General features: G+C 61.7%; 53 protein-coding genes and 1 pseudogene (1 of these 54 running past the window's edge). 13 read left to right on the plus strand and 41 right to left on the minus strand.

What is annotated here, in order from left to right; translation table 11 throughout:
• The 24 genes and pseudogenes from SJI00_RS10245 to rpmH form a co-directional block, all read right to left on the minus strand.
• Nucleotides 1–712 (minus strand): annotated as a pseudogene (locus tag SJI00_RS10245) (SMP-30/gluconolactonase/LRE family protein) (it extends 111 nt beyond the left edge of the window).
• Between the two features lie 347 nt (nt 713–1,059).
• Complete coding sequence (locus SJI00_RS10250) at nt 1,060–3,120, minus strand: TonB-dependent siderophore receptor (RefSeq protein WP_322461611.1); 2,061 nt, start codon at nt 3,118–3,120, stop codon at nt 1,060–1,062.
• 250 nt (nt 3,121–3,370) lie between these two features.
• Nucleotides 3,371–3,796, minus strand: coding sequence for a DUF1493 family protein (locus SJI00_RS10255; RefSeq protein WP_322461612.1), 426 nt, complete (start codon nt 3,794–3,796; stop codon nt 3,371–3,373).
• Between the two features lie 395 nt (nt 3,797–4,191).
• Entirely contained in the window at nt 4,192–6,027 is a 1,836-nt protein-coding gene (gene glmS / locus SJI00_RS10260; protein ID WP_322461613.1) for a glutamine--fructose-6-phosphate transaminase (isomerizing), read from the minus strand.
• A 1-nt stretch (nt 6,028) separates the two neighbouring features.
• Entirely contained in the window at nt 6,029–6,808 is a 780-nt protein-coding gene (locus tag SJI00_RS10265) for a DeoR/GlpR family DNA-binding transcription regulator (RefSeq protein ID WP_322461715.1), read from the minus strand.
• A 197-nt stretch (nt 6,809–7,005) separates the two neighbouring features.
• Nucleotides 7,006–8,373: a bifunctional UDP-N-acetylglucosamine diphosphorylase/glucosamine-1-phosphate N-acetyltransferase GlmU gene (glmU, locus tag SJI00_RS10270; RefSeq protein ID WP_322461614.1), complete on the minus strand. Its 1,368-nt coding sequence runs from the start codon at nt 8,371–8,373 to the stop codon at nt 7,006–7,008.
• A gap of 115 nt (nt 8,374–8,488) precedes the next feature.
• Nucleotides 8,489–8,914: a F0F1 ATP synthase subunit epsilon gene (locus SJI00_RS10275; protein ID WP_322461615.1), complete on the minus strand. Its 426-nt coding sequence runs from the start codon at nt 8,912–8,914 to the stop codon at nt 8,489–8,491.
• 43 nt (nt 8,915–8,957) lie between these two features.
• Nucleotides 8,958–10,334 carry a F0F1 ATP synthase subunit beta gene (atpD, locus tag SJI00_RS10280; RefSeq protein WP_322461616.1) on the minus strand — a complete coding sequence of 459 codons (1,377 nt, stop codon included), beginning with the start codon at nt 10,332–10,334 and terminating at the stop codon, nt 8,958–8,960.
• A 27-nt stretch (nt 10,335–10,361) separates the two neighbouring features.
• Nucleotides 10,362–11,222: a F0F1 ATP synthase subunit gamma gene (atpG, locus tag SJI00_RS10285; protein WP_322461617.1), complete on the minus strand. Its 861-nt coding sequence runs from the start codon at nt 11,220–11,222 to the stop codon at nt 10,362–10,364.
• 49 nt (nt 11,223–11,271) lie between these two features.
• On the minus strand, nt 11,272–12,816 hold the full coding sequence (gene atpA, locus SJI00_RS10290; protein ID WP_322461618.1) for a F0F1 ATP synthase subunit alpha: 1,545 nt from the start codon (nt 12,814–12,816) through the stop codon (nt 11,272–11,274).
• A 21-nt stretch (nt 12,817–12,837) separates the two neighbouring features.
• Nucleotides 12,838–13,374 carry a F0F1 ATP synthase subunit delta gene (locus tag SJI00_RS10295; RefSeq protein WP_322461619.1) on the minus strand — a complete coding sequence of 179 codons (537 nt, stop codon included), beginning with the start codon at nt 13,372–13,374 and terminating at the stop codon, nt 12,838–12,840.
• A gap of 12 nt (nt 13,375–13,386) precedes the next feature.
• On the minus strand, nt 13,387–13,857 hold the full coding sequence (locus tag SJI00_RS10300) for a F0F1 ATP synthase subunit B (RefSeq protein WP_312931587.1): 471 nt from the start codon (nt 13,855–13,857) through the stop codon (nt 13,387–13,389).
• A 58-nt stretch (nt 13,858–13,915) separates the two neighbouring features.
• Nucleotides 13,916–14,173: a F0F1 ATP synthase subunit C gene (atpE, locus tag SJI00_RS10305; RefSeq protein ID WP_003097235.1), complete on the minus strand. Its 258-nt coding sequence runs from the start codon at nt 14,171–14,173 to the stop codon at nt 13,916–13,918.
• A gap of 142 nt (nt 14,174–14,315) precedes the next feature.
• Nucleotides 14,316–15,185, minus strand: a complete 870-nt coding sequence (atpB, locus tag SJI00_RS10310; protein ID WP_322461620.1) for a F0F1 ATP synthase subunit A — start codon at nt 15,183–15,185, stop codon at nt 14,316–14,318.
• 7 nt (nt 15,186–15,192) lie between these two features.
• Nucleotides 15,193–15,609: a F0F1 ATP synthase subunit I gene (locus SJI00_RS10315; RefSeq protein ID WP_312931592.1), complete on the minus strand. Its 417-nt coding sequence runs from the start codon at nt 15,607–15,609 to the stop codon at nt 15,193–15,195.
• Nucleotides 15,610–15,757: 148 nt separating this feature from the next.
• A complete protein-coding gene (locus SJI00_RS10320; RefSeq protein ID WP_322461621.1) occupies nt 15,758–16,630 on the minus strand; it encodes a ParB/RepB/Spo0J family partition protein in 873 nt (290 codons plus the stop codon).
• A 9-nt stretch (nt 16,631–16,639) separates the two neighbouring features.
• Complete coding sequence (locus SJI00_RS10325) at nt 16,640–17,431, minus strand: ParA family protein (protein ID WP_312931596.1); 792 nt, start codon at nt 17,429–17,431, stop codon at nt 16,640–16,642.
• An 18-nt stretch (nt 17,432–17,449) separates the two neighbouring features.
• Nucleotides 17,450–18,100: a 16S rRNA (guanine(527)-N(7))-methyltransferase RsmG gene (gene rsmG, locus SJI00_RS10330; RefSeq protein WP_322461622.1), complete on the minus strand. Its 651-nt coding sequence runs from the start codon at nt 18,098–18,100 to the stop codon at nt 17,450–17,452.
• Nucleotides 18,097–19,989 (minus strand): tRNA uridine-5-carboxymethylaminomethyl(34) synthesis enzyme MnmG, encoded by a 1,893-nt coding sequence (gene mnmG, locus SJI00_RS10335; RefSeq protein ID WP_322461623.1) that lies wholly within the window; start codon nt 19,987–19,989, stop codon nt 18,097–18,099. Before mnmG ends, rsmG begins: the two co-directional genes overlap by 4 nt.
• Before the next feature lie 533 nt (nt 19,990–20,522).
• Entirely contained in the window at nt 20,523–21,893 is a 1,371-nt protein-coding gene (gene mnmE / locus SJI00_RS10340; protein ID WP_322461624.1) for a tRNA uridine-5-carboxymethylaminomethyl(34) synthesis GTPase MnmE, read from the minus strand.
• Nucleotides 21,894–21,986: 93 nt separating this feature from the next.
• The gene (gene yidC, locus SJI00_RS10345; protein ID WP_322461625.1) at nt 21,987–23,669 is read right to left on the minus strand and encodes a membrane protein insertase YidC; all 1,683 of its coding nucleotides are present in this window, start codon (nt 23,667–23,669) and stop codon (nt 21,987–21,989) included.
• A gap of 2 nt (nt 23,670–23,671) precedes the next feature.
• On the minus strand, nt 23,672–23,917 hold the full coding sequence (gene yidD / locus SJI00_RS10350) for a membrane protein insertion efficiency factor YidD (protein WP_081673786.1): 246 nt from the start codon (nt 23,915–23,917) through the stop codon (nt 23,672–23,674).
• Complete coding sequence (gene rnpA / locus SJI00_RS10355) at nt 23,910–24,314, minus strand: ribonuclease P protein component (RefSeq protein WP_322461716.1); 405 nt, start codon at nt 24,312–24,314, stop codon at nt 23,910–23,912. The genes yidD and rnpA overlap by 8 nt, the downstream gene beginning before the upstream one ends.
• Nucleotides 24,315–24,327: 13 nt before the next feature.
• On the minus strand, nt 24,328–24,462 hold the full coding sequence (rpmH, locus tag SJI00_RS10360; protein WP_002551315.1) for a 50S ribosomal protein L34: 135 nt from the start codon (nt 24,460–24,462) through the stop codon (nt 24,328–24,330).
• Between the two features lie 589 nt (nt 24,463–25,051).
• Here rpmH and dnaA point away from each other — a divergent pair.
• The 4 genes from dnaA to gyrB are packed head-to-tail and all read left to right on the plus strand — an operon-like array spanning nt 25,052 to nt 31,267.
• Nucleotides 25,052–26,578, plus strand: a complete 1,527-nt coding sequence (gene dnaA / locus SJI00_RS10365) for a chromosomal replication initiator protein DnaA (protein WP_322461626.1) — start codon at nt 25,052–25,054, stop codon at nt 26,576–26,578.
• Between the two features lie 40 nt (nt 26,579–26,618).
• A complete protein-coding gene (dnaN, locus tag SJI00_RS10370) occupies nt 26,619–27,722 on the plus strand; it encodes a DNA polymerase III subunit beta (RefSeq protein WP_322461627.1) in 1,104 nt (367 codons plus the stop codon).
• Between the two features lie 16 nt (nt 27,723–27,738).
• Complete coding sequence (gene recF / locus SJI00_RS10375; RefSeq protein WP_322461628.1) at nt 27,739–28,842, plus strand: DNA replication/repair protein RecF; 1,104 nt, start codon at nt 27,739–27,741, stop codon at nt 28,840–28,842.
• A gap of 4 nt (nt 28,843–28,846) precedes the next feature.
• A complete protein-coding gene (gene gyrB, locus SJI00_RS10380) occupies nt 28,847–31,267 on the plus strand; it encodes a DNA topoisomerase (ATP-hydrolyzing) subunit B (protein WP_322461629.1) in 2,421 nt (806 codons plus the stop codon).
• 80 nt (nt 31,268–31,347) lie between these two features.
• On the opposite strand, the gene SJI00_RS10385 is transcribed toward gyrB, so the two are convergent.
• The 5 genes from SJI00_RS10385 to glyQ form a co-directional block, all read right to left on the minus strand.
• A complete protein-coding gene (locus SJI00_RS10385; protein WP_322461630.1) occupies nt 31,348–31,821 on the minus strand; it encodes a hypothetical protein in 474 nt (157 codons plus the stop codon).
• A 280-nt stretch (nt 31,822–32,101) separates the two neighbouring features.
• Nucleotides 32,102–32,872 carry a lysophospholipid acyltransferase family protein gene (locus SJI00_RS10390; RefSeq protein WP_322461631.1) on the minus strand — a complete coding sequence of 257 codons (771 nt, stop codon included), beginning with the start codon at nt 32,870–32,872 and terminating at the stop codon, nt 32,102–32,104.
• A gap of 62 nt (nt 32,873–32,934) precedes the next feature.
• Complete coding sequence (gmhB, locus tag SJI00_RS10395) at nt 32,935–33,462, minus strand: D-glycero-beta-D-manno-heptose 1,7-bisphosphate 7-phosphatase (RefSeq protein WP_322461632.1); 528 nt, start codon at nt 33,460–33,462, stop codon at nt 32,935–32,937.
• Between the two features lie 3 nt (nt 33,463–33,465).
• Complete coding sequence (gene glyS, locus SJI00_RS10400; RefSeq protein ID WP_322461633.1) at nt 33,466–35,520, minus strand: glycine--tRNA ligase subunit beta; 2,055 nt, start codon at nt 35,518–35,520, stop codon at nt 33,466–33,468.
• On the minus strand, nt 35,517–36,464 hold the full coding sequence (gene glyQ / locus SJI00_RS10405; protein ID WP_322461634.1) for a glycine--tRNA ligase subunit alpha: 948 nt from the start codon (nt 36,462–36,464) through the stop codon (nt 35,517–35,519). Before glyQ ends, glyS begins: the two co-directional genes overlap by 4 nt.
• 83 nt (nt 36,465–36,547) lie before the next feature.
• Here glyQ and SJI00_RS10410 point away from each other — a divergent pair, with 83 nt between their 5' ends.
• Both SJI00_RS10410 and SJI00_RS10415 read left to right on the plus strand, forming a co-directional pair.
• Entirely contained in the window at nt 36,548–37,099 is a 552-nt protein-coding gene (locus SJI00_RS10410; RefSeq protein WP_322461635.1) for a DNA-3-methyladenine glycosylase I, read from the plus strand.
• A gap of 40 nt (nt 37,100–37,139) precedes the next feature.
• Nucleotides 37,140–38,027: a lysophospholipid acyltransferase gene (locus SJI00_RS10415; protein WP_322461636.1), complete on the plus strand. Its 888-nt coding sequence runs from the start codon at nt 37,140–37,142 to the stop codon at nt 38,025–38,027.
• Between the two features lie 300 nt (nt 38,028–38,327).
• Here SJI00_RS10415 and SJI00_RS10420 read toward each other — a convergent pair whose 3' ends face one another.
• Genes SJI00_RS10420 through def form a run of 5 tightly spaced genes read right to left on the minus strand, consistent with a single transcriptional unit; the run spans nt 38,328 to nt 42,852 of the window.
• The gene (locus SJI00_RS10420) at nt 38,328–38,639 is read right to left on the minus strand and encodes a tetratricopeptide repeat protein (protein ID WP_322461637.1); all 312 of its coding nucleotides are present in this window, start codon (nt 38,637–38,639) and stop codon (nt 38,328–38,330) included.
• 10 nt (nt 38,640–38,649) lie between these two features.
• Nucleotides 38,650–40,023, minus strand: a complete 1,374-nt coding sequence (trkA, locus tag SJI00_RS10425; RefSeq protein WP_322461638.1) for a Trk system potassium transporter TrkA — start codon at nt 40,021–40,023, stop codon at nt 38,650–38,652.
• Between the two features lie 22 nt (nt 40,024–40,045).
• Nucleotides 40,046–41,356: a 16S rRNA (cytosine(967)-C(5))-methyltransferase RsmB gene (gene rsmB / locus SJI00_RS10430; RefSeq protein WP_322461639.1), complete on the minus strand. Its 1,311-nt coding sequence runs from the start codon at nt 41,354–41,356 to the stop codon at nt 40,046–40,048.
• Nucleotides 41,353–42,285, minus strand: a complete 933-nt coding sequence (gene fmt / locus SJI00_RS10435) for a methionyl-tRNA formyltransferase (protein ID WP_322461640.1) — start codon at nt 42,283–42,285, stop codon at nt 41,353–41,355. The genes rsmB and fmt overlap by 4 nt, the downstream gene beginning before the upstream one ends.
• Before the next feature lie 60 nt (nt 42,286–42,345).
• Nucleotides 42,346–42,852, minus strand: a complete 507-nt coding sequence (gene def, locus SJI00_RS10440) for a peptide deformylase (protein ID WP_322461641.1) — start codon at nt 42,850–42,852, stop codon at nt 42,346–42,348.
• A 208-nt stretch (nt 42,853–43,060) separates the two neighbouring features.
• On the opposite strand from def, the gene dprA reads away from it, so the two are divergent.
• Together dprA and tsaC are read left to right on the plus strand one after the other, a co-directional pair.
• Entirely contained in the window at nt 43,061–44,182 is a 1,122-nt protein-coding gene (gene dprA, locus SJI00_RS10445) for a DNA-processing protein DprA (protein WP_322461642.1), read from the plus strand.
• 39 nt (nt 44,183–44,221) lie between these two features.
• Nucleotides 44,222–44,779, plus strand: a complete 558-nt coding sequence (gene tsaC, locus SJI00_RS10450; RefSeq protein WP_312931640.1) for an L-threonylcarbamoyladenylate synthase type 1 TsaC — start codon at nt 44,222–44,224, stop codon at nt 44,777–44,779.
• A 62-nt stretch (nt 44,780–44,841) separates the two neighbouring features.
• On the opposite strand, the gene SJI00_RS10455 is transcribed toward tsaC, so the two are convergent.
• Complete coding sequence (locus tag SJI00_RS10455) at nt 44,842–45,819, minus strand: NADPH:quinone reductase (protein ID WP_322461643.1); 978 nt, start codon at nt 45,817–45,819, stop codon at nt 44,842–44,844.
• 150 nt (nt 45,820–45,969) lie between these two features.
• Between SJI00_RS10455 and hemF the strand changes: the two genes are divergently transcribed.
• Together hemF and aroE are read left to right on the plus strand one after the other, a co-directional pair.
• A complete protein-coding gene (hemF, locus tag SJI00_RS10460; RefSeq protein ID WP_322461644.1) occupies nt 45,970–46,893 on the plus strand; it encodes an oxygen-dependent coproporphyrinogen oxidase in 924 nt (307 codons plus the stop codon).
• Nucleotides 46,894–46,909: 16 nt separating this feature from the next.
• On the plus strand, nt 46,910–47,734 hold the full coding sequence (aroE, locus tag SJI00_RS10465) for a shikimate dehydrogenase (RefSeq protein ID WP_322461645.1): 825 nt from the start codon (nt 46,910–46,912) through the stop codon (nt 47,732–47,734).
• 26 nt (nt 47,735–47,760) lie between these two features.
• Here the strand turns inward: aroE and SJI00_RS10470 are convergent, their stop codons facing one another.
• The 3 genes from SJI00_RS10470 to betC form a co-directional block, all read right to left on the minus strand.
• Nucleotides 47,761–49,326: a SulP family inorganic anion transporter gene (locus SJI00_RS10470; protein ID WP_322461646.1), complete on the minus strand. Its 1,566-nt coding sequence runs from the start codon at nt 49,324–49,326 to the stop codon at nt 47,761–47,763.
• Nucleotides 49,327–49,681: 355 nt separating this feature from the next.
• The gene (gene choX, locus SJI00_RS10475) at nt 49,682–50,608 is read right to left on the minus strand and encodes a choline ABC transporter substrate-binding protein (protein WP_322461647.1); all 927 of its coding nucleotides are present in this window, start codon (nt 50,606–50,608) and stop codon (nt 49,682–49,684) included.
• A 14-nt stretch (nt 50,609–50,622) separates the two neighbouring features.
• On the minus strand, nt 50,623–52,140 hold the full coding sequence (gene betC / locus SJI00_RS10480; protein ID WP_322461648.1) for a choline-sulfatase: 1,518 nt from the start codon (nt 52,138–52,140) through the stop codon (nt 50,623–50,625).
• Between the two features lie 109 nt (nt 52,141–52,249).
• On the opposite strand from betC, the gene SJI00_RS10485 reads away from it, so the two are divergent.
• Both SJI00_RS10485 and SJI00_RS10490 read left to right on the plus strand, forming a co-directional pair.
• Nucleotides 52,250–53,152 carry a choline sulfate utilization transcriptional regulator gene (locus SJI00_RS10485; RefSeq protein WP_322461717.1) on the plus strand — a complete coding sequence of 301 codons (903 nt, stop codon included), beginning with the start codon at nt 52,250–52,252 and terminating at the stop codon, nt 53,150–53,152.
• 47 nt (nt 53,153–53,199) lie between these two features.
• Nucleotides 53,200–53,532, plus strand: coding sequence for a DOPA 4,5-dioxygenase family protein (locus SJI00_RS10490; protein WP_322461649.1), 333 nt, complete (start codon nt 53,200–53,202; stop codon nt 53,530–53,532).
• A 191-nt stretch (nt 53,533–53,723) separates the two neighbouring features.
• Here the strand turns inward: SJI00_RS10490 and trpA are convergent, their stop codons facing one another.
• Both trpA and trpB read right to left on the minus strand, forming a co-directional pair.
• Nucleotides 53,724–54,530, minus strand: coding sequence for a tryptophan synthase subunit alpha (gene trpA / locus SJI00_RS10495; RefSeq protein ID WP_322461650.1), 807 nt, complete (start codon nt 54,528–54,530; stop codon nt 53,724–53,726).
• The gene (gene trpB / locus SJI00_RS10500; protein ID WP_322461651.1) at nt 54,527–55,744 is read right to left on the minus strand and encodes a tryptophan synthase subunit beta; all 1,218 of its coding nucleotides are present in this window, start codon (nt 55,742–55,744) and stop codon (nt 54,527–54,529) included. Before trpB ends, trpA begins: the two co-directional genes overlap by 4 nt.
• A gap of 108 nt (nt 55,745–55,852) precedes the next feature.
• On the opposite strand from trpB, the gene SJI00_RS10505 reads away from it, so the two are divergent.
• Entirely contained in the window at nt 55,853–56,749 is an 897-nt protein-coding gene (locus SJI00_RS10505) for a LysR family transcriptional regulator (RefSeq protein ID WP_322461652.1), read from the plus strand.
• A 12-nt stretch (nt 56,750–56,761) separates the two neighbouring features.
• Here SJI00_RS10505 and SJI00_RS10510 read toward each other — a convergent pair whose 3' ends face one another.
• Nucleotides 56,762–57,085, minus strand: coding sequence for an ElaB/YgaM/YqjD family protein (locus SJI00_RS10510; RefSeq protein WP_322461653.1), 324 nt, complete (start codon nt 57,083–57,085; stop codon nt 56,762–56,764).
• Nucleotides 57,086–57,179: the final 94 nt, after the last annotated feature.

A 57,179-nucleotide genomic window follows, 5' to 3' on the forward strand; every position in this document is an offset into this window, starting at 1 on the left:
GAGGAATGACAGGATCGTGTGCCGTTCGCCCTGTGCATCGATCAGCAACAAACGTGCGCGGTGGGTGGAATCCTCACTTATCCACAGGCCGCGCTGGTCACACATCAGGTACGTCGGCTGGTTCAAGTTAGCTTGCACGACGGGATCACGACGGTCTTCGGTGAGCTGGCGAACCACACCCGCCTGCTTTTCCGTGTACAGCAGCCGGCCGTCCGTGCAGCGCGTGATGGACTCTGTTTCGTTGAGGCCATCGCGCACCACCGTCAGCGTCTGATCGCTCCAGCGGTAACGCAGCAGACGCCCATTCCCATGGCGGTCTTCGATGGCGTAGAGCACGTCGCCGTCGTTCCACAGCCCTTGCGCATTGAAACCTTCAAACAGGTGAGTGATCTGGCCATCCTTCAGCAGGCTCACCATGGCGCCATCGGTTTCCTGGCTGTACACCCAGCCGCCTTGGGCGGCGACCATGCCGTCGGGCTTGGACAGTCCGTCGACCACCGTTTCGCGCTTCCCGTCGGGTTGGATTGGCACAATGCTGCCCTTACCGTCCGGCAACTCCAGGCTGACCAGCAACGAGCCATCGGCCAAGGGCGCCAGGGACGCTGCTTTGGGCACCATCGTCATGCTTGACTCGGACCTGCCAGCCGGCTGCGGCCTGGACGAGATAGAAACTCTGCCAAGCGAAGAAACCCAGTGTTGCGACGAGCAACAGGCCAAGGCTGGATAGCCCGGCTTTGAACAGAAAGGAAAGTCGAATCACGTGACACGTCCAGTCGGGCCATGAATCGAACACGGGGCGACGCATTCGAATCAGACAGGAAAATAGCGAGGTGTGGCGCAGCGTGCAGTATCTGCTTCAAGCCCGCTGTAGAGCATGATGCGCCGCAAGCGCCAGACCGTCCGTAGTGGGTAGAGCGCGGGCATCACTGTAACGCCTTGGCGGTAAAAAACTGATCAGGACTTGGCTGTCTACCGGTCAGGCCAGCCTGCAAGACCGAACCCGCCTGTTGATCAGGCTTCGACGCGCCTCACTGGAAGCGTTCGAAGCCGATCGCCAGATCAATACGTCCAGGTCACCGACGCCGTCAGGTTGCGCGGCGCGCCGTAGCTGGCGGTGGTGGCGTTGTTGTACAGCGACAGCAGGTATTTGCGATCGGTGACGTTGTTCAGGTTCAGCGAAGTGCTCCAGTGGCTGTCGATGTCGTAGCTGGTCATCAGATCGACCAGGCCATAAGCGTTCTGGGCAATCGCGCGGTTGTTGTCGTTCTCCACCTTGGTTTGCCAGCTGACCCGCGTACCCACCTTCATCTGCGGCAGGCTTGGCAAGCGATAGGTGAGCATGCCGCGGACCGCGTGGGCCGGCACGTATTGACGGGCACGCTCGCCTTCGTCGTCGTCGACATGCACGTAGGTGTAGCCCGCGAGCAGGTCCAGGCCGGGGGTGATTTCGCCGGATGCCTGCAGCTCGAGACCATGGCTCTTGATGTCGCCGGGTATGGAAAGGGTCTGCCGGCCATCGTAGAACGACGACATGACGACGTTGCGTTGCTCGGTCTTGAACAGTGCGCCGGTCAGGTGCAGGTGATCGTCCATCAGGCTGCCCTTGACGCCCACTTCCATGCTCTTGCCTTCCTGCGGATCGAGCAGGCGGCCATCGGTGCCGACCGCGTTGTATTGCGGGTTGAAGATCTTGGTCCAGCTGCCGTAGACGCTCCAGGCATCGTTCAGGTCGTAGACCAGGCCGGTGTAGGGCGTCACTTCGCCGTGCTCGCGGGTGGAGTGCTCGCTGCCGTAGCTGTCGCCCTTGCCATCGGCGCTGATCATGCGCGCGCCGGCGATCCAGTGCAGGTCGTCAGCCAGGCTGAAGCGAGCACCGGCGAATACGCTTTTTTGCGTGTCCTGGAAATTCTGCCCCAGCGCTTCGCTGGTGACGCCGAACGACGGCATCGGCGTGGCGCCTGCCAGGATGCCGGAGAACGAAGTGGTGAAAGCGCTGCCGTCTTCGAGGTTCTCGTCATACTCCTGACCCTTCTGGTGGGTGCGACCATAGGCGGTGCCGAAGGTCAGCTGGTGCTCGCGGCCGAACAGGCTGAACGGGCCCTGCACCTTGGCTTCGCCCAGCAACTGGTGCGCTTCGCTGCGAGTGTGGTTGGCGTAGGCGCCGGCCACGTCGTCGGCGACGGAGCCGACATACAGCATGTTGGTATTCTGCTTTTCCTGAACGCCGGTGGCGGTCAGCGTGGCGTTCCAGTCGTTGCCGAAATCGTGTTTGAGCTCCACGAACGCCCGCTGGGTGTGCAGGTTCCAGTAGGTCCACGGCTGGCCGATGTTGCTGCTGCGGCTGCTGTAGTGAATTGGGTTGCCGGCGCTGTCGACCAACGGCAGGTTGCCCCAGGTGCTGCCATTGGCGTCGCTGTTGTGCTGGGAGAAGCCCATGGTCACGGTGTCGGCATCAGAGACATCGAGCGCCAGCAGGCCAGCGGCGATGTTGCGCTCGTGGCTGTAGCGGTCCATCCACGAGTTGCCCTTGTCGTGGGAGTAGATGAAGCGACCGCGCACGTTGCCGCTGTCGGTCAGCGGGCCGGCGACGTCGACGTCCACACGACGGCTGTCCCAGGAGCCCACGCTGGTGTCGATTTGCGCCTGGAAGGTATCGGTAGGCCGCTTGCGCACGAAGTTGACCGTGGCCGATGGATTGCCCGTACCACTCATCAAACCGTTTGCACCGTGCAGCACATCGATCTGTTCGTACTCGGCCAGGTCCTGCTCGCCTATCAGCAAACCGCCTACGAACGGCATGCCGACACCGTCGTATTCAAAGGCGTTGATGTCGAAACCGCGCGAGGTGAATTGGGTACGGTCGCTCTCGGTCTGCTCGACGGTGACCGACGGGGCGGCGCGCAGGGCGTTCTTGATGCCGGTGATCCTGAAATCGTCCAGCGCCTGGCGGGTGATGGTGGTCACACCCTGCGGCGTCTCCTTGTCGGTCAGCCCGAGCTTGGTGGTGCTGGACGACGCCCTGCCTTCATATCCCACGCTGGCGGCATCGGTACCCTCCTGAGTGCTTTCAATCTGTGTGATTGGCAGTGTGAGGTCGTCGGCCGCTTGAGCCATAGGCATGGCACTGCACACGCCGACTAAAAGAAGGCTGGCAGGGATGGGACTTTTCAAAGTGTTTTCCTGGCGAAATGCAAATGGTAATGGGAGGCGTTTCTGGGCCACAAAATTACATTAAGTCCTGGAAATCCTTGGTAAATAATTCTTCATCTTTTGCTGAAGGGGGTGGATGGCCTTGGTGCGCCGAGAGCTCACCGTGCAACTTTCCCGCAGGCGGCGGCGTGGGGCGCACTCGTAAAGCATTTGGCCTCTCTCAGCGGCGCTTGATCTTGTAGCCCTGTACCGGAATATCTTCTGTCCGCGCATACAGTGGGGAATCGCTGAACCTGAGCTGTTCGAACGCTTGTGTATCCCAACGCCTGGCCTGTAACGCCGAATGCAACATACCGATGCGCAGCGGTATGTTCCCGCGCCTGTCTTTTGGCCGTCGGCATGGCCATAAGCTGAAACCCTCCTCGACGAAATACCGATAGGGGTCGTAGTCATTGAGGTCGATGGAGAACCTTTCGAAAAACTCGACCATCAGCTCATTGGCATCGTCCCCATCGATGCCGAGAGCACGTGCCACATCGGTCGATAGGCTGAAGCGTTCAAACGCTCTTCTGCCAAAGCCCGCCGTGTCCTGAATGCAGATGACAATGCTGTCTATGACGCTTGGATCGATGACGTCTTGGCTCATAGGTGATTCCTGATGATCAATCACCGTAGCTGACTACGCGCAGCCGCTGACGTTTCGCGTGGGCAGCAGATTGTTGCTGATGAACGGGTACAGCCCAAGACAGCAGAGACGCGCTACCTCGGCGTGAATTGCACAGGAGGGGTGGCGGGTGATGAAGATCCAGGGCCACTGCAAGTACCGAACCCAGCAACTTGAGTACGTCTGACGCAGGAGTCGGGTGATTGATCGAGCTGGATTTGCACAAGCGTGGATGAGCGTCGGCGCAGGTTAAGGTGAGCGCAACAGCCCAGAGAAGCGCAACGAAAAAGGGAGCCGGTCAAGGCTCCCTTCGGGCGCGGCAGTTTTAACGTGCGGTATGCTCGGATTGGTTGTCAGAACCCACCGCGAACCGTGCCTTATTCCACCGTCACCGACTTCGCCAGATTCCGCGGCTGGTCCACATCCGTGCCCTTGAGCACTGCAACGTAATACGACAGCAACTGCAACGGGATCGTGTACAGGATCGGCGCCAGTGCGTCGGCGATGTGCGGCACGTTGATCACGTGGGTGCCTTCGCCATTGGTCATGCCAGCCTGTTCGTCGGCAAACACCACCAGCTCGCCGCCGCGGGCGCGGACTTCCTGCAGGTTGGATTTGAGCTTTTCCAGCAGCTCGTTGTTCGGCGCCACGGTGACCACCGGCATGTCGGCGTCGACCAGGGCCAACGGGCCGTGCTTGAGTTCACCGGCCGGGTAGGCTTCGGCGTGGATGTAGGAAATCTCCTTGAGCTTGAGCGCACCCTCCATCGCCACCGGGTATTGCGCGCCGCGGCCGAGGAACAGGGTGTGGTGCTTGTCGGCGAACAGTTCGGCGGTTTTCTCGATGGTGCTGTCCATGGCCAGGGCTTCGCCCAGACGGCTTGGCAGGCGGCGCAGCTCATCGACCAGCTCGGCTTCGACGCCCGCTTCGAGGGTGCCACGCACCTGGCCCAACGCCAGGGTCAGCAGCATCAGCGAGACAAGCTGGGTGGTGAAGGCCTTGGTCGAGGCGACGCCGATTTCCGGGCCGGCCAGGGTCAACAGAGTCAGGTCGGATTCACGCACCAGCGAGCTGATGCCGACGTTGCAGATCGCCAGGCTGCCGAGAAAGCCCAAGGCCTTGCCGTTGCGCAACGCGGCCAGGGTGTCGGCGGTTTCGCCGGACTGCGAGATCGACACGAACAGGGTGTCGGGCTGCACCACCACCTTGCGGTAGCGGAACTCGCTGGCCACTTCGACCTGGCACGGGATGCCGGCCAGGCTTTCCAGCCAGTACCGCGCAACCATGCCGGCGTGGTAGCTGGTGCCGCAGGCGACGATCTGCACGTTGCGCACCTTGGCGAACAGCTCGGCGGCTTGTGGGCCGAAGGCTTGCACCAGCACGTGGTCCTTGCCCAGGCGGCCTTCAAGTGTGCGTTGCACGACGTTTGGCTGCTCGTGGATTTCCTTGAGCATGAAGTGGCGGTACTGGCCCTTGTCGGCAGCTTCCGCGCCTTCATGGTACTGCACGGTTTCGCGCTGTACGGCCTGGCCGGCCTGATCCCAGATGCTCACCTGTTCGCGGCGGATCTCGGCGATGTCGCCTTCTTCCAGGTACATGAAGCGATCGGTCACCTGGCGCAGGGCCAACTGATCGGAAGCGAGGAAGTTTTCGCCGATGCCCAGGCCAATGACCAGCGGGCTGCCGCTGCGCGCGGCGACCAGACGGTCTGGCTGCGCCGCGCTGACCACGGCCAGGCCGTAGGCACCGTGCAAGCGCTGGACGGCAGCTTTGACCGCATCGGCCAGGTCAGGGGTGGTTTTGAGGATGTGGTGGATCAGGTGGACGATGACTTCGGTGTCCGTCTCGGAAGCGAACACATAGCCCAGGGCTTTGAGTTCTTCGCGCAGCGCCTCGAAGTTTTCGATGATGCCGTTGTGCACCACGGCCACGTCATGGCCGGAGAAATGCGGGTGCGCATTATGTTCGGTCGGGGCACCGTGGGTGGCCCAACGCACGTGGGCAATGCCCAGCTGACCGGTCAGCGGCTCGGCCGCCACGGCGCTTTCCAGCTCGCGCACCTTGCCCGTGCGCCGGCGGCGCTGCAGGCCCTGTTCAGCGCCGAAGACAGCCACCCCTGCGCTGTCATAGCCGCGGTATTCGAGGCGCTTGAGGCCTTCGATCAGAATGGTTGTGATGTTGCGCTCAGCAACGGCACCCACGATTCCACACATGTTATTGCTCCTGGCTGATCGTGGCGCAGATCAGGGTGACGCCACGGGCTTGAATTTGTTCGCGGGCCTCAAGGGGCAGGCGATCGTCGGTAATCAGGGTATTCACTCGGTCCCAAGGCAACTCGAGGTTGGGAATTTTCCGCCCGACTTTGTCGGACTCCACCATGACGATGACTTCACGGGCGACTTCGGCCATCACACGGCTCAAACCGAGCAACTCGTTGAAGGTGGTGGTGCCGCGGTTCAGGTCGATGCCATCGGCGCCGATGAACAGTTGGTCGAAGTCGTACGAGCGCAGCACCTGCTCGGCGACTTGGCCTTGAAAGGATTCGGAATGCGGGTCCCACGTGCCGCCGGTCATCAGCAGCACGGGTTCGTGCTCAAGATCGCCAATGGCGCGGGCCACGTGCAGCGAATTGGTCATCACCACCAGGCCGGGCTGGCGACCCAATTGGCCGATCATGGCTGCGGTGGTGCTGCCGCTGTCGATGATGATGCGCGCGTGTTCGCGGATCAGTTGCACCGCCGCGCGGGCGATGGCCTGCTTGTATGCCGACACCGGCTGGACCGGCTCGGCCAGCAGCTCCTGCGGCACGGTGACAGCACCGCCATAGCGGCGCAGCAGCAGGCCGTTGGCTTCGAGGGCGGCAAGGTCTTTGCGGATGGTGACTTCCGACGTTTCAAAGCGCTTGGCCAGAGCGTCGACACTGACTTCGCCCTGCTCAGTGAGCAAGGCGAGGATATTATGCCGGCGTTGAGGCGTATTACGTTTCGACATGATGCGCTTAAGTTTCGATCTGAAAGATAATGATCGCAATCAAAACCTAAAGCGGCCCACGCGTCAAGGGATGGATTTCCCAGTGCAGGCTGTAGACAGCAGGTGCAAACGATCGCGCACAGCGCAAGCCACGGCCCTGAAACGAAAAAGCCGACTTATCCACAGTTGTCGGCTTTTACGGCGTCGCTCATGAGCCAGTTTCAGCTCTTCTTGATTTTCTCAGGTCGCTTCCAGCCATCGATGTTGCGTTGCCGCGCACGGCCGACCGCGAGTTGAGCCGCATCGACGTTCTGGGTGATGGTCGAGCCAGCGCCCGTGGTCGCACCTGAACCGATTTCTACCGGCGCTACCAGTGAGCTGTTGGAACCGATGAACACATCTTCGCCCAGCACCGTGCGGAATTTGTTCGCACCGTCGTAGTTGCAGGTAATGGTGCCCGCGCCAATGTTGGTGCGGGCGCCGATCTCGGCATCGCCCAGGTAGGTCAAGTGACCGGCCTTGGCGCCCTCACCCAAGTGGGCATTCTTCAGTTCCACGAAGTTACCCACATGGGCTTTGGCGTCCAGTACGGTGCCCGGGCGCAGGCGTGCGAACGGGCCGGCATCGCTGCCCTCGCCCATCACCGCACCGTCCAGGTGGCTATTGGCTTTGACCACGGCGCCAGTGCGCAGCGTAGTGTCCTTGATCACACAGTTGGGGCCGATCTGCACGTTGTCTTCGATGATTACGGTGCCTTCCAGGATCACATTGATGTCGATCAGCACGTCGCGGCCCACGGTGACCTGGCCACGCACATCGAAGCGGGCGGGGTCGCGCAGGGTGACGCCCTGGGCCATCAGGCGGCCGGCCTCGCGGAACTGGTAGTGACGCTCCAGCTCTGCCAGTTGGCGACGGTCGTTGGCGCCCTGCACTTCCATGGGGTGGTACGGCTGTTCGGTGGCGATTGCCAGGCCATCACTGACTGCCATGGCGATCACGTCGGTCAGGTAGTACTCGCCTTGGGCGTTGTTGTTCGACAAGCGGCCCATCCACTCGGCCAGCCGTGCGGCCGGCAGCGCCAGGATGCCGGTGTTGCCTTCTTTGATCGCTTTCTGCGCCTCGCTGGCATCTTTGTGCTCGACGATCGCGGTGACCTGACCCTCATCGTCACGCACGATGCGTCCGTAGCCGGTGGGGTCATCCAGCGTGACCGTCAGCAGACCCAGTTGCTGGTCGTTGACCTTGCCCAACAGGCGCTCGAGGGTTTCGACTTCAATCAGCGGCACATCACCGTAAAGCACCAACACGGTGTCGGCGCTGATGGCAGGCAGCGCTTGCGCCACGGCATGGCCGGTACCCAGCTGCTTGTCCTGCATGACGAAATTCAAGTCGTCGGCAGCCAGGCGCTCGCGTACTCGCTCGGCGCCGTGGCCGATCACCACATGAATGCCTTGCGGCTGGAGCTGGCGCGCGCTGTGGATAACGTGGCCGAGCATCGAGTTGCCGGCCACCGGGTGCAGCACCTTGGGCAAGGCCGAGCGCATGCGGGTGCCTTGGCCAGCGGCGAGAATGACGATATCGAGGGACATGAAAGCTACCAATGCTGGGCGGTCAGGGCCTGACCGTGTGGGGTATGACTGTGGAAAAAGAAAAAGGGTAGCCGATGGCTACCCTTTTTCTCAATCTACGCAAAGCGCAACGGTATTAACCGCCGAACTTCTTGCGGATCTGCTGGACGGTGCGCAGCTGGGCTGCGGCCTCGGCCAGACGCGCGGACGCGGCGCTGTAGTCGAAGTCCGCACCTTTCTCGCTCAGGGCCTTTTCGGCAGCCTTGACGGCGTCCTGAGCAAAAGCCTCGTCCAGGTCTGCAGCACGTTGCACGGTATCGGCAAGCACCTTGACCATGTTCGGCTGCACTTCGAGGAAACCACCGGAGATGTAGAACACCTCACGGTCGCCACCCTGCTTGGTCAGCGTGATCGGCCCTGGCTTGAGATTGGTGATCAGCGGCGCGTGGCCTGGAGCGATACCAAGATCACCCAGGTTACCGTGCGCAACTACCCTCTCGACCAGACCGGAGAAAATCTCTCCTTCCGCGCTGACGATATCGCAATGGACTGTCATAGCCATCTGCTTGCCTCAACCTGATTGCGCCCCTTGCGGGGCGCCGGGATTACAGTTTCTTGGCTTTCTCAACTGCTTCTTCGATGCCGCCGACCATGTAGAACGCTTGTTCTGGCAAGTGGTCGTAGTCACCTTTGAGGATGCCGCTGAAGCCAGCGATGGTGTCTTTCAGGGAAACGTATTTGCCCGAGGCACCGGTGAAGACTTCGGCCACGAAGAACGGCTGCGACAGGAAGCGCTGGATCTTACGAGCGCGCGATACCAGTTGCTTGTCGGCTTCGGACAGTTCGTCCATACCCAGAATGGCAATGATGTCTTTCAGCTCTTTGTAGCGCTGCAGAACATATTGAACGCCACGCGCGGTGTCGTAGTGCTCGTTGCCAATCACGTTCGGGTCCAGCTGGCGCGAAGTCGAGTCCAGTGGATCGACCGCTGGGTAGATACCCAGGGAAGCGATGTCACGGGACAGTACGACGGTGGCGTCCAAGTGGGCGAAGGTGGTCGCAGGCGACGGGTCGGTCAAGTCATCCGCAGGTACGTATACCGCTTGGATCGAAGTGATCGAACCTTGTTTGGTGGAGGTGATGCGCTCTTGCAGAACGCCCATCTCTTCGGCCAGGGTCGGCTGGTAACCTACGGCTGATGGCATACGGCCGAGCAGTGCGGATACTTCAGTACCGGCCAAGGTGTAACGGTAGATGTTGTCGACGAACAGCAGAACGTCGTTACCTTCGTCACGGAACTTCTCGGCCATGGTCAGGCCGGTCAGTGCTACGCGCAGACGGTTTCCTGGCGGCTCGTTCATCTGGCCGTAGACCAGAGCAACTTTGTCCAGAACGTTCGAATCCTTCATCTCGTGGTAGAAGTCGTTACCCTCACGAGTACGCTCACCCACACCGGCGAACACGGAATAACCGCTGTGCTCGATGGCGATGTTACGGATCAGTTCCATCATGTTGACGGTCTTGCCCACGCCGGCACCGCCGAACAGGCCGACTTTACCGCCTTTGGCAAACGGGCAGACCAGGTCGATCACCTTGATGCCGGTTTCCAGCAGGTCGTTACCGCCTGCTTGTTCAGCGAAGCTAGGCGCAGGACGGTGAATGCCCCAGCGCTCTTCTTCACCAATCGGACCGGCTTCGTCGATCGGGTTGCCCAGGACGTCCATGATGCGGCCCAGGGTAGCCTTGCCGACCGGTACGGAAATGGCGGCACCGGTATCGGTGACGTTCAGACCGCGCTTGAGGCCTTCGGTAGAGCCCATCGCAATGGTACGAACCACGCCGTCGCCCAGCTGCTGCTGAACTTCGAGGGTGGTTTCCGCGCCTTGTACTTTCAGCGCGTTGTAAACACTCGGAACGCCGTCACGTGGGAATTCCACGTCAATGACGGCGCCGATGATTTGAACGATACGTCCGCTACTCATAGCTGGATCCTCTGAATATGTGAACCGTTAAACCGCGGCAGCGCCGCCGACGATTTCCGAGATCTCCTGGGTGATCGCAGCCTGACGCGCCTTGTTGTAGATCAGCTGGAGTTCGCTGATCAGGTCACCGGCGTTGTCTGTGGCGTTTTTCATCGCGATCATCCGGGCCGCTTGTTCAGCAGCGTTGTTCTCGACCACCGCCTGATAGACCTGCGATTCCACGTAACGCACCATCAGGCCGTCAAGCAGCTCTTTGGCATCGGGTTCGTAGAGGTAGTCCCAGTGGTGCTTGAGTTCTTGATCCGGGGTTGCAACCAACGGTACCAACTGCTCGACCGTGGGTTTTTGCGTCATGGTATTGATGAACTTGTTCGACACCACGCTGAGACGGTCAATGCGGCCATCGAGGTAGGCATCGAGCATCACTTTGACGGAGCCGATCAGATCATTGATCGATGGCGCCTCGCCCAAGTGGCTGATGGCTGCTACGACGTTGCCACCAAAGCTGCGGAAGAATGCCGCACCTTTGCTGCCGATCACGCACAGGTCAACTTCAATGCCCTGTTCGCGGTTGTCGTTCATGTCCTTGACCAAGGCCTTGAACAGGTTGGTATTCAAGCCACCGCACAAGCCACGGTCACTGCTCACCACGATATAACCGGCGCGCTTTACAGGGCGGTCGATCATGAACGAGTGGCGGTATTCCGGGTTGGCGTTGGCCAGATGACCGATCACCTGGCGGATACGCTCCGCATAAGGACGGCTAGCAGCCATGCGCATTTGAGCCTTGCGCATCTTGCTGACCGCCACTTTTTCCATGGCGCTGGTAATCTTTTGCGTGCTTTTGATGCTCGCAATCTTACTGCGAATCTCTTTTGCGCCTGCCATGTATCACCTATCAGGTTAGCAAGCGGGGGCACGAGGCCCCCGCTGCGGCTTACCAGGTCTGGGTGGCCTTGAACTTCTCGATACCGGCTTTGAGGCCTGCGTCGATTTCGTCGTTGAAGTCGCCCTTGACGTTGATCTTGGCCATCAAATCAGCGTGATCGCGGTTGAAGAAGCCGATCAGTGCTTGTTCGAAGCTGCCAATCTTGGCGATTTCGACGTCGGTCAGGAAGCCACGCTCAGCGGCGTACAGCGACAGCGCCATGTCCGCGATGGACATTGGAGCGTATTGCTTCTGCTTCATCAGCTCGGTAACGCGCTGACCATGCTCGAGCTGCTTGCGGGTCGCTTCGTCCAGGTCAGACGCGAACTGGGCGAATGCCGCCAGCTCACGGTACTGAGCCAGAGCGGTACGGATACCACCAGACAGCTTCTTGATGATCTTGGTCTGCGCAGCACCACCCACACGGGATACCGAAACACCGGCGTTCACTGCTGGGCGGATGCCCGAGTTGAACATGGCCGATTCCAGGAAGATCTGACCGTCGGTGATGGAAATCACGTTGGTCGGAACGAAGGCGGAAACGTCGCCAGCCTGGGTTTCGATGATCGGCAGCGCGGTCAGCGAGCCGGTCTTGCCGGTAACGGCACCGTTGGTGAACTTCTCGACGTACTCTTCGGAAACGCGCGAAGCACGCTCCAGCAGACGGGAGTGGAGATAGAACACGTCGCCTGGGTACGCTTCGCGTCCTGGTGGACGGCGCAGCAGCAGGGAGATCTGACGGTAGGCAACGGCCTGTTTGGACAGGTCATCGTAGACGATCAGAGCGTCTTCACCGCGGTCACGGAAGTACTCGCCCATGGTGCAACCGGAGTACGGTGCCAGGAACTGCAGTGCAGCCGATTCGGAGGCGCTGGCGGCAACGATGATGGTGTTGGCCAGGGCACCGTTTTCTTCCAGCTTGCGCACGACGTTGGCAATGGTCGACTGCTTCTGGCCAATGGCCACGTAGACGCAGAAGATGCCGCTGTCTTTCTGGTTGATGATCGCGTCGATCGCCAGAGCGGTTTTACCGATCTGACGGTCACCGATGATCAGCTCACGCTGACCACGGCCGACCGGGATCATGGCATCGACAGCCTTGTAGCCAGTCTGTACAGGCTGGTCTACCGACTTACGCCAGATCACGCCAGGTGCCACTTTCTCGACAGCGTCGGTCTCAGTGGTGGCCAGCGGGCCTTTGCCGTCAACCGGGTTACCCAGGGCGTCGACGACGCGGCCCAGCAGGCCTTTGCCGACTGGGACTTCCAGGATGCGACCGGTGCACTTGGCGCTCATGCCTTCGGCCAGGGAAGCGTACGCACCCAGGATTACGGCACCTACGGAGTCTTGCTCCAGGTTCAGTGCCATACCGTAGACACCGCCTGGGAACTCGATCATTTCGCCGTACATGACGTCGGCGAGACCGTGGATCCGGACGATACCGTCAGAAACGCTGACGACGGTACCTTCGTTGCGGGCTTGGGAGCTGACATCGAGATTCTCGATGCGGCCCTTGATGATTTCACTTATTTCGGAAGGATTGAGTTGCTGCATTGCTCTGCTGCCCCTTCAAACTCAAGATTTCAATGCTTCGGCCAGTTTCGCGATCTTGCCGCGAACAGAGCCATCGATTACCAGGTCGCCTGCGCGGATGACGACGCCGCCGATCAGGCTGGCATCCTCCGACGCGTGCAGGCGAACTTCCTGCCCTAGCCGTGCACTGAGAACCTTGGCGAGTTTGTCTTGCTGTTCTTGGTTCAATGCAAAAGCACTGGTGACTTCCACATCCACGGATTTCTCTTGCTCGGCCTTGTACAGCTCGAACAGCGACGCGATCTCCGGCAGAAGCAGGAGGCGGTCGTTTTCCGCGACAACGTGAATGAAATTACGTGCCTGTGCATCGAACTTGTCACCGCACACGTCAATGAACGTGGCGGCCTTTTCTGCGCTCGTCAGTCGCGGGGCCTTGAGCAGGCGCTGCATCGTATCGTCTTCCGATACCGCAGCAGCCAGGCCGAGCATGGCTGACCAATTGGCCAGTTGCTGCTGGGCCTGGGCATGCTCAAAAGCAGCCTTAGCGTAAGGTCGGGCCAACGTGGTCAGTTCTGCCATGATCGCCCTCGCTTAAATTTCAGCGGCCAGTTTATTAACCAGCTCCGCATGCGCGTTTTGATCGATTGTGGCGCCTAGGATCTTTTCAGCACCGCCAACAGCCAGGGCACCCACTTGGGCACGCAGGGCATCTTTGACGCTGTTCAGTTCCTGTTCGATCTCGGCCAGAGCCTGAGCCTTCACGCGGTCAGCTTCGACGCGGGCCTGTTCACGGGCCTCGTCTACAAGCTGAGCAGCACGTTTCTTGCTTTGCTCAATGATTTCAGCTGCCTGTGCTTTTGCTTCGCGCAGTTGCTGACCCGCTTTTTCTTGGGCCAGCTCCAGGTCACGAGCAGCGCGGTTGGCAGCGTCCAGGCCGTCAGCAATCTTCTTTTGACGCTCATGCAGAGCAGTGATGACCGGAGGCCATACGTACTTCATGCAGAAAACGACAAAAATCAGGAAGGCAACGGATTGGCCAATCAGGGTTGCATTAATATTCACGCCAACACCTCGCTCGGTCTTCGTTCATCACAGCCATTCACTCGTTGGAAACGAGTGATTAGCCGGCGATCTGACCAACGAAGGGGTTTGCGAAGGTGAAGAACAGAGCGATACCAACGCCGATCATGGTCACGGCGTCGAGCAGGCCCGCAACGATGAACATCTTGACCTGCAGCATCGGAACCATTTCTGGCTGGCGAGCAGCGCCTTCCAGGAATTTGCCGCCCAGCAGGCCGAAACCAATGGCGGTGCCCAGAGCGCCCAGACCGATCAGCAGAGCAACAGCGATAGCGGTAAGACCAACTACAGTTTCCATCTTTCCTCCCGACTTTTACGTCGTATTGGTTAGGTTTTTAGTTTGAAGCGGTAAAACAGGATCGTTTGGTACAACTGCCCTTGCGGACGTTTTAAGCCCTCCCCCAACAGCGGGGGAAGACTATCAGACACGCCAGGCGGTCTTAATGATTATCTTCGTGGGCCATCGACAGGTAGACGATGGTCAGCATCATGAAGATGAAAGCTTGCAAGGTGATGATCAGGATGTGGAACACCGCCCACGCCCACTGCAGCACCACGCCCAGGCCGCTCAGCCAGAGCAGGCCGGAACCGAACATCACTGCGATCAGGATGAACACCAGCTCGCCGGCATACATGTTGCCGAACAGTCGCAGTGCCAGCGAGATCGGCTTGGCGATCAGGGTGACGAACTCGAGCAGGAAGTTGATCGGAATCAGCAGGATCTGCACGAAGATGTTCTTGCTGCCGAACGGGTGCAGGGTCAGCTCGCCGATGAAGCCGCCGATGCCCTTGACCTTGATGCTGTAGAAGATGATCAGCGCGAAGACGCTGAGGGCCATACCCAGGGTAGCGTTCGGGTCGGTGGTGGACACGGCGCGGAACGGGATGTGCGGATCGCCCGAAATCAGGATCGCCAGTTGCGGGATCCAGTCGACCGGTACCAGGTCGACGGCGTTCATCAGGAACACCCAGACGAAGATGGTCAGCGCCAGCGGTGCAATCACCGGGCTGCGGCCATGGAAGGAGTCCTTCACGCTGCCGTGAACGAAGTCCACCATCACTTCGACGAAGTTCTGCAGGCCGCCTGGCTGGCCGGAAGTTGCCTTCTTGGCGGCCATGCGGAAGATGAACAGGAAGATCAGACCCAGAGCGACCGACCAGCCAAGGGTGTCCACATGGAACGCCCAGAAGCCCATTGCCTTGGCTTCTGCAGCCGAATGGGCGAAGCCCCAGCTGCCGTCTGGTAGTTGACCGTAGGTCAGGTTCTGCAAGTGGTGCTGGATATAGCCCGAAGCGGTTTCTGCTGCCATGGTTGCCTCAAACGCCCTTAGGTCTCGAAAGTCTTGTATTCATGAGCAGAGGTGAGAACCAACTGACCAGAAGGGTCAGTACGAAGACGCCGAATACTGCCAGCGGCTCCAGGGGTTTCACGCCTGCGAAGGTCAGTGCGAACAGCACTGCCGTCAAAATCATCTTGCCTGCCTCGCCCGCATAGAACGACTTGACGATGGCCTGCGCTGCCCGGGCTCCGCTAAAGCGAAAAGCCTTCCAGGCGAAATACAGATTTGGCAGCCAGGCAATCAGCCCTCCGCAGAGGCCTGAATAACCGCTGACCGTGCCTTGCCACAGCCACAACACCAGAGTCGCCAGCAAGAAGACGATGCATTGAGCCAGCAGTACCGGAAAAACCGCCCAGCGATGGAAAGGCAGGCGGTTTGGCGTGCGGATTTCCATCACAACTGCTCCTCGAAAGTCGACCGTCAAGCCAACAACGACTTGGCATAATTTGTGCCGACAAAATGCGCGCAGAGTATAGGGGTGGATTACCCCCTATTCAACTCTTGGTAGTGATTTCTGATTACGCGCTACAACGCCAATTGTTTCAGCGGATGTGGGCGAGTACACCCTGCAACTCATCCAGCGAGTTGTAGCGGATGACCAGTTGGCCTTTGCCCTTGTTGCCGTGACGAATCTGCACTGCAGAGCCCAAACGCTCTGCCAGCCGCTGTTCAAGCCGGGTGATGTCGGGATCAGCTGGGCTTGGTTCGACCGGATCAGCCGGACCATTGAGCCACTGGCGCACCAGGGCTTCGGTCTGGCGCACGGTCAGGCCACGTGCGACAACATGACGCGCCCCTTCGACCTGCCGTTCTTCCCCCAGACCCAACAATGCACGCGCATGGCCCATTTCTAGGTCACCGTGCGCCAACATGGTCTTGATGGCCTCTGGCAGCGCGATCAAGCGCAGCAGATTGGCCACGGTCACCCGCGACTTGCCCACCGCATCGGCCACTTGCTGCTGGGTCAACTCGAATTCCTGCTGCAAGCGCTGCAGCGCCATGGCCTCTTCCAGTGGATTGAGGTCTTCGCGCTGGATGTTCTCGATCAGGGCCATGGCGATGGCCACTTCATCGGCCACTTCACGCACCATGGCCGGCACGGTATCGAACCCAGCCAGTTGGGTCGCGCGCCAGCGGCGTTCACCCGCGATGATCTCGAAACGCTTATCACCGATCGGACGCACCACGATGGGCTGCATCACCCCATGTGTGCGGATCGATTGCGCCAGTTCTTCCAACGCCTGCTGGTCCATGTCGCGACGCGGCTGATACTTGCCACGCTGGATCAGCTCGACCGGCAGCTGTTGCAGCTCCCTGCGGTCGATCTGGACAGCCTGCTCTTCGAGCGCACTGACGGAAGGGCCGCTGAGCAGCGCATCCAACCCCCGCCCGAGACCTCGTTTCTTAACGGCCATGCGGATTCCTCAAGTTGGCTGTGCAGTGCGGGATTGACGACGCTGACGGCGAACCAGCTCGCCGGCCAGGGCCAGGTAGGCCTGGGCACCGCGCGACTGCTTGTCGTAGGCCAGTGCCGGCATGCCATAGCTCGGCGCTTCGGCAAGACGGATGTTGCGCGGGATGATCGTGTCGTAGAGCTGCTCGCCGAAGTGCTGCTTGAGCTGCGCGGACACTTCGTTGTTCAGGCTCAGGCGCGGGTCATACATGGTGCGCAGCAGACCTTCGATACGCAGCTCGGGGTTCAACTTGGCGGCAATGCGCTTGATGTTGTCGACCAGGTCGCTCAACCCTTCCAGTGCGTAGTACTCGCACTGCATGGGGATGATCACACCGTCGGAGGCCACCAGGGCGTTGAGTGTCAGCATCGACAGCGAGGGTGGGCAGTCGATGAGAATGAAGTCGTAACTGTCGCGGATCGGCGCCAGCGCGTTACGCAGGCGGCTCTCCTTCATCTGCATTTCCAGCAGCACCACCTCGGCGGCGGTCAGGTCACGGTTGGCCGGCAGCAACTGGAACTCGCCATGCTCGGAGTAGTGAATGGCCTGGGTCAGGTCGCATTCACCGATCAGCAAGTCGTACACCGAGTGCTCGAGCTCATGCTTGTCGACGCCGCTACCCATGGTCGCGTTGCCTTGCGGATCGAGGTCGATCAGCAGGACACGACGCTTGGTGGCCGCCAGCGAGGCAGCAAGATTGATACAGGTGGTGGTCTTGCCCACGCCACCTTTCTGGTTCGCGATCGCGAATACCTTAGCCATTGTTGCGCGTGTTCCCTGTCATGCCTTGCGGCGCAGTATCAGTAGATGGCGCTGGCCCTGGCAACCGGGGACGGTCAGGGCCTGTTCGCTTTCCACTGTGAAGTCAGGCGGCAATGCTACCAGTTCATCGGCAGGATGCAGCCCCTTCATTGCAAGCCATTGCGTGGACGTGTCGCCGAGGTGGCGCGTCCAGCCGGTGAAATTCTCCATGCTGCTGAAAGCCCGCGAGACGATGCCGCAAAACGGTTGTGCCGGCTGGAAGGCTTCGACCCGGCTGTGGACAACTTGCAGGTTGTCCAGCTTGAGCTCCATTTTCACCTGGGTCAGGAAGCGGGTTTTCTTGCCGTTGCTGTCGAGCACCGTCACCTGTTTGTGCGGATGCAGGATGGCCAGCGGAATACCGGGCATGCCGCCGCCACTGCCGACATCGAGCCAGCGCTGGGTCTGGCTGTGGATAAATGGCATGACGCTGAGGCTGTCGAGCAAGTGGCGCGACACCATCTCATCGGGGTCGCGGACGGCAGTCAGGTTGTACGCCTTGTTCCACTTGATCAGCAGACCCAGATAGCCCAGCAGCAGCGCGTGCTGCTGCTCGGTGAGCGTGACGCCCAGTTGCTGGGCACCTGTGGACAACTCTTCGGCATGTTGCGGGGTGACCAGGACGCTCAAACGGTGTGCTCCAGTGCGCGACCGACGCCGCGCTTTTTCAGGTGAATCAGCAACAGGGAAATCGCCGCCGGGGTAACGCCGGGGATACGCGACGCCTGGCCCAACGTTTGCGGACGGGTCTGGCTGAGCTTGCCCTGGATCTCTTTGGACAATCCGGAAATCCCGTTGTAGTCGATATCCACAGGCAAGCCAGTGTCTTCGCTGGCCCGCAGCCTGGCGATCTCGTCCTGCTGGCGGTCGATGTAACCGGCGTATTTGGTCTTGATCTCGACCTGTTCGGCGACCTGGGGCGCGATCTGTTCACCACCGGTCACCTCGATCAACCCGACGTAGTCCACTTCAGGCCGGGTCAGCAGGTTGAGCAAGCTGTACTCGTGGCTGAGCGGCGTGCCGAATTTTTCGGACACCGCATCGCCTTGCGGCGTGTTCGGGCGCACCCAGGTGCTTTTCAGCCGCTGCTCTTCGCGCTCGATGGCATCGCGCTTGGTGCAGAACGCCGCCCAGCGCACGTCGTCGATCAGGCCCAGTTCACGGCCCTTTTCGGTCAGCCGCAGGTCGGCGTTGTCTTCACGCAGGATCAGGCGGTACTCGGCCCGCGAGGTGAACATGCGGTACGGCTCCTGGGTCCCGAGGGTGATGAGGTCATCGACCAGCACCCCGATGTACGCCTCGTCCCGACGCGGGCACCAGCTGTCACGACCTTGCGCACGCAGCGCCGCGTTGGTGCCGGCCAGCAGGCCTTGCGCACCGGCTTCTTCGTAGCCGGTGGTGCCATTGATCTGGCCGGCGAAGAACAGGCCGTCGATGACCTTGGTTTCCAGGCTGTACTTGAGATCACGCGGGTCGAAGTAGTCGTACTCGATGGCGTAGCCCGGACGCACGATGTGCGCGTTTTCCATGCCCCGGATCGAGCGTACCACTTGCAGCTGGACGTCGAAGGGCAGCGAAGTGGAGATACCGTTCGGGTACAGCTCGTGGGTATTCAGGCCTTCGGGCTCGATGAAGACCTGGTGGCTGTCCTTGTCGGCAAAGCGGTGGATCTTGTCTTCGATCGACGGGCAATAGCGCGGGCCAATGCCCTCGATCATGCCCGAATACATCGGCGACCGGTCGAGGTTGGCGGCAATGATCTCGTGGGTGCGGGCATTGGTGTGGGTGATCCAGCAACTGACCTGGCGCGGATGCATCTGCGCATCCCCCATGAACGACATCACCGGAATGGGCGTATCGCCGGGCTGCTCGGCCATGACCGAGAAATCCACTGAGCGACCATCGATGCGCGGCGGCGTACCGGTCTTCAGGCGACCTACGCGCAGTGGCAGCTCGCGCATGCGCTGGGCCAGGGCCATGGCAGGCGGATCTCCTGCACGACCGCCCGAGTAATTCTGCATGCCGATGTGGATAAGTCCGCCAAGGAACGTGCCCGTGGTCAGCACCACGGCATCGGCATGGAAGCGCAGGCCCATCTGGGTCACCACGCCTTTGACTTGGCCTTGTTCAACGATCAGGTCATCGCAGGCTTGCTGGAATATCCACAGGTTGGGCTGGTTTTCCAGGATCTCGCGAACCACGGACTTGTAGATGGCCCGATCCGCCTGCGCACGGGTGGCCCGTACCGCAGGGCCTTTGCGGTTGTTCAACACACGGAACTGGATGCCACTCATGTCGGTGGCCAGCGCCATGGCGCCGCCGAGCGCATCGATCTCTTTGACCAGATGGCTCTTGCCGATCCCACCGATGGCGGGGTTGCAGCTCATGTGACCGAGGGTTTCCACGTTGTGGGTCAGCAACAGGGTTTTCACTCCCATGCGTGCTGAGGCAAGTGCAGCCTCGGTACCGGCATGGCCGCCGCCGATGACGATCACTTCAAAACGGGAAGGGAAATCCACCACGCACCTCGTGCCTGTTTTTGCGAATAGAGAAGGTAAGCGGACAAGTATAGGGAATTCCTACCCTTCAAAGAAACCTTTTGAGCAAAATTTGACCAGCCTGTGGATGAGTGGCGGTAATAGAAATAAACAAGGTAGATATTTAAAAAGCTTATTTATGTTACTACTCTTATGCACAGTCCTTTCTGTGGATAGAATTACACAAGCCTTTATCCATCGGCTGTACAGCGATTCAAAACCCTGTGGTTCACTGCCTGTGAGGGTTCTGCACAAGCCTGTGTATCCTGTGTATAAACAGGTTACTTACCCACAGGGGTGTTTATCCTCAACAAAAAGGTAGGCTTATCAACTGAGCTGAAGCGCACTTTTCCACAGGGCTTATCCTGCGAGAAATCAGCCGCGTTGATGAAAAATCAGGGAGTCGGAAAAAGGCTGGGGCGAGAACTGAAGGAAGAGTCGAGCCAAACCTGTTGATAAGGGCTCGGATTTCGCGCTGCCCCCTTACGGATGAAGAGGGCGAAAGGCGCTGTGGATTACTTGCCGATGCAGAAGCTCGAGAAAATGCGCCCCAGCAGGTCATCGGAGCTGAACGCGCCAGTGATCTCGCCCAGGGCCTGCTGAGCCTGACGCAGATCCTCGGCCAGCAGCTCACCGGCGCCTGCCAGCGTCAGCTGGGCATGGCCATGCTGCAGATGGTCGCTGGCCAGGCGCAGGGCGTCCAGATGACGGCGACGGGCGCTGAAACCGCTCTCTGCGGTCTGTTCGTAGCCCATGCAGGCCTTGAGGTGGTCCCGTAGCAGATCAAGCCCCAGGCCGCTGTCGCTGGCACTGAGCGTGACCGTTGCGTGGCCATCGTCGCTGTGGGTGATACCGATCGCTTCACCGCTGAGGTCGGCTTTGTTGCGAATCAGGGTGACATTGCCCGGCGCCGGGCGCTGCTCGAGAAATTCCGGCCACAGGGCGAACGGGTCTGCAGCTTCCGGTGCGGTAGAGTCCACCACCAGCAGCACTCGATCGGCTTCGCTGATGGCTTTCAGGGCCCGCTCGACCCCGATCCGCTCGACCTGATCACTGGTAGCGCGCAAGCCTGCGGTATCGACCACGTGCAGCGGCATGCCATCGATGTGGATATGTTCGCGCAGGATGTCCCGCGTGGTGCCGGCGATGTCGGTGACGATCGCGGCTTCACGGCCCGCCAATTGGTTGAGCAGGCTGGATTTACCCGCGTTGGGTCGGCCGGCAATGACCACCGTCATACCGTCACGCAGCAAGGCGCCCTGCCCAGCTTCACGTTGCACTGTGGACAACTCTCGGCGTACTGCTTCAAGCATCGACAGCACATGGCCATCGGCCAGGAAATCGATCTCTTCCTCGGGGAAATCGATGGCCGCTTCGACGTAGATCCGCAGCGCGATCAGCGCTTCGGTCAATGCGTGCACACGCTTGGAAAATTCGCCCTGCAACGAGCGCAAGGCATTGCGCGCCGCCTGAGCAGAGCTGGCCTCGATCAGGTCGGCGATGGCTTCGGCCTGGGCCAGGTCCAGTTTGTCATTGAGGAATGCGCGCTCGCTGAACTCGCCCGGTCGCGCCAGGCGGCAGCCTAACGACACGCAACGCTGCAGCAGCATGTCCATGACGACCGGGCCGCCATGGCCTTGCAGTTCCAATACATCTTCGCCGGTGAACGAGTTGGGCCCCGGGAAGAACAGCGCAATGCCTTCATCCAGGACCAGGCCATCTTCGGCGCGAAACGGGCCATAGTGAGCATACCGAGGGTTCAGGACACGCCCGCAGATAACCTCTCCCGCCTTTTTGGCCAACGGCCCCGAGAGCCTGACGATACCGACGCCACCGCGGCCTTGAGCGGTCGCGATGGCTGCAATGGTTTCACGCGCGGTGTTCATGCTCGAAAGCCTCCATATCCAGAACTACAGAATCACAGATAGCAAAACGCCCCACGAGGGGGCGTTTTTATTCACAGGCTAGACCTCAACCTGTCAGGCAGCCGCTTTTTTGCTGGCGGCTTCGATGCGCCGAGTGATGTACCACTGCTGCGAGATCGACAAGCAGTTGTTCACAACCCAGTACAGCACCAGACCTGCCGGGAACCACAGGAAGAAGAAGGTGAAAATGATGGGCATCATTTTCATGACCTTGGCCTGCATTGGATCTGGCGGAGTCGGGTTCAAGCGCTGCTGGATGAACATGGTGGCGCCCATGATGATCGGCAGGATGAAGAACGGATCCTTGATCGACAGGTCGGTAATCCACAGGATCCACGGCGCCTGGCGCATCTCGACGCTTTCCAGCAGTACCCAGTACAGGGCCAGGAAGACCGGCATCTGCACCAGGATCGGCAGGCAGCCGCCCAGCGGATTGATCTTCTCTTTCTTGTACAGCTCCATCATCGCCTGGGACATCTTCTGGCGATCGTCGCCGAAGCGTTCCTTCAGCGCGGCAAGCTTGGGTGCCACGGCACGCATGCGCGCCATCGAACGGTAGCTGGCGGCAGACAGCGGGAAGAACAGGCCTTTGATGAGCATGGTCAGGACGATGATCGACCAGCCCCAGTTACCCAGGATGCTGTGGATATGTTGCAGCAGCCAGAAGATCGGCTGGGCAATGAACCACAGGAAGCCGTAGTCGACGGTCAGTTCCAGGCCTGGGGACAACTCTTTGAGCTTGGCCTGGCTCTTCGGACCGGCGTACAGCACAGCGCTGGTTTCGGCGGTGCTGCCAGCAGGCACGCTGATGGCCGGGCCGGTGTAACCGATGATGTAGTTGCCTTGGCCATCTTTGCGGGTCTGAACGACATTGTTTTCAGACTTGGCCGGGATCCACGCGGTCACGAAGTAGTGTTGCAGCCACGCTACCCAACCACCGGATACCGATTCCTGCAGGCCGCCCTTGTCCATGTCTTTCATCGACACTTTCTTGTAGGGCTCTTCTTTGGTCCACAACGCCGCACCCAGGTAGGTGGCGGTGCCGGTGGCGGTGCTCGACGATGGATCGGAGCTGGCATCACGCTTGAGCTGGGCAAACAGGTTGCCGTTCCAGGCGTTGCCGCTCTGGTTGTCGATCAGGTAGCTGACGGTCAGGTCGTACTCACCGCGCTTGAAGCTGAAGCGCTTGATGTAGTTGACGCCGTTGTCACTGAACTTCAGGTCGACCACCAGCTGGTTCTGGCCGTCGGCCAGCTGGTAGTTTTTCTGATCAGCGGCGTACAGCGGACGACCACCACTGCGAGCGTCCGGGCCGTTGGCGCCGGTCAGGCCGCTTTGTGCGAGGTAGACACGCTCACCGCCGTTATCGAACAGCTGGAACGGAATTTCCGGGTGGTCTTGGCGGCGCGGATAGGTGGGCAACGTCAGTTGGACGATGTCGCCGCCGACCGGGTCGATAGCCAGGTTCAGGACATCCGTCTTGATCCGGATCAGGTCCTTGCTGACCGCCACAGGGGCCAGTTCGGTAGGGCTGGATTCAGCAGTGGTGCTTGGCACATCGGCATTGGCACCGCTGTTGCCGGTCGCCGCCGTATCCGGCAAGGCCGGCGCGGTGTTGCTGGCAGCAGCATGCTGAGTCGGCAGGGCAGCCTGTCCGTAGTTCTCGTTCCATTTCAGAACCAGTACGTAGGACACGATTGCCAGGGCGACGATCAGGATCGTGCGTTTAATATCCATGATTACTCGGCTATCGAAGAAGTTCGGGAGGAAGGCGCTGGCGGAACGGGATCATAACCACCGTCGTTCCACGGATTACATCGCCCCAGGCGACGAACGGTTAGCCACCCACCACGCAAGAGGCCATGTGTTTCGATGGCTTCATAGGCGTAACAGGAGCAACTGGGGTAGAAACGACAGTGACTGGCCATCAGTGGACTAATGGCGTAACGGTAAAACTGGATCGGGACGAGTGCCAGTTTACGCATTGTGACTGTCTACCCCTGCGGTGTCGGCAGTGACCGCTGGAGAGGGACGACTGCGTGCGAGTCGCTTCCAGAGCTTGCCAAAATGTTGATGCAATTCTGGGTTTTCTATCTCGCCCAACCCCTTGCGCGCGACGATCACGATGTCGAGACCAGCAAGGCTTTGCTGGTTCCGGCGAAAGGAATCACGCATCAAACGTTTGAGGCGATTGCGCTGAACGGAGAGCTTGACGCTCTTTTTCCCTATCACCAGGCCAAGCCGTGGCAGATCGAGCCCGTTTTCACGCGCAAGGATCAGCAGGTTTTTCCCTGGAACCTTGCCGGTTGGGGAGTCGAAGACCGCTTTGAAGTGCCGGGGTGTAAGCAGTCGCTTGTCCCGACTGAAGTCCTGACTCACCACCTGTGCCGGAGAATCAAACAGCCAGACGCTTACGGCCTTTGGCGCGACGACGCGACAGGACGGCACGGCCGTTCTTGGTGGCCATACGGGCACGGAAGCCGTGGGTACGAGCGCGCTTGATGGTGCTGGGTTGGAAAGTACGTTTCATGGCGTGTTACCTGGATTGTAAACAACGGGTCGGAATGACCCCTTTTTAAGAGACCGGCGATTCTAGAGAAAGCAACGCCATAGGTCAATTTCCAACCAGTCTTTCCTTATGGGCGGCACCTGAGGGTGTGGAGCATGGTGCGGCACGTCATCGTCTCGGCCCACGGACGCACCGATCAACATTGAAAATAAAGAGAGAGATATAAAAAGCTTTTTTAAAGAATCTATAACTCTTAAGGACAGGCATTTCTGTGGATAACCTCGTAAAGGCCTTTATACTCGCGGGTTGTGGAGAATCAAAAGTCTGTCTGAAACACGTGCTGCGGCTGTGTGGGGGCTGCGTCCAAGCTGTGGATATCCTGCAACGTTATCCACATACCGGTTATACACAGATCCATCCACTGGGTTGTGCATAGCCCTCATGCGGCGTTATCCACAGGGTTTATGCACAGGCTTATAGGCCATATCCGTCAGAAAATGGCGCATTCAGCGTCGAAGATCGGGCAACCTCATGTGGATAAGTTTCCTCTGCACCGGTACAATAGTCGGCTTGTCTTGGCCTTAGCGGCTTTCAAATTCAGGGGATATCCGTGTCAGTGGAACTTTGGCAGCAGTGTGTCGAGCTATTGCGCGATGAGCTGCCTGCCCAGCAATTCAATACCTGGATCCGCCCACTACAGGTCGAGGCCGAGGGCACCGAGCTGCGTGTCTATGCGCCAAACCGCTTCGTGCTCGATTGGGTCAATGAAAAGTACCTCGGCCGCTTGCTTGAGCTGATCGGCGAGCGCGGTGATGGCATGGCTCCTGCGCTCTCTCTATTAATAGGCAGCCGGCGCAGCTCCGCACCTCGTGCCGCACCCAATGCGCCAGTCAGTGCTGCAATGGCTGCGGCTCACCAGCAGCAGGTAGCGCCGCCCCCCAGCGTGCCTGCCAGCGAGCCTGTGAATAAGCCGACGGTCGAGTTTGCCCAGGTCAATCAGGTTGACCTGGCCTCTTCGCGGGACAGCTTTGATGCCATGGGTGAAACCGCGCCCACGCCCGCACCCAGCGCGCGCACCGAGCAGCGCACCGTTCAGGTTGAAGGCGCGCTCAAGCACACCAGCTACCTGAACCGCACCTTCACGTTCGAAACCTTTGTGGAAGGTAAATCGAACCAGTTGGCGCGCGCGGCCGCCTGGCAGGTCGCCGACAACCCCAAGCATGGCTATAACCCACTGTTCCTTTATGGCGGTGTGGGCCTGGGTAAAACTCACTTGATGCATGCAGTGGGTAACCACCTGCTGAAGAAGAACCCGAATGCCAAGGTGGTTTACCTGCATTCGGAGCGCTTCGTCGCCGACATGGTCAAGGCGCTGCAGTTGAACGCGATCAACGAATTCAAGCGTTTCTACCGTTCGGTAGATGCCTTGCTGATCGACGACATCCAGTTCTTTGCGCGCAAAGAGCGTTCCCAGGAAGAGTTTTTCCATACCTTCAACGCCCTTCTCGAAGGCGGCCAGCAGGTGATTCTCACCAGCGACCGTTACCCGAAGGAAATCGAAGGGCTGGAAGAGCGGCTCAAATCCCGCTTCGGCTGGGGCCTGACTGTCGCCGTCGAACCGCCTGAGCTGGAAACCCGCGTGGCGATCCTGATGAAGAAGGCCGACCAGGCAAAGGTCGACCTGCCGCACGACGCTGCCTTCTTCATTGCCCAGCGCATCCGTTCGAACGTTCGTGAGCTTGAAGGTGCGCTCAAGCGCGTCATCGCCCATTCGCACTTCATGGGTCGGGACATCACCATCGAGCTGATCCGCGAATCGCTCAAAGACCTGCTGGCGCTGCAGGACAAGCTGGTGAGTGTGGATAACATTCAACGCACGGTGGCGGACTACTACAAGATCAAGATCTCCGATCTGTTGTCCAAGCGCCGCTCGCGTTCGGTTGCCCGCCCACGCCAGGTGGCCATGGCCCTGTCCAAGGAGCTGACCAACCACAGTCTGCCCGAGATAGGCGACATGTTCGGAGGCCGGGACCACACCACGGTCCTGCATGCCTGCCGAAAGATCAACGAACTCAAGGAATCCGACGCGGACATCCGCGAGGACTACAAGAACCTGCTACGCACGCTGACCACCTGATGCGTACGTGCACAGCTTATTGAAGGCAAGGGACTAGACCATGCATTTCACCATTCAACGCGAAGCTTTGTTGAAACCTCTGCAATTGGTCGCAGGGGTTGTCGAGCGCCGTCAGACCTTGCCGGTCCTGTCCAACGTGCTGTTGGTCGTCGAGGGTCAGCAGCTGTCGCTGACCGGTACCGATCTTGAAGTCGAGCTGGTAGGCCGCGTGCAACTGGAAGAGCCCGCCGAGCCCGGTGAGATCACCGTGCCTGCGCGCAAGCTGATGGACATCTGCAAAAGCCTGCCCAGCGATGTACTGATCGATATCAAGCTTGATGAGCAGAAGCTGCTGGTCAAGGCGGGCCGTAGCCGTTTTACCTTGTCCACACTGCCGGCCAACGACTTCCCCAATGTCGAGGAGGGCCCGGGTTCGCTGACCTGCAACCTTGAGCAAAGCAAACTGCGCCGTTTGATCGAGCGCACCAGCTTTGCCATGGCGCAGCAGGACGTTCGCTACTACCTCAACGGCATGCTGCTCGAAGTCTCTACCGATACCCTGCGCGCCGTGGCTACCGATGGTCACCGCCTGGCCCTCTGCGCCATGCAGGCAAGCATCGGCCAGGCCGAGCGCCATCAGGTGATCGTGCCGCGCAAAGGTATTCTGGAACTGGCGCGTCTGCTGACCGATCCCGAAGGCATGGTGAGCATCGTTCTGGGCCAGCACCACATTCGCGCCACCACCGGGGAGTTCACCTTCACCTCCAAGCTGGTCGATGGCAAATTCCCCGATTACGAGCGTGTGCTGCCCAAAGGCGGCGACAAGCTGGTCATTGGCGACCGTCAGGCGCTGCGCGAAGCCTTCAGCCGTACCGCGATTCTCTCGAACGAGAAGTACCGCGGCATTCGTCTGCAACTGGCCAGTGGGCAGTTGAAAATTCAGGCCAACAACCCTGAGCAGGAAGAAGCCGAAGAAGAGATCAGTGTCGAGTACAACGGCGCCTCGCTGGAGATCGGTTTCAACGTCAGCTACCTGCTCGATGTGCTGGGCGTCATGACCACCGAGCAGGTGCGTCTGATCCTTTCCGACTCCAACAGCAGCGCGCTGCTGCAAGAAGCTGGCAACGACGATTCGTCGTACGTCGTCATGCCGATGCGTCTGTAATCGCACTGACGCCCCTATGTCGCTTCTACGCGTTTCAGTCACCGCGGTGCGCAACCTGCACCCGGTGACCCTCTCCCCCTCTCCTCGCATCAACATCCTCTACGGCGACAATGGCAGCGGCAAGACCAGTGTGCTGGAGGCCGTTCATTTGTTGGGCTTGGCGCGCTCATTTCGCAGCGTTCGCCTCAACCCTGTCATTCAATACGAACAACCGACCTGCACGGTCTTCGGCCAGGTTGCACTGGGTGAAGGTGGCACCAGCAATCTGGGTGTATCCAGAGAGCGTCAGGGGGATTTCACCATTCGTATCGATGGGCAGAATGCACGCAGCGCGGCGCAACTGGCCGAGCTGTTACCGCTGCAGTTGATCAACCCTGACAGCTTCCGGCTGTTGGAAGGCGCGCCCAAGGTGCGTCGGCAGTTTCTGGACTGGGGGGTGTTCCACGTGGAACCTCGCTTCATGGCCACGTGGCAACGCCTGCAGAAGGCCTTGAGGCAGCGGAACTCGTGGCTGCGGCATGGTACACTTGACGCCGTTTCGCAAGCCGCCTGGGACCGCGAATTGAGTGCGTCCAGCGCGGAGATAGATGAGTACCGCCGCAACTACATCACGGCCCTGAAGCCGGTCTTTGAAAAGACCTTGAGTGAGCTGCTCGATCTTGAAGGTTTGACCCTCAGCTACTACCGCGGATGGGACAAAGATCGATCGCTGTCTGAAGTGCTTGCCACCTCGCTTCAGCGTGACCAGCAAATGGGCCATACCCAAGCAGGTCCTCAACGTGCTGACCTGCGCCTCAGACTAGGCGCGCACAACGCTGCCGACATCCTTTCACGGGGCCAGCAGAAGCTGGTGGTCTGTGCGTTGCGTATTGCCCAGGGTCACCTGGTCAATCAGACTCGTCGCGGTCAATGCATCTATCTGGTCGATGACTTGCCCTCTGAACTGGACGAGCAGCATCGACGTGCCTTGTGCCGCTTGCTTGAAGAATTGAATTGCCAGGTTTTCATCACCTGTGTAGACCACGAATTTCTGCGGGAGAGCTGGCAGAAGGAAACGCCAGTCGCCTTGTTCCACGTGGAACAAGGCCGTATCACCCAGACCCACGACCATCGGGAGTGAAGGCATGAGCGAAAATCAAACGTACGACTCTTCCAGCATCAAGGTGTTGAAAGGGCTGGATGCCGTGCGCAAGCGTCCCGGCATGTACATTGGCGATACCGATGACGGTAGCGGCCTGCATCACATGGTCTTCGAGGTTGTCGACAACTCGATCGACGAAGCGCTCGCCGGTCACTGTGACGACATCACGATCATCATTCACCCCGACGAGTCCATCAGCGTTCGGGACAATGGCCGGGGCATTCCGGTTGACGTGCACAAAGAAGAAGGCGTTTCGGCAGCCGAGGTCATCATGACCGTGCTGCACGCTGGCGGTAAGTTCGACGACAACTCGTACAAGGTGTCTGGTGGCCTGCACGGGGTGGGCGTTTCGGTCGTGAACGCGTTGTCGGAGCAATTGATCCTCACTGTTCGCCGCAGCGGCAAGATCTGGGAACAGACCTATGTGCATGGCGTGCCACAGGAGCCGATGGCCGTAGTGGGTGAAAGCGAAACCACCGGCACGCACATTCACTTCAAGCCGTCGGCCGATACGTTCAAGAACATTCACTTCAGCTGGGACATCCTGGCCAAGCGGATTCGTGAACTCTCGTTCCTCAACTCGGGCGTGGGCATTCTGCTCAAAGACGAGCGTTCGGGTAAGGAAGAGTTCTTCAAATACGAAGGTGGCTTGCGCGCGTTCGTTGAATACCTCAACACCAACAAGACGCCGGTCAACAGCCAGGTGTTCCACTTCTCCGTACAACGCGATGACGGCGTGGGCGTTGAAGTGGCGCTGCAGTGGAATGACAGCTTCAACGAAAACCTGCTGTGCTTCACCAACAACATTCCACAGCGTGATGGTGGTACACACCTCGTAGGTTTCCGTTCTTCCCTGACCCGTAGCCTGAACCACTACATCGAGCAGGAAGGCCTGGCGAAGAAGAACAAGGTTGCCACCACCGGCGACGACGCCCGTGAGGGCCTGACCGCAATCATTTCGGTGAAAGTGCCTGACCCCAAGTTCAGCTCGCAGACCAAAGACAAGCTGGTTTCCTCGGAGGTGAAAACCGCCGTGGAGCAAGAGATGAACAAGTACTTCTCTGACTTCCTGTTGGAAAATCCCAACGAAGCCAAGGCTGTGGTCGGCAAGATGATCGATGCGGCGCGGGCGCGTGAAGCGGCGCGTAAGGCGCGCGAGATGACCCGCCGTAAAGGTGCACTGGATATCGCCGGCCTGCCGGGCAAGCTGGCCGACTGTCAGGAGAAGGACCCTGCCCTCTCCGAACTGTACCTGGTGGAGGGTGACTCCGCAGGTGGCTCGGCCAAGCAAGGTCGCAACCGTCGCACCCAGGCGATCCTGCCGCTCAAGGGCAAGATCCTCAACGTCGAGAAGGCACGCTTCGACAAGATGATCTCGTCCCAGGAAGTGGGCACGCTGATCACCGCGCTGGGCTGTGGCATCGGCCGCGACGAGTACAACATCGACAAGCTGCGCTACCACAACATCATCATCATGACCGATGCTGACGTCGACGGTTCGCACATCCGCACCCTGCTGCTGACCTTCTTCTTCCGTCAGTTGCCCGAGCTGGTCGAGCGCGGCTACATCTATATCGCGCAGCCGCCGCTGTACAAGGTCAAGAAAGGCAAGCACGAGCAATACATCAAGGACGACGAGGCCATGGAGGAATACATGACTCAGTCGGCCCTTGAAGATGCGAGCTTGCACCTGGACGAGTCGGCGCCACCGGTGTCGGGTGTGCAGCTGGAAAGCTTGGTGAATGATTTCCGCGCGGTGATGAAAACGCTCAAGCGCCTGTCGCGTCTGTACCCCGAAGAGCTCACCGAGCACTTCATCTACATGACCGAAATTACCCAGGAACAGCTCGGCGATCACGCTCACATGCAAACCTGGTTGGCCAACTACCAAGAGCGCCTGCTCGGCACTCAGCGATCTGGCCTGGCCTACAAAGCCACGTTGCGTGAGGACAAGGAGCGTAGCGTCTGGCTGCCTGAGGTGGAAATCACCTCGCATGGCCATGCCACCTACGTGACCTTCAACCGGGACTTTTTCGGCAGCAATGACTATCGCTCGGTGGTCAACATCGGCAATAAGCTCAGCACGCTGTTCGGTGAAGGCGCTTACGTGAAACGAGGCGAGCGTCGCAAGGCGGTGTCGGAGTTCAAGGAAGTGCTGAACTGGCTGATGAATGAGTCCACCAAACGGCACACCATTCAGCGCTACAAAGGTCTGGGCGAGATGAACCCTGACCAGCTGTGGGAAACCACCATGGATCCAGCCGTGCGCCGCATGCTGAAAGTGACGATCGAAGACGCCATTGGCGCCGACCAGCTGTTCAACACCTTGATGGGTGATGCGGTCGAGCCCCGTCGCGAGTTCATCGAAAGCAATGCCCTCTCGGTGTCTAACCTGGACTTCTAGTTTCAGTTGCTGCCAGAGATAAAAATGCCCCGGACCTAGGTTCGGGGCATTTTTTTGCTGGGTATATACATCTCGGCACGCTAACCCATCAATTGCCACATCTGCGCCGATCCAACGAGATGGCACAAGCCGTAGATCAGACAGATACCTGAGGTGGTCCAGATGAAGATCGGGGATCGTCCAGTCCCGCGCAGCACCACGGGGCCTGCCACTCCACGGATCAGGTAGACCAGTGTGATGACACACAGCAGTGGGCGAAGCATCGGCAGAGGTGGAAGGAACCCTGCCCCCGATAACGCGTACAGTCCAAAACCGGCGAGGATTGCGGCGATACCCAAGGTAATGAGGGTTGGGCAGCGCTTGCCTGCTTCAGCGGCCCGAACGAAGCGTTTTCCTGCACCGAACAGGTGATACCAGGATGGCCCGCCCACGATGACCACCAGGTGCAGCATGGCTGCTATAAAACTGAGCCCCGCACCTGTCATCAGCGCCGTGTTGTAATCGTTAGCCAACGTCTCAATTCCTTGAAAACGGTCGTGATCAATTTGCAGCATCACAGCTGCATCTGTGAACGATCGGCAGGTTTCAGCGCGTGTATTCCAGTGTTTCTGAACTGAAACACAGGCCGCGGTATGGGGTCGCGAATACGTTACGATTCGGTGGAATATCAGACATAAAAAAACCGGCGTAAAAGCCGGTTTTTTTAGACTCAAAAAAACTTATGCACGATTTTCTGAAAAATCAGAGGCGTAAAAATAATCATCTATTTCAAAGGCTTAGATCTTTTTATCGGACATTTTCGAGAAAGTTGCTCACACCTTATCCACAGATTGGTCAAGCCACCTGCTCTGGGACGTTTTCCGTCACAGCAGGCAGCGAGCCCAAGGCCCGCTGAGTGGCTTCGTTCCAGGCCTGGGCGCGTTCATTGAGCTCGGCGATGGCACGTGGGCCCTCGCCTGTTGCGTACATCGGCTCACCGATCACGACATCGATCACCCCTGCCCGCTTGCCCCACCCTGACTTGGGCCAGAACTTGCCGGCATTGTGCGCAATCGGCAGCACAGGCAAGCCGGCGTTCACGGCCAGCGCGGTGCCCCCGCGGGAGAACTTGCCGATCTCACCGTGCGGCACACGGGTGCCCTCGGGGAAGATCAGTACCCAGATCTTTTGTTTGAGCAGTTCATCCCCTTTCTTGGCCACCTGGCGCAGTGCCGCTTTCGGATTGTCCCGGTCGATGGCGATAGGCCGCAGCATGGCCATGGCCCAACCAAAGAACGGCACGTAGAGCAGCTCGCGCTTGAGCACTTGGCTTAGCGGCGAGAAATAGGCGGACAGGAAAAAGGTTTCCCAGGTGCTCTGGTGATTGGAGAGGATCACGCAAGGCGTCTGTGGGACATTTTCAGCGCCCGTGATCTGGTAGCGAATGCCCAGCATCACACGCGTCAGCAGCACGGCGAAGCGGCACCAGTAGACGTTGATGAATCGATAGCGCTGGCGGAACGGCAGGAACGGCGCAACGAAGAAACTCAGCGTGCACCAGAGCAGCGAGCTGCTGCCCAGCAGCAGGTAAAAAAGAAAGATTCTGATCGCCTGCAGGATCGACATAGTGACATGTACCGTTGCGGGACCTGCCCGCCTGAGAAAAAGTGCGCCCCAAGGCGCACCGTTTAAATTAGGGCTCTGGCCACGCAGGCCAGATCGTCATGAATCAGGGTGCCGGCAGGCACACCCTTGCTCAGGGTGCGCTCACCTTTGCCGGTCTTGACCAGCACCGGCTGTGCGCCTGCGGCCAGAGCAGCGTCCAGGTCGCTGCGACTGTCGCCCACGAACCAGACGTCTTCGAGCGTCTGCTGATAGTGCGCGCCGATCGTCTCCAGCAGACCTGGCTTGGGCTTACGGCAGGCGCAGCCCTCATCCGGGCCATGCGGGCAGTGCACGATCAGTCCCATCGCCCCACCTTGCTCAGCCACCAACTCGCGCAAGCGCGTGTGCATGGCCTCCAGGGTGTCGGCCGAGTAATAGCCGCGCGCCAGGCCGGACTGGTTAGTGGCAACCGCCACCGTCCAGCCAGCCTTGCTCAACTGCGCGATCGCCTCGATCGAGCCGGGAATGGGAATCCACTCCTGCACCGACTTGATGTACGCATCGGAGTCGAAGTTGATCACCCCGTCCCGATCAAGAATCAGCAGTTTCAAGGCTCACCCCAGTAGCGAGATGTCAGCGACGCCCAGGAACAGACCGCGCAGGCGGCTGAGCAAGGCATAACGGTTGGCGCGCACCTTGGCATCCTCGGCATTGACCATCACCGCTTCGAAGAAGGCGTCTACCGGCTCACGCAAGGCGGCCAGGCGGGCGAGGGTTTCACTGTACTGACGCGCTTGGGCCATCGGTTGCACGGCGTGGTCGGCCTGCTGGATGGCCGAATACAGCGAGAACTCGTTGGCGTTGTCGAAGTACTTCGGTTCGACCTGGGGCGAGATCGCGCCTTCGGCTTTGCTCAGCAGGTTCGAGACGCGCTTGTTCACCGCGGCCAGGGCGTTGGCTTCGGGCAGTTTGCGGAAGGCCTGCACCGCTTGCACGCGCTGGTCGAAGTCCAGTGCGGACGTGGGCTTGAGGGCCCGTACGGACAGGTAGGTGGCCACATCGACGCCTTCGTCTTCGTAACGTGCACGCAGGCGATCGAAGATGAACTCCAGCACTTGCTCGCTCAGGCCTTGCACCTTCACCGTGTTGCCGAACTGCGCCACGGCCGACTGCACGGCTTCGGTCAGGTCGAGGTCGAGCTTTTTCTCGATGAGGATGCGCAGCACACCCAACGCTGCACGGCGCAGGGCATAAGGGTCTTTGCTGCCGGTAGGCAGCATGCCGATGCCGAAGATACCGACCAGGGTGTCGAGCTTGTCAGCGATAGCCACCGCCGCACCGGTTAGCGTCTCGGGCAGTTCAGCGCCCGCGCCACGCGGCATGTACTGCTCGTTCAAGGCCTTGGCGACGTCGTCGGGCTCACCATCGTTGACCGCGTAGTAGTAACCGGCGATGCCCTGCATTTCCGGGAACTCGCCGACCATTTCGGTGGCCAGGTCGCACTTGGACAGCAGGCCGGCGCGGGCAGCACGCTGGGGGTCGCCGCCGATGCGAGGGGCGATCAGCGCGGCCAGTTTGGACACACGCACAGCCTTGTCGTAGACGCTGCCCAGTTGAGCCTGGAATACAACGTTCTTCAGCCGCTCGTTGAAGGTTTCCAGCGGCTGCTTCTTGTCTTGCTTGAAGAAGAACTCGGCATCGGTCAGGCGTGGGCGCACGACCTTTTCGTTGCCGTGGATGATCTGCTGCGGATCACGGCTTTCGATGTTGGCCACGGTGATGAAGCGCGGCAGCAATTTGCCGTCGTCATCGAGCAGGCAGAAATACTTCTGGTTGTCCTGCATGGTGGTGATCAGCGCTTCTTGCGGCACATCGAGGAAGCGTTCCTCGAACGAGCACACCAGCGGCACCGGCCATTCCACCAGCGCGGTCACTTCATCGAGCAGCGCAGGCGGCACGATGGCACTGCCGCCGTGCTGGCGGGCCAGCTCGTGGGTACGTTTGGCAATCAGATCGCGGCGCTCGGCGAAATCGGCGATGACCGAGGCCTTGCGCAGGTCTTCGGCATAATTTGCCGGGCTGCTGATCAGCACAGGATCTGGATGGTGGAAGCGGTGACCCCGCGAGTGCCGGCCAGCTTTTTGCGACAGCAAGGTGCAGTCCACTACGTCATCGCCCAGCAGCATCACCAGCCACTGCGGCGGACGCACGAACTCTTCACGGCTCGCCGCCCAGCGCATGCGCTTGGGAATCGGCAGGTCGTTGAGGGAATCTTCGACAATGGTCGGTAGCAGGTCGCGCGTGGCTTTGCCCGGAATATGCTGGGAGAAGCGCAGCTTGGCGCCGCTCTGGTCGATCTCGGCCAGCTCGACACCGCACTTCTTGGCGAAGCCCAGTGCAGCCTGGGTCGGATTGCCGTCAGCATCGAAGGCGGCCTGACGGGGCGGGCCATCGATGTTGATGCTGCGATCGGACTGCTGCAGCTCAAGCTGGCGAATCAGCACCGCCAGACGACGCGGCGCGGCGTACACCTGCTTGCCGGCATAGCCCAGGCCAGCGCCTTGCAGGCCTTTTTCAATGCCGGCCAGCAGCGCATCGGCGAGGGCGGCAAGCACCTTGGGGGGCAGCTCTTCGGTACCCAGTTCAATCAGGAAATCGTGGGCACTCATTGTGCAACCTCCAGCTTGGCCAACACTTCATCACGCAGTTCAGGGGTCGCCATGGGGAAGCCCATGCGCGCCCGTGCCATCAGGTAGCTCTGTGCGACATCACGGGCCAGGGTGCGTACGCGCAGGATGTAGCGCTGGCGTTCGGTAACCGAGATGGCGCGACGGGCATCGAGCAGGTTGAAGGTGTGCGAGGCCTTCAGGACCATTTCATAGGTCGGCAGCGGCAGGTCCAGCTTGATCAGGCGGTTGGCTTCGCTTTCATAGAAGTCGAACAGCTCGAACAGTTTCTCGACATTGGCGTGCTCGAAGTTGTAGGTCGACTGCTCCACTTCGTTCTGGTGGAACACGTCGCCGTAGGTGACCACGCCGAACGGGCCATCGGCCCAGACCAGGTCATAGACCGAATCGACGCCCTGGATGTACATGGCCAGGCGCTCAAGGCCGTAGGTGATTTCACCGGTGACCGGGTAGCACTCGATACCACCAGCCTGCTGGAAGTAGGTGAACTGCGAGACTTCCATGCCGTTGAGCCAGATTTCCCAGCCCAGACCCCAGGCACCGAGGGTCGGAGACTCCCAGTTGTCTTCGACGAAGCGAATGTCGTGGACCAGCGGATCCAGACCGATCGACTTCAGCGAGCCGAGGTAAAGCTCCTGGAAGTTGGAAGGGTTCGGCTTGAGCACGACCTGGAACTGGTAGTAGTGCTGCAGGCGGTTGGGGTTTTCACCGTACCGCCCGTCGCCCGGGCGGCGGCTTGGCTGCACATAGGCCGCGTTCCAGCTTTCCGGGCCGACGGCGCGCAGGAACGTGGCGGTATGGAAAGTGCCGGCGCCTACTTCCATATCGTAGGGCTGAAGCACCACACAACCTTGCTCGGCCCAGTACTTCTGCAGGGCGAGGATCAAGTCTTGGAAGGTACGCACGGCTGGCGTAGGCTGGCTCACGAAATTCACCTGTATCTGGGGATGCGGATGTAAAGAGCGGGAGTATAACCCGATTCGCCTCGCCCTCTACGTATTGGAGCCTTATGCCACGCTGCTTTTGGTGTACCGACGATCCGTTGTATCAGGCCTATCACGACCATGAATGGGGTACGCCGCGGCGTGATCCGGCGTTGCTCTTCGAGATGCTTTTGCTCGAAGGGTTCCAGGCCGGGTTGTCGTGGATCACCGTGTTGCGCAAACGTGAGCGCTACCGCGAAGTGCTCTACGGTTTCGACCCGGTGCAACTGGCGCGGATGAGCGATGCGCGGATCGAGGAACTGATGCAGGAGCCTGGCATCATCCGCAACCGCCTCAAGCTCAACGCCGCGCGGCGCAACGCGCAGGCCTGGCTGGCTGTGGATAACCCCGCTCAGTGGCTGTGGTCGTTCGTCGGGGGTGAGCCCAAGGTCAATCATTTCGTCGACCGCAGCGAGATTCCGGTCTTTACCGAAGAGGCCACGGCCATGAGCAAGGCCTTGAAAAAGGCCGGTTTCACCTTCGTTGGCCCGACCATCTGCTACGCCCTGATGCAGGCCACTGGCATGGTCATGGACCACACCACCGATTGCGATCGCTACGCCGAGCTGGTGCGCTGAGGGTTACAATGCGCGGCTTGCAGCTATAAGGAATCCTCCTGTGGAAAAATTCAAAGGCGCCGTGATGGTCGGGGCCTTGCGCCTGTTCGCCAAGCTCCCGTGGCGCGGCGTGCAGCGTGTGGGCGCCGGTATGGGCTGGCTGATGTGGAAGTTACCCACCGGCTCGCGCAACGTGGTGCGGATCAACCTGGCCAAGTGCTTCCCGGAGATGGACCCGATTGAGCGCGAGCAGTTGGTCGGGCGCGCCCTGCGCGACATCGGCAAGTCGTTCGTGGAAAGCGCATGCGCCTGGATCTGGGCGCCGCAGCGCTCGATCGACCTGGTCAAAGAGGTCGAAGGCCTGGAAGTGCTCGAGCAGGCGCTGGCCTCCGGCAAGGGCGTGGTGGGCATCACCAGCCACCTGGGTAACTGGGAAGTGCTCAATCACTTCTATTGCAGCCAGTGCAAGCCGATCATTTTCTACCGGCCGCCCAAGCTCAAGGCGGTGGACGACCTGCTGCGCGAGCAGCGTGTGCAGATGGGCAATCGGGTGGCGCCTTCGACCAAGGAAGGCATTCTCAGTGTCATCAAGGAAGTTCGCCGTGGTGGCCAGGTAGGGATTCCGGCTGATCCGGAGCCAGCAGAATCTGCCGGGGTCTTCGTGCCGTTTCTCGGCACGCAGGCGCTGACCAGCAAGTTCGTGCCAAACATGCTCGCCGGTGGCAAGGCGGTCGGGGTGTTCCTGCATGCCCTGCGCCTGCCCGATGGCTCGGGCTTCAAGGTCATTCTGGAGGCGGCGCCCGAGGCCATGTACAGCCTGGATGCTGCGGAGTCGGCCGCGGCGATGAGCAAGGTGGTGGAGCGTTATGTCCGGGCGTATCCGAGCCAGTACATGTGGAGCATGAAGCGCTTCAAGAAGCGCCCGGCCGGGGAGGCGCGCTGGTATTGAGCGCGGGGCCGAGCCAAGGCTGGCACCGTGATTCGCCGTTCGTGCGTGACCCTTGAATCGGGCCGGCTTTGCCGGCCATCGCGGCAATAGCCGCTCCTACGCGGACCGCGTTTTCTGAGCCTCACTGTGGCAGGCCAAGGCGGTTACTGTAGGAACGGCCGGTCAGGCACTTCGGATTGCCGCGATGGGCGGCGCAGCCGCGCCAAGGCTGCGACCCCTCTCTACACAGCATTGTGGGGCGCCCGGACAAGCCCGGCTGCGCCGGCCCCATGCCTGCTCTGAGTGGCGACAGAAGGCGTTTTACCGGGCTTTATCGAGCTTCTTGAGAAACACCGCCATCTCTTTCTCGGCCTGCTTGTCCCCATGGACCTGCGCCGCTGCTACGCCCTCTTCCCAGGCTTTACGGGCCGCCGCGACGTCCCCCGCGAGCTGATGCGCCTTGCCCAACAGCTTCCACGCCGCCGAGTATTTCGGGTCTTGCTCCACGCAGCGGACCAGGTGTTGCGCGGCTTCACTGCCATTGCCCTCATCGAGCCAGGCCTTGCCCAGGCCGAAACGCAGCAGCGGGTTATCCACACCCTTGGCCAGCATCTTTTCCAGTGACTCGCGCATCGCCCTCTCCCTAGAAGAAACTCAGCCCCACGTGGAACAGTTTTTCCACGTCACGAATGTGTTTTTTATCCACAACGAACAGAATCACATGGTCGCCGCTTTCGATCACCGTCACGTCATGGGCGATCAGTACGTGCTCGGCGCGGATGATGGCGCCGATGGTGGTACCCGGTGGTAGCGAAATCTCGGCAATCGCTTTGCCCACCACCTTGCTCGACTTGGCATCGCCATGGGCCACGGCTTCGATGGCTTCCGCCGCGCCACGGCGCAGGGAGTGGACGCTGACGATATCGCCGCGGCGCACATGCGCCAGCAGCGTGCCGATGGTGGCGAGTTGCGGGCTGATGGCGATGTCGATGTCGCCGCCCTGTACCAGGTCGACATAGGCCGGGTTGTTGATCAGCGTCATCACCTTGCGCGCGCCCAGACGCTTGGCCAGCAAGGACGACATGATGTTGGCCTCGTCGTCGTTGGTCAGGGCCAGGAACACATCGGCCTGGGCGATGTTTTCTTCGAGCATCAAGTCTCGGTCAGAGGCGCTGCCCTGCAGCACCACGGTGCTCTCCAGGGTGTCCGACAGGTGCCGGCAGCGGGCCGGATTCACCTCGATGATCTTCACCTGGTAGCGGCTCTCGATGGCCTCGGCCAGGCGCTCGCCGATCTGCCCGCCGCCCGCGATCACTACCCGCTTGTAGCTCTCATCGATTTGCCGCAGCTCGCCCATCACGGCGCGGATATCGCGTTTGGCGGCGATGAAGAAGACTTCGTCGTCGGCCTCGATGACCGTATCGCCTTGCGGCTTGATCGGGCGGTCGCGGCGAAAGATCGCGGCCACGCGAGTGTCGACATTGGGCATGTGCGCGCGAATCTGGCGCAGTTGCTGGCCCACCAGTGGGCCGCCGTAGTAGGCCTTGACCGCCACCAGTTGCGCCTTGCCGCCGGCGAAGTCGATCACCTGCAGCGCGCCGGGCTGCTCGATCAGGCGCTTGATGTAGTTGGTCACCACCTGCTCGGGGCTGATCAGTACATCGACGGGGATCGCCTCGTTGTCGAACAGCTCGGTGCGCGTCAGGTACGCCGCCTCACGCACGCGGGCGATCTTGGTCGGGGTGTGGAACAGGGTATAGGCGACCTGGCAGGCGACCATGTTGGTTTCGTCGCTGTTGGTCACCGCCACGAGCATGTCGGCGTCCTCCGCACCGGCCTGACGCAGCACCGTGGGCAGCGAGCCTCGCCCTTGGATGGTGCGGATGTCGAGGCGATCGCCGAGATCGCGCAGGCGCTCGGCATCGGTGTCGACCACGGTGATGTCATTCGCTTCGCTGGCCAGGTTTTCCGCGAGGGTGCCGCCCACCTGACCGGCGCCGAGGATGATGATCTTCATCGGCTGGTTCTGCCTTTTGTGGTTATCCGCGTGAGGCGGCGATCTTGATCAGTTTGGCGTAGTAGAAACCGTCATGGCCGCCTTCCTGGGCCAGCAACTGGCGACCGTGGGGCTGGCGCAGGCCGGCCTCGGTCGCCAGGTCCAGCTCGCGCGCACCGGGGGTGCGGGCAAGGAACGCGGCGATCACCTCGGTATTTTCGGTCGGCAGGCTGGAACAGGTGGCGTAGAGCAGCATGCCGCCAACGTCCAGGGTAGGCCAGAGGGCGTCGAGCAGTTCGCCTTGCAGGCTGGCCAGTGCGGGGATGTCCTCGGGCTGGCGGGTCAGCTTGATGTCGGGGTGGCGACGAATCACGCCAGTGGCCGAGCATGGCGCGTCGAGCAGGATGCGCTGGAACGGCGTGCCGTCCCACCAGCTGGTGGTGTCGCGGGCATCGCAGGCGATCAGTTGCGCATCGAGCTGCAGCCGGTCGAGGTTCTCGCGAACACGGACGAGGCGTTTGGCTTCCAGGTCGATAGCGACCATCTGCGCCAGGCCCGGCTCGGCTTCGAGCAGGTGGCAGGTCTTGCCGCCCGGCGCGCAGCAGGCGTCCAGCACGCGCTGAGCCGGGGCCAGGTCGAGCAGGTCGGCAGACAGCTGCGCCGCTTCGTCCTGCACGCTGATCCAGCCTTCGGCGAAGCCCGGCAGGCTGCGCACGTCGCATGGCGCATCCAGCACGATGCCATCGCGGCTGTAGCGACAGGCGCTGGCGCCCGTGCCCGCCTCGGCAAGCAACGCCAGGTAGGCGTCGCGCGCATGATGACGGCGGTTGACCCGCAGGATCATCGGCGGATGGGCATTGTTGGCCGCGCAGATGGCTTCCCACTGTTCAGGCCAGAAAGCCTTGAGCGACTTTTGCAGCCAGCGCGGGTGGGCGGTGCGTGCGACTGGATCGCGTTGCAGGCTGGCCAACAGGTCCGCACCCTCACGCTGCGCGCGGCGCAGGACGGCGTTGAGCAGGCCTTTGGCCCAAGGCTTTTTCAGTTTTTCAGCGCAGCCGACGGTTTCTCCCAGCGCGGCATGGGCGGGAATCCGGGTGTAGAACAGCTGGTACAGGCCGACCAGCAGCAGCGCCTGAACATCGGCATCGGCCGCCTTGAACGGCTTTTGCAGCAAGTGCGCGGCGAGCAAGTCCAGGCGCGGCTGCCAGCGGGCGGTGCCGAAGGCGAGGTCCTGGGTCAGGCCGCGGTCGCGCTCCTCGACCTTGTCCAGTTGCGCCGGCAAGGCGCTGTTGAGCGAGGCTTTGCCGCTGAGCACGGCAGCGAGGGCGCGGGCGGCAGCCAAACGTGGATTCATTGGCCCAGCACCTTGCCGTCAGCGAATTTCTCGCGGCGGCTATTGAACAGGTCACTGAAGGCAAGCGCCTTGCCGCCAGGCAGTTGCAGGCGGGTCAGGCTCAGGGCCTGGTCACCGCAGGCGACCAGCAGGCCATCTTTGCTGGCCGACAGAATCTGCCCTGGGGCGCCTTGGCCTTCCTTGACGCTGGCCGCCAGTACCTTCACGGTCTCGCCGTCGAGCGTGCTGTGGCACACCGGCCACGGGTTGAAGGCGCGCACCAGGCGTTCCAGTTCCACAGCCGGCTGGCCCCAGTCGAGGCGCGCTTCGTCCTTGTTGAGCTTGTGCGCGTAGGTGGCCAATGCATCGTCTTGCACCTCGCCCTGCAGCGAGCCGTCGGCGAGACCGGCGATGGCCTGGATAACGGCGGGCGGGCCCATGTGCGCCAGACGGTCGTGCAGGCTGCCGCCGGTGTCGTCGGCGCTGATGGGCGTGACGACCTTGAGCAGCATGGGACCTGTGTCCAGACCTGCCTCCATGCGCATCACGGTCACGCCGCTCTGCGCATCGCCTGCTTGCACGGCCCGTTGAATCGGCGCTGCACCGCGCCAGCGTGGCAGCAACGAGGCATGGCTGTTGATGCAGCCCAGGCGCGGGATATCCAGCACCGCCTGGGGCAGGATCAGGCCGTAGGCCACCACCACCATGAGGTCGGGTTCGAGAGCGGCGAGCTCGGCCTGGGCATCGGCATTGCGCAAGGTGGGCGGCTGCAAGACCGGGATGTCATGGGCCATGGCCAGTTGCTTGACCGGGCTGGGCATGAGCTTCTGGCCGCGACCGGCCGGGCGGTCCGGCTGGGTATAGACGGCCACCACCTGGTAGGGGCTGTCGAGCAGGGCCTTGAGGTGTTCGGCGGCAAACTCTGGGGTGCCCGCAAAGACAATGCGCATCACGTTCTCGCTTCGGAAAAGAAGAAGGCTTGCCGCAGCAAGCCTTCTGGAAGGTAGGGGTCAGGCCTGCTGGCGGTGCTGCTTTTCCAGCTTCTTCTTGATTCGGTCGCGTTTGAGCTGCGACAGGTAGTCGACGAACAGCTTGCCATTGAGGTGGTCCAGCTCGTGCTGGATGCACACCGCCAGAAGCCCTTCGGCTTCGAGCTCGTACGGCTGGCCGTCGCGGTCCTGCGCCTTGATGCGCACACGCATCGGGCGATCGACGTTCTCGTAGAAGCCGGGCACCGACAGGCAGCCTTCCTGGTACTGGCCCATGTCGTGGGTCAGCTCTTCGACCTCTGGGTTGATGAAGACGCGCGGTTCGCTGCGGTCCTCGCTCAGGTCCATCACCACCAGGCGCAGGTGCACGTCGACCTGGGAGGCAGCAAGACCGATACCCGGCGCTTCGTACATGGTTTCAAACATGTCATCGATCAGCTGGCGCAGGGCGTCGTCGAACGCCGTCACCGGTTTGGCGATGGTGCGCAGGCGCGGGTCCGGAAATTCGAGGATGTTCAAAATGGCCATAGGGTCAGGCAGTCACTGTGCGTTCGGTTGAAAACTGGACACACATAATAAAGGGAATCAGCCGATTCATCACCTGGCAAAGGTCGGCTAGGGTTTCAACGGTCATTTTCCTGCCTGTTTGATAGACAGGTTTTCAAAGTATTATCAACAGAGTTATCCACAGGTTGTGCAACCTGCCGGAGCCGCTCTGGATCAAGGATGATCGTTCATGTCGACTGACGTTTACCCCACCTGCCCGCCTGCTGAACTGGAGGCGCGCCTGCGCCTGCACAGCCTGCCCGAGATCGGCCCACGCCGCTTCCAAACGCTGCTCGCAGCCTTTGGCAAGGCCAGCTCGGCGCTTGCTGCGCCTGCCTCGGCCTGGCGCTCATTGGGCGTTCCAGCGGCCAGCAGCGATGCCCGGCGCAGCCCTGAGGTGCGCATCGCTGCCACTGCCGCAATGGCCTGGCTAGAGCGTCCGGCCCAGCATTTGCTGATGTGGGACGACCCTCGTTACCCCGCCTTGCTGGCGCAAATCCCCGACGCCCCACCGTTGTTGTTCGTGGCGGGTGACCCCAGCCTGATGGAGACGCCGCAATTGGCCCTGGTCGGCAGCCGGCGTGCAACGCCACCGGCGCTGGACACCGCGGCGGCGTTTTCACGCTGCCTGGCCAAGGCCGGTTTCACCATCACCAGTGGCCTGGCGCTGGGTATCGATGGCGCCGCCCACCGCGCGGCAATGGACGCTGGCGGCCGCACGATTGCGGTACTCGGCAGCGGCCTGCAAAAACTTTATCCACAGCGCCACCGCGAGCTCGCCCGGCAGATAGCCGAACGCGGTTGTGCAGTGGTTTCCGACTATCCGCTCGATGCAGGACCGATGCCGGCGAACTTCCCGCGGCGCAACCGCATCATCAGCGGGTTGTCGCTGGGCGTACTGGTGGTCGAGGCGGGGCTGGCCAGTGGTTCATTGATCACCGCGCGGCTTGCCGCTGAGCAGGGCCGCGAGGTGTATGCCATCCCGGGATCGATTCACCATCCGGGGTCCAAGGGTTGTCATCAGTTGATCCGCGATGGCGCGTTGCTGGTCGAGAACGTTCAACAGATTCTCGATACCTTGCGCGGCTGGCAGAACCTGCCGCCAGCGCCAGCGCCAGCGCCTGCCGCAGCCGCAACTGCGGCAGCGGCGGATCCGCTGCTGATGCTGCTGCACGCCGCCCCGCTCACCAGCGAAGGCCTGGCGCTGAGCAGCGGTCGGGCGCTGAGCGAGGTATTGGCCAGCCTCAGCGAACTTGAGATCGATGGCAAAGTCAGCTGTGAAGCCGGCCGTTGGTTTGCACGCTCCGGCTAAGTAAACTGCGCCTGGGCCTTGAATGCGGAGAAACAGCAAATGGTGAGCAGTTGGCGTGTGCAACAAGCCGCACGTGAGATTCGCGCGGGGGCGGTGATTGCTTATCCGACCGAAGCGGTCTGGGGCCTGGGCTGCGACCCCTGGGACGAGGACGCCGTGCATCGCCTGTTGGCACTCAAGTCACGGCCCCTGCACAAGGGCTTGATTCTGGTCGCCGACAACATCCGCCAGTTCGACTTCCTGTTCGAGGATTTTCCCGAAGAGTGGATCGACCGTATGAGCGCCACCTGGCCCGGGCCCAATACCTGGCTGGTGCCGCATCAGGACCTGCTGCCCGAATGGGTGACCGGTGAGCATGACAGCGTCGCCCTGCGCGTCAGCGATCATCCCCAGGTGCGTGAGCTGTGTGCGTTGGTCGGCCCGCTGATCTCGACCTCAGCCAACCCGGGCGGGCGCCCGGCGGCCAAGACCCGGTTGCGTGTGGAGCAGTATTTCCATGGGCAGCTGGATCATGTGCTGGGCGGCGCCTTGGGCGGGCGCAAGAACCCCAGCGTGATTCGTGACCTGATCACGGGTGAGGTGGTGCGCCCGGGCTGACAGCGGCTGCTTGCAGGGCTGGCCAACCGGCCGTTCCTGCAGGCGACCGGTACACCCCCGAATCAGGGCAGCAACACCGTAGACCCCATGGTGCGCCGCGCCGACAGCTCGGCCTGCGCCTTGGCCGCATCGCGCAATGCGAACCGCTGCTGGACGTCCATTTTCACCTTGCCGCTGGCAATCATGGCGAACAGATCGTCGGCCATGGCCTGGGTGTTTTCCGGGGTGTTGGCATAGGTCGCCAAGGTCGGCCGTGTGACATACAACGAGCCCTTCTGCGACAGGATGCCAAGGTTCACGCCGCTGACCGCGCCGGAGGCATTGCCGAAACTGACCATCAGCCCACGCGGCTGCAGGCAGTCGAGCGAGGTCAGCCAGGTATCGGCGCCTACCCCGTCGTACACCACCGGCACCTTTTGCCCATCGGTCAGTTCCAGTACGCGCTTGGCCACGTCTTCGCGGCTGTAGTCGATGGTTTCCCAGGCGCCCAGCGCCTTGGCCCGTTCGGCCTTCTCGGCGCTGCTCACGGTACCGATCACCTTCGCACCCAGCGCTGCCGCCCATTGGCAGGCCAGGGAGCCCACGCCTCCAGCAGCGGCGTGGAACAGAATCACCTCGCCCGGCTTCACGGCGTAGGTCTGCTTGAGCAGGTATTGCACGGTGAGGCCCTTGAGCATCACCGCAGCGGCCTGCTCGAAACTGATGGCGTCCGGCAGCTTGACCAGATTGGCTTCAGGCAAGGTGTGCAGTTCGCTGTAGGCACCCAACGGGCCAGAGGCGTAGGCCACGCGATCGCCCACCTTGAAGCGGGTGACGCCCTCGCCCACCGCCTCGACCACGCCCGCACCTTCGGTGCCCAGCCCGGAGGGCAGAGAGGGCGGCGCATACAGGCCGCTACGGAAATAGGTGTCGATGAAATTCAGGCCAATGGCGTGATTGTGCACACGGACCTGCTGCGCGGCCGGTGGCGCGGGGTCGAATTCGACCCATTGCAGGACCTCGGGGCCGCCGTGCTGGCTGAACTGGATTCGCTGGGCCATCGTTCACTCCGGTAGACAGTGGGGTGGAAAAAAGTGGGTACGGACACGGCCTCTATCGGACGCCTTTGCTTGATGCCCGTCAACTGCGACGCGTCCTGGCCCGGTGGTATGCTACCCGGCGAATTTTTTCCTCCCCTTCCAGGTGATCCAATGTCCAGCCGTACCGAGGCCGTGAAGGCCTACCTGCTCGATCTGCAAGACCGCATCTGTTCTGCCCTGGAGCGTGAAGACGGCCAAGCCCGCTTCGTCGAAGACGCCTGGGTGCGTGAAGCAGGCGGTGGCGGGCGCACGCGGGTAATCGGCGACGGCATGGTCATCGAGAAGGGCGGTGTGAATTTCTCCCACGTGTTCGGTACAGGCCTGCCGCCTTCGGCCAGCGCCCATCGACCAGAGCTGGCCGGGCGCGGTTTCGAGGCGTTGGGTGTGTCATTGGTGATCCACCCACACAGCCCGCACGTGCCCACTTCCCACGCCAACGTGCGCTTTTTCATCGCCGAAAAAGAAGGTGAGGAAGCGGTCTGGTGGTTTGGTGGCGGTTTTGACCTGACCCCGTACTACGGCCACGAAGAAGACTGCATCCACTGGCACCGCGTGGCCGAGCAGGCCTGTGCGCCCTTTGGCGCCGACGTCTACCCGCGCTACAAGGCCTGGTGCGACCGCTACTTCCATCTCAAGCACCGTGGCGAGCCGCGCGGCATTGGCGGGTTGTTCTTCGACGACCTCAACGAATGGGGCTTCGACACCTGCTTCGCTTTCATTCGCGCCATCGGTGATGCCTACGTCGAGGCCTACCTGCCGATCGTGCAGCGCCGCAAGCACCTGCCCTTCACGGCCGAGCAGCGGGCATTCCAGGAGTTCCGTCGTGGCCGCTATGTGGAATTCAACCTGGTGTATGACCGCGGCACGTTGTTCGGCCTGCAATCGGGCGGGCGTACCGAGTCGATCCTCATGTCGCTGCCGCCGCAGGTACGCTGGGGCTATGACTGGAAACCTGCGCCAGGCAGTGAAGAGGCGCGCCTGACCGACTACTTCCTGCAAGACCGCGACTGGCTGGCCGAGCCAACCTGTGGATAACCGAGGAGCCCCACCCATGGACCAATACGTCGTTTTCGGTAACCCCATCGGCCACAGCAAGTCGCCGCTGATCCAACGCCTGTTCGCTGCGCAGACCGGTGAAGCGCTTGCCTACACCACGCTGTTGGCGCCGCTCGACGAATTCACCGACTGCGCGCTGGGCTTCTTCAAGCTGGGCCAGGGTGCCAACGTGACCGTGCCGTTCAAGGAAGAGGCGTATCGCCTGTGCGACAGCCTCAGCGCCCGCGCCCAGCGTGCGGGTGCGGTGAATACCTTGAGCAAGCTCGATGACGGCAGCCTACGCGGCGACAACACCGACGGCGCGGGCCTGGTACGTGACCTCACGCTCAACGCCGGGCTCGACCTGACCGGCAAGCGCATCCTCATTCTTGGTGCCGGCGGCGCGGTGCGCGGCGTGCTGGAGCCGATCCTGGCACTGCGCCCGCAATCGCTGGTGGTGGCCAACCGCACCGTGGCCAAGGCCGAGCAACTGGCCCATGAATTCGCTGACCTGGGGCCGATCGTGGCCAGCGACTTTGCCGGGTTGCTGGAGCCTGTGGACCTGATCATCAATGCCACCTCCGCGAGCCTGGCCGGCGAGCTGCCGCCGCTGGCCGACAGCCTGGTCGAACCGGGGCGCACGGTCTGCTACGACATGATGTACGGCAAGGCGCCGACGCCGTTCTGCCTGTGGGCCGAACGCCTCGGCGCCGGCAAGGCGCTCGACGGCTTGGGCATGCTGGTGGAGCAGGCGGCGGAAGCGTTCTACGTATGGCGCGGCGTGCGGCCGCAGACTGGGCCGGTGCTGGACGAGCTGCGTCGGCAACTGGCTTGCGACTGAAGACCCGTGGGTGATGCCCGATCCGTTCAGTCCTTGAACACGACCGGGCAGGCCGCGGCGCCTTCAAGCTTTTGCAACTCTTCGATCACCTGCACCGGCGCCCTCAGCAGCGTCAGGCTGCCGCCGGCGCGTTGCAGGCGGCGGGCCTCGCGGTGCAGCATGTCCACGCCGGAATAGTCGATGAAGTTGATCTGCCGGGCATCGATCACCACATGCGGGCCCTGGCAGCGCTGCAAGCGCACCTGCAGGTAATGGGCGGCGCCGAAGAAGATCGAGCCACCCACGCGCAACAGGTCGACATCGCCGTCGCGGCTCTGCAGCAGGCGGGGCCGCGAGGTGCGCTTGAGGTAGAAGAACAGCGACGCCAGCACCCCTGCATAGATCGCCGTCTGCAGCTCCAGCAGCAGGGTGGCGGCGGCGGTCAGCAGCATCACCAGAAACTCCGACCGGCTGACTCGGAACAGCGCCCGCACGGCGCGGTGGTCGATCAGGCCCCAGCAGATCAGCAGAATGCTGCCAGCCATGGCCGGGATGGGCAGGTGGGCGATCAGCCCAGCGCCCACCAAGGCAAACACGCCCACCCACAACGCCGAACACACCCCGGCCATCGGCGAGCGCGCTCCGGCATCAAGATTGAGCCCCGAGCGGGTGAAGGAGCCGGCAGACAGGTAGCCCGAAAAAAATGCGCCGACCATGTTCGACACGCCCTGCCCGCGAATTTCCTGATCCGCGTCGATCAGTTGCTCGGAGCGCGCCGACAGCGAGCGGGCTATCGACAGGCTGGTGACCAAGCCCAGCATGCCCACCGCCACGGCGCTGGGCAGCAGGCGCAGGATCAGTTCGATGTCCAGCAGCGGCAGCGGGCTGAGCGGCGGTAACTGGCCAGTGAACGCCGGCACGCGTGGCACCTGGCCAAACAGGCTCGGCAGCAGCCAGGCCACCAGGCTGACGGTCACCAGGCTGATCAGCAAACCCGGCCAACGCGGGCGCAACAGTTTTATCCACAGGCCGATCAGCACAGTGGCCAGCCCAAGCGTCACAGACGGCACGTCCACCTCACCGGCATGGCTGAGCAACGTCTGCAGCGATTTCAGTGCGGTGGCCTCGCTCGGCAGGTCGAGGCCCAGCAGGTTCGGCAACTGGCCCAACGCGATGACCACGGCCGCGCCCAAGGTGAAGCCCAGCACCACCGACTGGGAGACGAAGTTGACCACGCTGCCGAAACGCAACAAGCCCAGCAGCCACTGGAACACCCCGGCGAGGAAGGTCAGCAATAGCACCAAGGTGACGTAATCGTCGCTGCCACTGAGCGCCAGCGGGCTGATGCTGGCGTACAGCACGATGGAAATGGCGGCAGTCGGGCCGCAGATCAGGTGCCACGATGAGCCCCACAGGCAGGCGATGATGACCGGAACAATGGCGGCGTAGAGGCCGTACTCGGCCGGCAGCCCGGCGATCAGCGCATAGGCAATCGACTGCGGCAAGGCCAGGATCGCGCCGCTCAGGCCCACCAGCAGGTCCTGCCCCAGGCTGCGGCGAGACTGGTAGGGCAGCCAGGCGAGAAACGGCAGCAAGCGGGTCAGGCGGGGCATTGGCAGTCGATCCAAGGGCGAGAGGTGGTGAGGGTGAACACCCGCGCGAGCGGTGCACGTGTCGGCCTGCGTTCAGGTGGTGGAGGTGCGGGCTTGATACGGGTTCAAAGGGCGTCGGAAGCAGTGGAGCACGCCTGGCTGGAATTGTCGCCGAGGGCGCCTGACAGGCGCGCTTTGCCGAGCGTACCCCAGGCGCCCCAGGTTGAGCACCCTATCGCACTGCACAGACACCCACGCCACATCGAGCGACCCTGGTAGGTTTCTCGGCCATGGGCATCCAGCGTGGGCGGTCTGGATTGCCCACGCCCTGTCTGAACCTTGGCTCAAGACACTGCAGCAGAGCCCGCTCAAGGGCTCACAGTGCAGACCTCACCGCGCTCAGCCCGTCGCCGCCGTCTTTGCGTGTGACCCCGGCCAACCAGGCATCGAGTACGTGGGGATGCGCCTTGACCCAGGCCTTGGCGGCCTTGTCGACGCTGACCTTCTTATCCACAACCTCGGCCATGATGGCGTTCTCCATCTCCAGGGTAAAACTCAGGTTGCTCAGCAGCTTGGCCGGGTTGGGGCACTGTTTTGCGTAGTCGTTGCGCGTCAGCGTGTAGACCTGGCCTTTGCTGCCGAACCACTGTTCGCCGCCGGTGAGGTAGCGCATCTTCAGTTGCACGTTCATCGGGTGTGGGGTCCAGCCGAGGAAGGTGATGAACGTCTTGTTCTTCACCGCCTTGTTGACCTGGGTCAGCATGGCTTGCTCGCTCGATTCCACCAATGTCCATTTGCCCAGGTTGAAGTTGTTTTCGGCGATGATCTCCTTGAGCGACAGGTTGGCCGGTGAGCCGGCGCTGATGCCATAGAGCTTGTTGTCGAATTTGTCGGCGTTCTTCTGCAGGTCGGCAAAGTCCTTCACCCCCGCCTCCCACACGTAGTCCGGCACCGCCAGGGTGAACTCGGTGCCCTCCAGGTTCTGCGCCAGCCGCTGCACAGCACCGGTGTCGACGAACTTGTCGTGGAAGCCTTGCTGGGCCGGCATCCAGTTGCCGAGGAAGGCATCGACTTTGCCGTCCTTGAGCCCGCCGTAGATGATCGGCACGGCCAGTGTGTCGATCTTTACCTTGTAGCCGAGGTTTTCCAGCAGCAGGCGGGCGACGGCGTTGGTCGAGGCGATGTCGCTCCAGCCCGGGTCGGCCATTTTCACCGTGTCGCACTGGGCATCGCTGGCCGCGTGAGCAGCGGTGGCGCCTATGCCGAGGGCCAGGGCGACGAAAACTGCGGAGTATCTGCTCATGAAAGTCTCTCTGTTCAATCCAGGGGGGCGGGCTGTGGATAACGTGCCTTGCGCTCGAGGTCGTCGAGATCGATGTGGTTACGCATGTACTGCTGGCTGGCATCGACCTTGGGCTGGTGGTCCCAACTGGTCAGCTTGCCGATGGCCAGGGCCTGGCCGACCAGACGTCGACGGCGCTGGCTGGCCAGCACCTGCTGGCGCAAGGCAGGAACGTCCCAGCGCTGTTTCGCCTCGGCGATGAACGCTTGCAGCAGTACCTGGTGATCCGGGCTGTGGACAAGGTTCTCCCGCTCGTGCGGGTCGCGGTTCAGGTCAAAGAGTAGACAAGGGTCGTCCTCGCTGTAGACGAACTTGTAGTCGCCACGGCGAATCATCATCAGCGGGCCCACGGTGCCCTCGGCCATGTACTCGCCAATCACCTCGTCGTGCCCGCCCTGCCCTTGCAGGTGGCCGAGCAACGAGTGGCCGTCGAGGTGCAGGTCGGGTTCGACCCTGCCCCCGGCCAGTTCCACCAATGTGGGCAGCAAGTCGCAGGTCGACACCGAGGCTGCGACCCGCGCGGCCGGGAAATGCGTGGGCGCGTGCACCAGCAGCGGCACCCGCGCCGACATCTCGAACCAGTGCATCTTGTACCAGAGCCCGCGCTCGCCAAGCATGTCGCCGTGATCGCCGGAGAACACGATCACCGTGTCGTCGGCCAGGTTGCACTCCTGCAGGGTCTGCAAGAGCTTGCCGATGTTGTCGTCGATGTAGCTGCAGGCGCCGAAATAGGCGCGGCGGGCGTCGCGGATCTTGTGCTCGGGCAAAGGCTTGTCCCACAGGTCGTAGACCTTCAGCAGGCGTTGCGAATGCGGGTCCTGCTCGTGCTGGGCGAGGGTGTCGCGGGGCAGGGGGATGTCGACGTCCTGGTACAGGTCCCAGTAGGCCCGGGGGATGGTGTACGGGTCGTGGGGATGGGTCATCGAGACAGTCAGGCAGAAGGGCTGGCCATCGTCCTCACGCACCCGGTCGTACAGGTATTGGCGGGCCTTGAACACTACCTCTTCGTCGAAATCCAGCTGGTTGGTGCGCACGCACGGGCCGGCTTGCAGCACCGAGGCCATGTTGTGATACCAGCTCGGGCGCTCGTGCGGTGCGTCCCAGTTCACCGCCCAGCCGTAGTCGGCCGGGTAGATGTCACTGGTCAGGCGCTCTTCGTAGCCGTGCAGCTGGTCTGGGCCGCAGAAATGCATCTTGCCCGACAGCGCGGTGTGATAGCCCAGGCGGCGCAGGTAGTGGGCGTACGTGGGAATGTCGGCGGGAAAGTCGGCGGCGTTGTCGTAGGCGCCGATGCGGCTGGGCAACTGGCCACTGACGAGGGTGAAGCGCGAGGGCGCGCACAGCGGGCTGTTGCAGTACGCCGAATCGAACACCACCGCGTGCTCGGCCAGCTTGGCGAGGTGGGGCATCTTGATCGGCGACTCGGCATAGATCGGCAACAGTGGAGCTGCCATCTGGTCGGCCATGATGAACAGGATATTGGGTCGCTTCACGGTCGCCTTCCATCGTCAACGGTTATGGGGATTGCTTGCCGTCGAGCATGGAGCTGTGGATAACTGCGGTAAAGCCCATGGTGGGCAATGACTGGGATTAGCCATGCTTATGTTTGAACACTTGGCGCAGTTGTCGTTGGACACCTTGCGGGTGTTCGAAGCGGCAGCCCGTTTGCGCAGCTTCACGGCAGCGGCGCTGGCGCTGGGCACCACCCAGCCCGCCATCAGCCAGCAGATCAAGCGCCTGGAGGCGCAGCTGGACACGCGGCTGTTCGACCGGGTGTATCGCGGTATCGAGCTGACCGAAGCCGGGGCCGCGCTGTTCGAGCAGGTGCACCTCGGCTTGCAGGCCCTGGAAGAAGGCGTGGCCCAGGCCAGCGGTCGCGGGCAGCGCGAGGTGCTGCAGGTCGCCACCGACTTCGCGTTCGCTGCGTTCTGGTTGATGCCTCGTCTGCAACGGTTCCATGCGGCGTATCCCCAGGTCGATGTCAGCCTGGTGACCAGTGAGCGTGGCCAGGCCATGCTGCGGCCGGACATCGACGTCGCGGTGCTGTTTGGCGACGGGCGGCTGCACCAGGGCGAGAGCCGCTGGTTGTTCGATGAGGAGGTGTACCCGGTGTGCAACCCGCGTTTGAGCGGCGGCCGGGGGATGACTGCCGCTGCGCTGCAGCAACTGCCGTTGCTGCATCTGCGCGGTGAACAGGCCAGCCGCTGGTTCGATTGGGCGGGTCTGTTCCGCGGCTATGGCGTGACCACGCCAGCGCCGCCCGGGCAGCTGCGTTTCGACAACTACACCCTGTTGATCCAGGCCGCGATTGCCGGCCAGGGCGTGGCCATCGGCTGGCGGCATCTGGTCGATGGGCTGATCGAGCAAGGCTTGCTGTGCCGCCCGCTTGAGGGCAGCTTGCGTTCGGCGCGGGGGTACTACGTGTTGCTGCCACCGCGCAAACGGCGCAGCGCGCTGATCGAACGTTTCGTCGACTGGCTGGAGCAGGAGCGTGCGCTTCAGTGATACTGGCGTTCAGCTATCGAGTTCAGTGATTCCATTCAGGGGCCAACGTGCAGAGAATCAAGGGTTACCATGCCCACGTGTATTACGACGCCTCCACCTTCGAGCGTGCCCGCGAGGTGTGCGAAGAAGCCACCCGTCTGTTTCCGGTGAGCATGGGCCACATGCACCAACGGCCGGTGGGCCCACACCCCGACTGGAGCTGCCAACTGTCGTTCGGCCCGGAAGTGGTCGGCGTGGTGCTGCCGTGGCTGGCGCTGTACCGCAACGGCCTGGTGGTGTTCCTGCACCCGGTAACCGGTGATGAGCTGGCCGATCACCGCGACCATGCGATCTGGATGGGCGCCGTCAGGCCATTGAACCTGGCCATGTTCCAAGCCTGAACCGCGCCGGTCGGCACTGAGGTACGAAGGCAGGTAGAGGGCGCTGCGGGTAGCGGCTTGCTACGGCACATCGGCAGGTAGTGGTCGAACGCTGCAGGCTTGAGCGGGAACTGGCTCGGCTCGACCGTTGCAGCCTGGGCGGTGAAGCCCAGGCCGGTCACCGAGCAGCGGTCGCCGGCCTGGGCAATGTGTCAGCGTGCGTTGCGCACACCCTTTGCCAAGGCCGAGCACAAGCTCAGCACATCATCGATCGCCTGGCCCGGGGTTTCGGCCTGGGCGATCTTGTCGACCAACGCCGACCCCACCACCACACCGTCGGCGAGCCTGGCGATGGCCGCGGCTTGCTCGGGTGTGCGGATGCCGAAGCCCACGCTGATCGGCAGGTCGGTGTGCCGGCGCAGGCGCGCCACAGCGCTTTCGACATGCTCGCTGGTGGCCGAACCGGCGCCGGTGACACCGGCAACCGACACGTAATAGACGAAGCCCGAGCTGCGCTCCAGGACGCGCGGCAGACGGGCATCGTCAGTGGTCGGGGTGGTCAGGCGGATGAAGTCGATGCCAGCGGCCTGGGCCGGGGTGGCCAGCTCGCCATCATGCTCGGGCGGCAGGTCGACGATGATCAGGCCGTCGACGCCGGCCTCTTTGGCATCGGCCACGAAACGCTCCACGCCGAAACGGTGGATAGGGTTGTAGTAGCCCATCAGCACGATCGGCGTGGTCTGGTTGCCGGTGCGGAACTCGCGCACCATCTGCAGGGTTTTCGCGAGGTTCTGGCCAGCCTCCAGGGCGCGCAGGGTGGCGAGCTGAATCGCCACGCCGTCGGCCATCGGATCGGTGAACGGCATGCCCAGCTCGATCACATCGGCACCGGCGTCCGGCAGGCCTTTGAGGATCGCCAGGGAGGCGTCATAACCGGGGTCACCGGCGGTGACGAAGGTCACCAGCGCTGCGCGGCCTTCGGCTTTCAGGTCGGCGAAACGTTGCTCAAGACGGCTCATGCCTGCTTCTCCTGGTCGGCCATGTGGTTCATCACGGTCTGCATGTCTTTGTCACCGCGCCCGGACAAGCACACCACCATCAGGTGATCCTTGGGCAGGGTGGGCGCGCGGCGCATGGCTTCGGCCAGGGCGTGGGCGGTTTCCAGGGCGGGAATGATGCCCTCCAGGCGGCAGCTGGCGTGGAAGGCGTCGAGCGCCTCGTCATCGGTGATGCTGACGTATTCCACGCGCTTCACTTCGTGCAGGAAGGCGTGCTCCGGGCCGATGCCGGGATAGTCCAGGCCTGCGGAGATCGAGTGGGCGTCGGTGATCTGGCCGTCGTCGTCCTGCAGCAGGTAGGTACGGTTACCGTGCAGTACGCCCGGCACCCCGCCGTTGAGGCTGGCAGCGTGCTTGTCGGTGCTCACGCCATGGCCACCGGCTTCAACGCCGATGATCTGCACGCTGGCATCGTCGAGAAATTCATGGAACAGGCCCATGGCGTTGGAGCCACCGCCTACGCAGGCGACCAGGCTGTCAGGCACGCGGCCTTCCTTTTCCTGCATCTGGGCGCGGGTTTCCTTGCCGATGATCGACTGGAAGTCACGCACCATGGCGGGGTATGGGTGCGGGCCGGCGACGGTGCCGATCAGGTAGAAAGTGTCTTCGACGTTGGTGACCCAGTCGCGCAGGGCCTCGTTCATGGCGTCTTTGAGGGTGCCGGTGCCGGCAGTCACTGGCACGATTTCGGCGCCCAGCAATTTCATGCGGAACACGTTGGCCTGCTGGCGCTCGATGTCGGTGGCGCCCATGTAGATCACGCAAGGAATGCCAAAACGCGCGGCGACGGTGGCGGTGGCCACACCGTGCATGCCAGCGCCGGTTTCGGCGATCAGGCGCTTTTTGCCCATGCGGCGGGCCAGCAGCACCTGGCCGATGCAGTTGTTCACCTTGTGCGCGCCGGTATGGTTGAGCTCTTCGCGCTTGAAGTAGATCTTGGCGCCGCCGCAGTGCTCGGTCAGGCGCTCAGCGAAGTACAGCGGGTTGGGGCGGCCGATGTAGTCGCGCTGGAAGTACGCCAGCTCTTCGAGAAACGCCGGATCGGCCTTGGCGGCCTCGTATTCGCGGGCAAGGTCGAGCACCAGCGGCATCAGGGTTTCAGCCACGTAGCGGCCACCGAACGCGCCGAACAGGCCGTTGGCATCAGGGCCGGCGCGGTATTGAGTCTGGGTCATGGAGGCTCCAGGGCGTAATGAATGAGTGATGGGCTTTACTCTACCCACGCCAGCCCCGGCTGAAAACCGATAAGATTGCGGCAACCTGTCAGGAAAACTCACAAATCCATGCGCGATGAACTGCCTCCCCTGAATGCGTTGCGTGCCTTTGAGGTGACCGCCCGGCTCAATAGCGTCAGCCAGGCGGCCGAAGCGCTGCATGTCACCCACGGCGCCGTGAGCCGGCAGATCAAGGTGCTGGAAACGCACTTGGGCGTCGCCTTGTTCGTGAAAGATGGACGCGGCATCAAACTCACAGATGAAGGGCTGCGGCTGCGCGATGCCAGCAGCGAGGCGTTCGACCGACTGCGCAGTGTATGCACGCAACTGGGTCGCGACGGGCGCGAAGCACCGTTTGTGCTGGGGTGCTCGGGGAGTTTGCTGGCGCGCTGGTTCATCCCGCGCCTGGGTCGGTTGAGGGCCGACCTGCCAGCGCTGCGCTTGCATCTGTCTGCCGGTGAGGGTGACCTGGACCCGCGCCGACCCGGCCTGGACGCGCTGCTGGTCTATGCCGAACCGCCATGGCCGGCCGACATGCACGTGCACGTGCTGCTCGAAGAACGCATTGGCCCGGTGGTGAGCCCGCATTTCAACGGCTTTGTGCGGCTGCATGACGCGCCGGCAGCGGCTTTGCTCGATCAGGCGTTGTTGCACACCACTTCAAGGCCGCAGGCGTGGCCGAACTGGGCGCAGGAACAGGGGCTGGCGGCCGCGCAGCTGCAACTGGGCCAGGCGTTCGAACATCTGTATTACCTGTTGGAGGCGGCAGTGGCGGGATTGGGTGTGGCGATTGCGCCGGAGCCGTTGGTGGCCGATGACATCCGGGCAGGAAGGCTGGCTGCACCGTGGGGCTTCACCCCGACGAAGGCCGCCCTGGCACTGTGGGTGCCGCGGCGCGCCGCAGACGGGCGCGCCGAGCAACTGGCGCAATGGCTGCGCTGCGAGTTGCAGCGCCAGCTCAGTTGAGCGCCAGCTCGATCAGTCGCGGCGGCAGATCAGCCAGGCAGCCAGCAGGCCCAGGGCGCCAATGGCAACGCCAGCGGTGGCCAGTGGGCGCTCTTGAGCGTAATCGCGGGCAGCGATGCCGGTTTCCTTGGTGCGGGTCTTCACTTCTTCGTAGGCATCGCTGATCAGGCCACGGGAGTGACGCAGGGCGTTTTCGGCGTTGCCACGAATGGCCTTGATGGTCTTGTGCGACTCTTCGGTCGCGTCGTGCTTGAGGGTTTCCAGAGTGCTGAGCAGGCTTTCGATCTCGGCTTCCATGCTTTCCAGCGACGTCTTGCGCAGTGAGTTACGAGCCATGGTGTTGCTCCTTAGCAGGGGTATGGGATGTACGGAATGCGACTGCGGGGCGGCGTGAAAGTGCAATCGAACTTTTTCCCTCCGAAACGGCTCG

This window comes from Pseudomonas gebzensis, assembly GCF_034427815.1.
Lineage (GTDB): Bacteria > Pseudomonadota > Gammaproteobacteria > Pseudomonadales > Pseudomonadaceae > Aquipseudomonas.

Bases quoted from the DNA above. Each gene is read 5' to 3' on its own strand.
- SJI00_RS10410 (WP_322461635.1), top strand. From the start codon at position 36,548: ATGCCACGCTGCTTTTGGTGTACCGACGATCCGTTGTATCAGGCCTAT.
- SJI00_RS10510 (WP_322461653.1), bottom strand. From the start codon at position 57,085: ATGGCTCGTAACTCACTGCGCAAGACGTCGCTGGAAAGCATGGAAGCC.
- atpD (WP_322461616.1), bottom strand. From the start codon at position 10,334: ATGAGTAGCGGACGTATCGTTCAAATCATCGGCGCCGTCATTGACGTG.
- recF (WP_322461628.1), top strand. From the start codon at position 27,739: ATGTCGCTTCTACGCGTTTCAGTCACCGCGGTGCGCAACCTGCACCCG.
- SJI00_RS10385 (WP_322461630.1), bottom strand. From the start codon at position 31,821: ATGCTGCAAATTGATCACGACCGTTTTCAAGGAATTGAGACGTTGGCT.
- SJI00_RS10390 (WP_322461631.1), bottom strand. From the start codon at position 32,872: ATGTCGATCCTGCAGGCGATCAGAATCTTTCTTTTTTACCTGCTGCTG.
- trpB (WP_322461651.1), bottom strand. From the start codon at position 55,744: ATGACCCAGACTCAATACCGCGCCGGCCCTGATGCCAACGGCCTGTTC.
- SJI00_RS10295 (WP_322461619.1), bottom strand. From the start codon at position 13,374: ATGGCAGAACTGACCACGTTGGCCCGACCTTACGCTAAGGCTGCTTTT.
- SJI00_RS10325 (WP_312931596.1), bottom strand. From the start codon at position 17,431: ATGGCTAAGGTATTCGCGATCGCGAACCAGAAAGGTGGCGTGGGCAAG.
- gyrB (WP_322461629.1), top strand. From the start codon at position 28,847: ATGAGCGAAAATCAAACGTACGACTCTTCCAGCATCAAGGTGTTGAAA.
- choX (WP_322461647.1), bottom strand. From the start codon at position 50,608: ATGAGCAGATACTCCGCAGTTTTCGTCGCCCTGGCCCTCGGCATAGGC.
- SJI00_RS10420 (WP_322461637.1), bottom strand. From the start codon at position 38,639: ATGCGCGAGTCACTGGAAAAGATGCTGGCCAAGGGTGTGGATAACCCG.
- SJI00_RS10250 (WP_322461611.1), bottom strand. From the start codon at position 3,120: ATGCCTATGGCTCAAGCGGCCGACGACCTCACACTGCCAATCACACAG.
- SJI00_RS10485 (WP_322461717.1), top strand. From the start codon at position 52,250: ATGTTTGAACACTTGGCGCAGTTGTCGTTGGACACCTTGCGGGTGTTC.
- trkA (WP_322461638.1), bottom strand. From the start codon at position 40,023: ATGAAGATCATCATCCTCGGCGCCGGTCAGGTGGGCGGCACCCTCGCG.
- glmS (WP_322461613.1), bottom strand. From the start codon at position 6,027: ATGTGTGGAATCGTGGGTGCCGTTGCTGAGCGCAACATCACAACCATT.
- hemF (WP_322461644.1), top strand. From the start codon at position 45,970: ATGTCCAGCCGTACCGAGGCCGTGAAGGCCTACCTGCTCGATCTGCAA.
- yidC (WP_322461625.1), bottom strand. From the start codon at position 23,669: ATGGATATTAAACGCACGATCCTGATCGTCGCCCTGGCAATCGTGTCC.
- SJI00_RS10320 (WP_322461621.1), bottom strand. From the start codon at position 16,630: ATGGCCGTTAAGAAACGAGGTCTCGGGCGGGGGTTGGATGCGCTGCTC.
- SJI00_RS10255 (WP_322461612.1), bottom strand. From the start codon at position 3,796: ATGAGCCAAGACGTCATCGATCCAAGCGTCATAGACAGCATTGTCATC.
- trpA (WP_322461650.1), bottom strand. From the start codon at position 54,530: ATGAGCCGTCTTGAGCAACGTTTCGCCGACCTGAAAGCCGAAGGCCGC.
- rsmB (WP_322461639.1), bottom strand. From the start codon at position 41,356: ATGAATCCACGTTTGGCTGCCGCCCGCGCCCTCGCTGCCGTGCTCAGC.
- SJI00_RS10470 (WP_322461646.1), bottom strand. From the start codon at position 49,326: ATGCCCCGCCTGACCCGCTTGCTGCCGTTTCTCGCCTGGCTGCCCTAC.
- glmU (WP_322461614.1), bottom strand. From the start codon at position 8,373: ATGTCCCTCGATATCGTCATTCTCGCCGCTGGCCAAGGCACCCGCATG.
- glyS (WP_322461633.1), bottom strand. From the start codon at position 35,520: ATGAGTGCCCACGATTTCCTGATTGAACTGGGTACCGAAGAGCTGCCC.
- SJI00_RS10315 (WP_312931592.1), bottom strand. From the start codon at position 15,609: ATGGAAATCCGCACGCCAAACCGCCTGCCTTTCCATCGCTGGGCGGTT.
- SJI00_RS10455 (WP_322461643.1), bottom strand. From the start codon at position 45,819: ATGGCCCAGCGAATCCAGTTCAGCCAGCACGGCGGCCCCGAGGTCCTG.
- SJI00_RS10275 (WP_322461615.1), bottom strand. From the start codon at position 8,914: ATGGCTATGACAGTCCATTGCGATATCGTCAGCGCGGAAGGAGAGATT.
- atpE (WP_003097235.1), bottom strand. From the start codon at position 14,173: ATGGAAACTGTAGTTGGTCTTACCGCTATCGCTGTTGCTCTGCTGATC.
- fmt (WP_322461640.1), bottom strand. From the start codon at position 42,285: ATGCGCATTGTCTTTGCGGGCACCCCAGAGTTTGCCGCCGAACACCTC.
- dnaN (WP_322461627.1), top strand. From the start codon at position 26,619: ATGCATTTCACCATTCAACGCGAAGCTTTGTTGAAACCTCTGCAATTG.
- tsaC (WP_312931640.1), top strand. From the start codon at position 44,222: ATGGTGAGCAGTTGGCGTGTGCAACAAGCCGCACGTGAGATTCGCGCG.
- SJI00_RS10505 (WP_322461652.1), top strand. From the start codon at position 55,853: ATGCGCGATGAACTGCCTCCCCTGAATGCGTTGCGTGCCTTTGAGGTG.
- rpmH (WP_002551315.1), bottom strand. From the start codon at position 24,462: ATGAAACGTACTTTCCAACCCAGCACCATCAAGCGCGCTCGTACCCAC.
- dprA (WP_322461642.1), top strand. From the start codon at position 43,061: ATGTCGACTGACGTTTACCCCACCTGCCCGCCTGCTGAACTGGAGGCG.
- atpB (WP_322461620.1), bottom strand. From the start codon at position 15,185: ATGGCAGCAGAAACCGCTTCGGGCTATATCCAGCACCACTTGCAGAAC.
- atpA (WP_322461618.1), bottom strand. From the start codon at position 12,816: ATGCAGCAACTCAATCCTTCCGAAATAAGTGAAATCATCAAGGGCCGC.
- atpG (WP_322461617.1), bottom strand. From the start codon at position 11,222: ATGGCAGGCGCAAAAGAGATTCGCAGTAAGATTGCGAGCATCAAAAGC.
- aroE (WP_322461645.1), top strand. From the start codon at position 46,910: ATGGACCAATACGTCGTTTTCGGTAACCCCATCGGCCACAGCAAGTCG.
- mnmE (WP_322461624.1), bottom strand. From the start codon at position 21,893: ATGAACACCGCGCGTGAAACCATTGCAGCCATCGCGACCGCTCAAGGC.
- def (WP_322461641.1), bottom strand. From the start codon at position 42,852: ATGGCCATTTTGAACATCCTCGAATTTCCGGACCCGCGCCTGCGCACC.
- yidD (WP_081673786.1), bottom strand. From the start codon at position 23,917: ATGCGTAAACTGGCACTCGTCCCGATCCAGTTTTACCGTTACGCCATT.